We start from the raw sequence: 57,671 nt of genomic DNA, 5'->3' as shown, positions 1-57,671 counted from the left end.
GAGAGGCTGTTGCTGCGGTGGCGGCAGCAGCTTTAGGCGCAGCGGCTTTAACAGCGGGTTCTTGCACGGTTGGTGCTGGCGGCACGTCTGGCATAGCAAAGGTCGCGAGTGCCGGTTGCTCTGGCTGTTTACGCTCGACATACTCTTGTTCTGACGGCAGTTCCATTGCTTCTTCGTGCAGCTTCGGCAGCAAGTAGCTCAGGGTTGGCGTTTCTTCGCCTTTGCGGACGCGCAGCACGGAATAGTGCGGGGTTTCCATCTGATCGTTTGGCACGATTACACAGCGCACGCCATTCTGACGCGTCTCAATAGCGTTGACCGCAGTACGCTTTTCGTTGAGCAGATAAGAGGCAATTGGCACAGGAACGATAGCGTGAACTTCCTGGGTATTCTCTTTCAGCGCTTCTTCTTCAATCAGACGCAGAATAGACAGCGACAGAGATTCGTTATCACGCACGGTACCGGTGCCGGAGCAGCGCGGGCAGACGTGATGGCTGGACTCACCCAGCGACGGGCTCAGACGCTGGCGGGACATCTCCAGCAGGCCGAAGCGAGAAATATGGCTGATCTGAATACGCGCTCGGTCCTGACGCACGGCTTCACGCAGGCGGTTTTCAACCGCACGCTGGTGGCGAACCGGCGTCATATCGATAAAGTCGATGACAATCAGGCCGCCGAGGTCGCGCAGACGCAGCTGACGTGCAATTTCATCGGCTGCTTCCAGGTTGGTGTTGAATGCGGTTTCTTCGATGTCGCCGCCGCGGGTCGCGCGGGCGGAGTTGATATCGATAGCGGTAAGGGCTTCAGTGCTGTCGATGACGATGGAGCCGCCGGACGGCAGACGCACTTCGCGCTGGAACGCGGACTCAATCTGAGATTCAATTTGATAGTGGCTGAACAGCGGGATTTCACCGGTGTACAGTTTGATTTTGCTGCTGAAATCCGGACGACCCAGCGCGGCGATGTGCTGACGCGCCATCTCCATGACTTTCGGGTTATCAATGAGGATTTCGCCAATATCCTGACGTAAATAGTCACGGAATGCGCGGACGATGACGTTGCTTTCCTGGTGAATCAGGAACGGAGCAGGGCGGCTGTCGGCGGCTTTTTGAATGGCTTCCCAGTGTTTCAGGCGGAAGCTCAGGTCCCATTGCAGCGCTTCGGCGGATTTGCCGACACCTGCGGTACGCACAATAAGCCCCATACCATCAGGCAGTTCCAGGCTTGCAAGCGCTTCTTTTAATTCGGTGCGGTCGTCGCCTTCAATACGACGGGAGATGCCGCCCGCGCGCGGGTTGTTCGGCATCAGAACCAGATAACTACCCGCCAGGCTGATAAAGGTGGTCAGCGCAGCGCCTTTATTGCCGCGTTCTTCTTTATCGATCTGAACAATGACTTCCTGACCTTCACGCAACACATCTTTAATGTTGGGACGACCATGGGAGTTGTAGTTAGCGGGGAAGTATTCGCGGGCAATTTCTTTTAACGGAAGGAAACCGTGACGTTCAGCGCCGTAATCAACAAAAGCAGCTTCCAGACTCGGTTCAATACGGGTAATTTTACCTTTATAGATGTTGGCTTTTTTCTGTTCGTGTCCGGGACTTTCGATATCCAGATCGTACAGACGTTGCCCATCTACAAGGGCGACACGCAACTCTTCCTGCTGAGTCGCGTTAATTAACATTCTTTTCATCGTAACTTACTCATTATTCTTACATTGACGACTAAGCTGCGGGCAGAGTAATGCCTTTCCGGGTGTGAACCGATGGCCTCGTGTCTATTCGCGTCGCCAACCTCACGGTTATCGTCAGCTCAAAGAGGCGCAGAGTGTCGGTTGCCTGTATTTCATACGGAAACACAGCGCAATTATCAGGGGAACAGTCTGGGTGTTACTCTCCAGAAAAGCTTCCTTATTACCGGTAAGGACTGCAACCCGCAGCCCGCTAACTGCCTGAAAGATCAATACGTCTTACGCCATTGCTGCGTTGATGATCGGTCGGGCAAAATTGGGTCATTCCGGAAAAGGTCTTGTTTTAACAAGATTCAACACGGAGACAACCTCATTATTCCACTGCTAACCTTGTTATAGCAAGATGACTTTTGCCATTTATCACCCGGTTACTCACAGTTTTTTCACTTCCGCGTAGTGATTGGTTTAATAACCACCAAATCGGTTATGTCAAACTTAAGTAATAGGGTATAGCAGTTAATATAAGCATAGAAAAATGTGTGGCGCGAATCTTGATGGCTATTTAAAATCGGCCCCCATGAAAACAGAGACTCCAGCCGTAAAAACAGTTGCTATCACTGCCGACGAAGCAGGGCAACGCATCGACAACTTTTTACGCACTCAACTTAAGGGTGTGCCGAAAAGTATGATTTATCGCATTTTGCGTAAAGGCGAAGTGCGGGTGAATAAAAAGCGCATTAAACCCGAGTACAAACTCGAAGATGGGGACATTGTGCGTATTCCACCTGTGCGTGTCGCTGAACGTGAAGAAGAGACTATTTCCCCAAATCTGCAGAAGGTTGCGGCGCTGACTGATGTCATTTTATATGAAGATGATCATATTCTGGTGCTTAACAAACCTTCAGGAACGGCCGTACATGGCGGAAGCGGATTAAGCTTCGGTGTTATTGAAGGTTTACGCGCGTTACGTCCGGAAGCGCGTTTCCTCGAACTGGTGCATCGCCTGGACCGCGATACCTCCGGTGTGCTGCTGGTTGCTAAAAAACGCTCAGCCTTACGTTCGTTACATGAACAGCTGCGTGAAAAAGGGATGCAAAAAGACTACCTGGCGCTGGTGAGAGGCCAGTGGCAGTCGCATGTCAAAACCGTGCAGGCGCCGCTGCTGAAGAACATTTTGCAAAGCGGCGAGCGTATCGTGCGGGTGAATCAGGAAGGCAAACCGTCGGAAACACGCTTTAAGGTGGAAGAGCGCTATGCGTTTGCCACGCTTGTGCGCTGTAGCCCGGTCACAGGGCGCACGCACCAGATCCGTGTGCATACCCAATATGCCGGGCATCCGATAGCCTTTGACGATCGCTATGGCGACCGTGAGTTCGATAAACAACTCGCGGATACCGGACTGAACAGGCTGTTCCTTCATGCCGCGGCGTTGAAATTCACCCATCCGGGGACGGGCGAAGTGATGCGTGTTGAAGCGCCAATGGATAAACAGTTGAAGCGCTGCCTTGAGGTGTTACGTAGCAAAGCCTGATGCGCGTTGCTTATCAGGCCTGCAATCGCGTCATGCGGCGTAGGCCTGATAAGACGCATCGCGTCGCCATCAGGTGGATTAACTAGGCGTTCAGCGGGTTCATCTCTTCCCGGCGCAGCATTTGACACAATGCGATCAGCGGCAGGCCGATCAGCGTATTGGGGTCGCGACCCTCGAGACGCTCAAAGAGAGCAATGCCTAACCCCTCACTTTTAAAACTGCCGGCACAATGTAGCGGGCGTTCTTTGCGCAGGTAATCATCAATTTCCGTTTCGCTTAAATGCCGAAAATGAACGTCGAACGGCTCGACCTCAGTTTGTAAATGTCCGGTGGCTGAATTATAAAGCGCCAGTCCGGTGTAAAACGTCACAATATTGCCACGGGCTTTGAGTAATTGTTGGCGCGCATTTTCTTCTTTTAATGGTTTGCCGGTTATTTCACCATCAAGAACACAAATTTGATCGGAGCCAATAATCAGATGCGCTGGATAACGTTGGGCGAGAGATTGCGCTTTTTGTTGCGCCAGTCGCGAGACTAAATGGCGTGGCGCTTCGCCGGGTAACGGTGTTTCATCCACCTCAGGAGCCGCGCATTCAAACGGAATTGCCAGTTTTTCAAGTAAAGCGCGACGCCAGGGAGAGGTCGAGGCAAGTATAAGTTGAGGCATATTTTTCCCTCGCATATAGCGTATTGATGAGAGCCATTTTAAACTATGGACTTCGTCCTACAAGCTGGCTGTATTGGCTTGTCTTGAGCGATTTTAAGTCGATGACCCGCAATGTGTGCGAATTATTGGCAAAAGGCAACCTCAGGCTGCCTTTTTCTTTGACTATATGACGTTACAAAGTTAATATGCGCGCCCTATGCAAAAGGTAAAATTACCCCTGACTCTTGATCCGGTTCGTACGGCTCAAAAACGCCTCGATTATGAAGGTATCTATACTTCTGATCTGGTTGAGCGCGTCGCCGATTCTGTGGTCAGTGTGGACAGTGATGTGGAATGCTCCATGTCGTTCGCTATCGATAACCAGCGCCTTGCCGTGATAACCGGTGATGCGAAAGTGTCGGTTACGCTCGAATGTCAGCGTTGCGGGAAACCGTTCCCACTTCATGTTCACACAACATATTGTTTTAGTCCTGTCCGTTCTGACGAACAGGCTGAAGCACTCCCGGAAGCGTATGAGCCGATTGAGGTTAACGAATTCGGTGAAATCGATCTGCTTGCAATGGTTGAAGATGAGATTATCCTCTCCTTGCCGGTAGTTCCGGTGCATGATTCTGAACACTGTGAAGTGTCCGAGGCGGACATGGTCTTTGGCGAATTGCCTGATGAAGCGCAAAAACCAAACCCATTTGCCGTATTAGCCAGCTTAAAGCGTAAGTAATTGAGGAGTAAGGTCCATGGCCGTACAACAGAATAAACCAACCCGTTCCAAACGTGGCATGCGTCGTTCTCATGACGCTCTGACCGCAGTCACCAGCCTGTCTGTAGACAAAACTTCTGGTGAACAACACCTGCGTCACCACATCACTGCCGACGGTTTCTACCGTGGCCGTAAGGTAATCGCTAAGTAATCACGCATGACTCAATGGATTTCCCGCTTCGGTGAGAAAGACAGAGAGCGCACGCGTGATGAAGCTTAGTGAGGCTTTCCCCGGGTAACTGGGGAAACACCTAACCGGGCAGCGACGATACCTTGACACATCTAACCCTGGCGTTAGATGTCATGGGGGGAGATTTTGGCCCTACCGTGACAGTGCCTGCAGCATTGCAGGCACTGAATTCTAATTCGCAACTCACACTTCTTTTAGTCGGGGATCCCGATACAATCACGCCATTACTTGCCAAAGCTGACTTCGAACAACGTTCACGTCTGCAGATTGTCCCTGCTCAGTCAGTTATTGCCAGTGATGCCCGGCCCTCGCAGGCTATTCGCGCCAGTCGTGGAAGCTCAATGCGTGTTGCCCTGGAGCTCGTGAAAGAAGGTCGAGCGCAAGCCTGTGTGAGTGCTGGTAATACCGGCGCGCTAATGGGACTTGCGAAGTTATTGCTCAAACCCCTTGAGGGTATTGAGCGTCCTGCGTTGGTGACGGTGTTACCGCATCAGCAAAAGGGTAAAACGGTGGTGCTGGATTTAGGCGCCAACGTGGATTGTGATAGCACGATGTTGGTGCAATTTGCCGTTATGGGTTCCGTGCTGGCAGAAGAAGTCGTTGGGATTGCTAATCCTCGCGTTGCGTTGCTCAACATCGGCGAAGAAGAAACTAAAGGTCTCGACAGTATTCGGGATGCTTCTGCGGTGCTAAAAACAATCCCTTCCATTAACTATATAGGCTATCTTGAAGCCAATGAGTTACTGACTGGCAAAACTGATGTACTGGTCTGTGACGGCTTTACAGGTAATGTCACATTAAAGACGATGGAAGGTGTTGTCAGAATGTTCCTTTCACTGCTGAAATCTCAGGGTGAGGGCAAAAAACGGTCGTGGTGGCTGCTTTTATTAAAACGTTGGTTACAAAAAAGCCTGACAAGGCGATTTAGTCACCTCAACCCCGACCAGTATAATGGCGCCTGTCTGTTAGGATTGCGCGGCACGGTGATTAAGAGTCATGGTGCGGCTAATCAGCGAGCATTTGAGGTCGCGATTGAACAGGCAGTGCAGGCGGTGCAGCGACAAGTTCCTCAGCGAATTGCCGCTCGCCTGGAATCTGTATACCCAGCTGGATTCGAACTGCTGGACGGTGGCGAAAGCGCAAACTCACGACCGCACAGATAATAGCGCGTTTGTGAAAGCTGTCAGCGTACCAGCGTTTTGCTCGTGGCGGTATATAACCAAAAAGTGACTGAGCGTACATGTATACGAAGATTATTGGTACCGGCAGCTATCTGCCTGAACAAGTGCGTACTAACGCCGATTTGGAAAAAATGGTCGAGACATCTGATGAGTGGATCGTCACTCGTACAGGTATCCGTGAACGCCACATTGCAGCGCCAAATGAAACAGTTGCGACGATGGGCTTTGCCGCCGCAAACCGTGCGCTGGAAATGGCGGGCATCGACAAAGAAGAAATTGGTCTGATTGTGGTTGCCACCACATCATCCACACACGCATTTCCAAGCGCGGCATGCCAGATCCAAAGTATGCTGGGGATCAAAGGCTGTCCGGCGTTTGACGTTGCGGCCGCTTGCGCCGGTTTTACCTATGCCCTTAGCGTTGCCGATCAGTACGTTAAGTCTGGCGCAGTGAAGCATGCTCTGGTCGTTGGATCTGATGTTCTTGCTCGTACTTGTGATCCAACCGATCGTGGAACGATCATTATCTTTGGTGACGGCGCGGGCGCGGTGGTACTGAGCGCATCCGAAGAGCCGGGTATTCTCTCCACGCATCTGCATGCTGATGGTCGTTATGGTGAGTTGTTGACGCTGCCTAACGCCGATCGCGTAAATCCGGATAACCCGATCCACCTGACGATGGCGGGTAACGAAGTATTTAAAGTCGCGGTGACCGAGCTTGCCCACATCGTTGACGAAACGCTGGAAGCCAATAATCTCGACCGTTCTGCGCTGGACTGGCTGGTGCCGCATCAGGCAAACCTGCGCATTATCAGCGCGACAGCGAAAAAGCTGGGCATGTCGATGGATAATGTCGTCGTTACACTGGACAGACATGGCAATACGTCCGCGGCTTCCGTACCGTGCGCACTGGACGAAGCCGTCCGCGACGGGCGTATCAAAGCCGGGCAGTTGATATTGCTTGAAGCCTTCGGGGGTGGATTCACCTGGGGCTCCGCGCTGGTTCGTTTCTAGTATAAGGATTTTAACATGACGCAATTTGCATTTGTGTTTCCGGGGCAGGGTTCCCAGACCGTTGGGATGTTGTCTGAAATGGCAGCAAGCTACCCAATTGTTGAAGAAACTTTTGCTGAAGCATCAGCTGCGCTGGGCTATGATCTGTGGGCGCTGACTCAGCAAGGTCCGGCAGAAGAACTGAATAAAACCTGGCAGACGCAGCCAGCGCTATTGGCTGCATCTGTCGCGCTGTATCGCGTATGGCAACAGCAGGGTGGTAAAACACCTGCGCTGATGGCAGGTCACAGCCTGGGCGAATACTCTGCGCTGGTATGTGCGGGCGTAATTGATTTTGCCGATGCCGTCCGTCTGGTTGAACTGCGCGGCAAATTCATGCAGGAAGCCGTACCGGAAGGTACTGGCGGCATGTCTGCGATTATTGGTCTGGACGATGCCTCTATCGCTAAAGCGTGTGAAGAGTCTGCTGAAGGGCAGGTCGTTTCTCCGGTTAACTTCAACTCGCCGGGTCAGGTGGTTATCGCCGGGCATAAAGAAGCCGTAGAACGTGCAGGTGCTGCTTGTAAAGCCGCTGGCGCCAAGCGTGCGCTGCCGTTGCCGGTCAGCGTGCCTTCTCACTGCGCGCTGATGAAGCCTGCCGCTGAGAAACTGGCCGTTGAATTGCAAAAAATCACTTTCAACGCGCCGACTGTTCCAGTTGTGAACAACGTCGACGTGAAGTGTGAAACTACCGCAGACGCGATTCGCGATGCGCTGGTTCGTCAACTGTACAGCCCGGTTCAGTGGACCAAAACCGTTGAGTTTATGGCATCTCAGGGCGTAGAGCACCTGTATGAAGTGGGGCCAGGTAAAGTTCTCACCGGTTTGACGAAACGTATTGTTGACACCCTGACCGCTTCGGCACTGAATGAGCCGGCAGCGCTGTCTGCGGCGCTAGAGCAATAAAAGAGGAAGCCCATGAATTTTGAAGGAAAAATCGCGCTGGTAACCGGTGCAAGCCGTGGAATTGGCCGCGCAATTGCAGAAACACTCGTTGCCCGTGGCGCGAAAGTTATCGGTACTGCAACCAGTGAAAGTGGTGCGCAGGCCATTAGCGATTACTTAGGTGCAAATGGTAAAGGTCTGATGTTGAATGTGACCGATCCGGCATCTATCGAATCTGTTCTGGAAAATATTCGCGCAGAATTTGGTGAAGTCGATATTCTGGTCAATAATGCCGGGATTACTCGTGATAACCTGTTAATGCGCATGAAAGATGACGAGTGGAACGATATTATCGAAACCAACCTGTCATCTGTTTTCCGTCTGTCAAAAGCGGTAATGCGAGCTATGATGAAAAAGCGTCATGGGCGTATTATCACTATCGGTTCTGTGGTTGGTACCATGGGAAATGCGGGTCAGGCTAACTACGCTGCGGCGAAAGCAGGTCTGATCGGCTTCAGTAAATCACTGGCGCGCGAAGTTGCGTCCCGTGGTATTACTGTAAACGTTGTTGCTCCGGGCTTTATTGAAACGGACATGACGCGTGCGCTGTCTGATGATCAGCGTGCGGGTATACTGGCACAGGTTCCTGCGGGTCGCCTTGGTGGCGCTCAGGAAATCGCCAGTGCGGTTGCATTTTTAGCTTCTGACGAAGCAAGTTACATCACAGGTGAGACTTTGCACGTCAACGGCGGGATGTACATGGTTTAACCACGATTGAAAAATATTTGCGTTATTAGGGGGAATGGCCTCAAAATAACGTAAAATCGTGGTAAGACCTGCCGGGATTTAGTTGCAAATTTTTCAACATTTTATACACTACGAAAACCATCGCGAAAGCGAGTTTTGATAGGAAATTTAAGAGTATGAGCACTATCGAAGAACGCGTTAAGAAAATTATCGGCGAACAGCTGGGCGTTAAGCAGGAAGAAGTTACCAACAATGCTTCCTTCGTTGAAGACCTGGGCGCAGATTCTCTTGACACCGTTGAGCTGGTAATGGCTCTGGAAGAAGAGTTTGATACTGAGATTCCGGACGAAGAAGCTGAGAAAATCACTACCGTTCAGGCTGCCATTGATTACATCAACGGCCACCAGGCGTAAGTGAACATCTCCAGGCGGTCATTCGACCGCCTGAGTTTTATCTTTTTATCCCACTTGAATTATTTTCCCTCCCTGGAGGACAACCGTGTCTAAGCGTCGTGTAGTTGTGACCGGACTGGGCATGTTGTCTCCTGTCGGCAATACCGTAGAGTCTACCTGGAAAGCTCTCCTTGCCGGTCAGAGTGGCATCAGCCTGATCGACCATTTCGATACTAGCGCCTATGCAACGAAATTTGCTGGCTTAGTAAAGGATTTTAACTGTGAAGACATTATCTCGCGCAAAGAACAGCGCAAGATGGATGCCTTCATTCAATATGGAATTGTCGCTGGCGTTCAGGCCATGCAGGATTCTGGCCTCGAAATTACGGAAGAGAACGCTCACCGTATTGGCGCCGCTATTGGCTCCGGTATTGGCGGTCTCGGTCTGATCGAAGAAAACCATACCTCTTTGGTAAACGGTGGACCGCGTAAGATCAGCCCGTTCTTCGTTCCGTCGACGATTGTTAACATGGTGGCAGGTCACCTGACCATCATGTACGGCCTGCAAGGGCCAAGCATCTCCATCGCGACCGCCTGTACTTCAGGCGTACATAATATCGGTCATGCCGCACGTATCATTGCATACGGTGATGCAGACGCGATGGTTGCGGGTGGTGCTGAAAAAGCCAGTACACCGCTTGGCGTGGGTGGTTTTGGCGCGGCACGCGCGCTGTCTACGCGTAATGATAACCCGCAAGCGGCAAGCCGCCCGTGGGATAAAGAGCGTGATGGCTTTGTGCTGGGCGACGGCGCAGGCATGGTGGTACTGGAAGAGTACGAGCATGCGAAAGCGCGCGGCGCGAAAATCTATGCTGAAGTCGTTGGTTTTGGCATGAGCAGCGATGCTTACCACATGACGTCACCACCGGAAAACGGTGCAGGCGCTGCGCTGGCAATGGTCAACGCACTACGCGATGCGGCTATCGAAGCGGGTCAGATCGGCTATGTCAACGCGCATGGTACGTCTACGCCTGCAGGCGATAAAGCTGAAACCCAGGCAGTGAAATCTGTCTTTGGCGATGCGGCGAGCCGTGTGATGGTAAGCTCAACCAAATCCATGACCGGTCACCTGTTAGGTGCTGCGGGCGCGGTAGAGTCTATTTTCTCTATCCTGGCGCTGCGCGACCAGGCTATTCCGCCAACCATCAACCTGGATAACCCGGATGAAGGTTGCGACCTGGACTTCGTTCCTCACGAAGCGCGTCAGGTGAGTGGTTTGGAATATACTCTGTGTAACTCCTTCGGCTTCGGTGGTACCAACGGTTCTTTGATCTTTAAAAAGATTTAAGTCTCGTCAGGTGATGCGTTAGCATCGAAATAAAACTGAAAAGGTCCGCTTGTCGGGCCTTTTTTTATTCGGTTTTTCGCCCTTGTCGTGTGTTACTCATCCTGCCAAACTAGCGGACCAGATATAAGGAGCCTCCATGTTCTTAATTAATGGCTGCGAGCAAAATCTGCTGGCCGTAAGCGATCGAGCGACCCAATTTGGCGATGGTTGTTTTACTACCGCGCGAATTATCGACGGCGAAATTTGCCTCTTTGCAGCGCATCTTGCGCGTTTACAAGACGCTTGCCAAAAGTTGCTGATCGCTTTTGAACAGTGGTCAGAACTGCAAGATGAAATGAAAATGCTGGCTCAAGGACACGCGCGTGGCGTATTGAAAGTCATTATTAGCCGCGGTAGCGGCGGTCGGGGATACAGCGGCGCAAATTGTCACAACGCCACCCGTATTCTCTCTGTTTCAGCCTGGCCCGAACATTACGATCGTTGGCGCCATGAAGGGATTACGCTGGCGTTAAGCCCAGTGCGTCTGGGGCGTAACCCTATGCTTGCAGGACTTAAGCATCTGAATCGCCTGGAGCAGGTATTGATTCGCTCTCATCTTGAGCAGACGGATGCCGATGAAGCGCTGGTTCTTGACAGCGAGGGATGGGTTACGGAATGCTGTGCGGCTAATTTGTTCTGGCGTAAAGGTAATGTGGTTTACACTCCCCGGTTGGATCAGGCCGGAGTGAACGGCATTATGCGACAATTCTGTATCCGTATGCTGGCACAATCACCGTTCAGTCTTGTCGAAGTGTATGCCGGGTTGGAGGAGATTATGCAAGCCGATGAAATCGTCGTCTGTAACGCATTAATGCCGGTTATTCCCGTGCGTACCTGTGGCGACACGATGTTGTCTTCACGTTTGTTATTCGATTTTTTAGCCCCACTTTGTGAGCACCCGAATTAGTCATGAAAAAACTGTTACTCGTTGTCCTGTTATTGCTGGTTGTGCTGGGCATTGCCGCGGGCGTAGGCATGTGGAAAGTTCGCCATCTGGCGGACAGTAAGTTATTGATTAAAGAAGAGACCATTTTTACGCTGAAAGCGGGTACAGGCCGCCTGGCCCTCGGTGAACAGCTGTATGCGGATAAGGTTATCAATCGTCCGCGTGTCTTCCAGTGGCTGCTGCGTGTGGAGCCTGACCTGTCGCATTTTAAGGCGGGTACCTATCGCCTGACGCCCGACATGACGGTGCGAGAAATGCTGCTATTGCTGGAAAGCGGTAAAGAGGCCCAGTTCCCGTTACGTCTGGTGGAAGGGATGCGCCTGAGTGATTACCTCAAACAACTGCGCGATGCGCCCTATATCAAACATACGCTGAGCGACGATAACTACGAGACTGTCGCTCAGGCGCTGAAGCTGGAAAACCCGCAGTGGGTGGAAGGCTGGTTCTGGCCCGATACCTGGATGTATACCGCCAATACGACCGACGTAGCACTGCTAAAACGTGCGCATCAAAAGATGGTTAAAGCGGTGGATACCGTCTGGGAAGGGCGCGCTGATGGCTTGCCTTATCAGGATAAAAATCAGCTAGTGACAATGGCCTCGATTATTGAAAAAGAAACTGCGGTTGCCAGCGAGCGCGACCAGGTGGCCTCGGTCTTTATTAACCGCTTACGTATTGGCATGCGTTTACAAACCGATCCGACGGTGATTTACGGCATGGGGACACGGTATAATGGCAAATTGTCGCGTGTGGATTTAGAAACGCCAACCGCCTATAACACCTACACCATCACCGGGCTGCCGCCTGGCCCGATTGCCATGCCGGGAGAGGCCTCGTTGCAGGCTGCCGCACATCCGGCAAAAACGCCGTATCTCTATTTCGTGGCAGATGGTAAAGGCGGCCACACATTTAACACCAATCTTGTCAGCCATAACCGGTCAGTACAGGATTACCTGAAAGTGCTTAAGGAAAAAAATGGGCAGTAACTATATCGTCATCGAGGGCCTGGAAGGCGCCGGAAAAACCACTGCGCGTAATGTGGTGGTAGAGACACTTGAGCAACTCGGTATTCGTGACATGGTTTTTACCCGCGAGCCTGGTGGAACGCAGCTCGCTGAGAAACTAAGAAGTCTGGTGCTGGACATTAAGTCGGTAGGCGACGAGGTCATTACCGACAAAGCCGAAGTCCTGATGTTTTACGCCGCGCGCGTACAGTTGGTCGAAACCGTTATTAAACCTGCGCTGGCGAGAGGCGCATGGGTCATTGGCGATCGTCACGACCTGTCGACCCAGGCGTATCAGGGCGGTGGCCGCGGTATCGATCAAAACATGCTGGCAACGCTGCGTGATGCGGTACTCGGAGATTTTCGTCCGGACCTGACGCTCTATCTGGATGTCACTCCAGAAGTCGGATTGAAGCGTGCGCGTGCGCGTGGCGAACTGGACCGTATTGAACAGGAATCTTTCGATTTCTTTAATCGTACCCGAGCGCGCTATCTTGAACTGGCTGCCAAAGACGCCAGCATTCGTACTATTGACGCTACGCAGCCGCTGGAGGCAGTGATGGCTGATATTCGCAATACCATTACTCAGTGGGTGAAGGAGCAGGGCGCATGAAATGGTACCCATGGTTACGACCTGATTTTGAAAAACTGGTAGCGAGCTACCAGACGGGTCGTGGTCACCATGCGTTACTGATTCAGGCGTTACCCGGCATGGGCGACGATGCGCTGATTTACGCGCTCAGTCGCTATTTAATGTGTCAGCAGCCGGAAGGACATAAAAGCTGCGGACACTGCCGCGGCTGTCAGCTGATGCAGGCGGGGACCCATCCGGACTACTATTCGCTGCTGCCGGAAAAAGGCAAAAGCACGCTGGGCGTTGACGCGGTACGCGAAGTCAGTGAGAAACTGTACGAGCATTCACGCCTGGGCGGGGCGAAAGTGGTGTGGATCCCGGATGCCGCCCAGTTAACCGATGCCGCCGCTAATGCGTTACTGAAAACGCTGGAAGAGCCTCCGGCGCAGACCTGGTTCTTCCTCGCCAGTCGCGAACCTGCGCGTTTATTGGCCACACTGCGTAGCCGCTGTCGATTACATCACCTTGCACCACCGGCAGAGTCATACGCTATCTCCTGGCTTACCCGTGAAGTGACGGCGTCACCGGAAGCATTGTTGAGCGCATTACGTCTGAGTGCGGGGTCACCTGGCGCGGCATTAACGTTGCTACAGGCTGAAAGCTGGACGCACCGCACAGATTTCCTCGCCGCGCTGGCGAACACCCTGCAATCAGGCGACTGGTATATCCTGTTAGCGGCGCTCAACCACGATCAGGCTGCCGCTCGTTTACACTGGCTGGCCACGCTGTTGACGGATGCCCTAAAGCGTTCTTATGGGATTTCCCATTTAACCAATCCTGATGCTCAGGATCTCATCTCTTCTATCGCCGAGCGGTTATCCGTCGCCCAGATACAGGCGATACTCGGTGATGTTTGTCATTGTCGTCAGCAGTTGCTGAACGTGACGGGCATAAACCGTGAACTGGTATTAACCGATCTTATTCTCCGTATTGAGCATTACCTGCAACCAGGCACCGTACTGCCTGTTCCTCATCTTTGAGAGAGACATTATGTTTTTAGTCGACTCACACTGCCATCTTGATGGCCTGGATTATCAATCTCTGCATAAGGACGTGGATGACGTGTTGGCGAAAGCGGCCGCACGCGATGTGAAATTTTGTCTTGCCGTCGCGACCACCCTGCCGGGATACCGCAGTATGCGTGAACTGGTTGGCCAACGTGACAACGTGGTTTTCTCCTGCGGTGTGCATCCGTTAAATCAGGATGAAACTTATGATGTTGAAGACCTGCGTCGTTTTGCCGCCGAAGACGGTGTGGTAGCGATGGGCGAAACCGGGCTGGATTATTTTTACACGCCGGAAACGAAGGTGCGCCAGCAGGAATCTTTCATCCACCATATTCAGATTGGCCGCGAGTTACAGAAACCGGTTATCGTGCATACCCGTGATGCCCGAGCCGATACATTATCAATTCTGCGCGAAGAAAAGGTGACGGATTGCGGCGGCGTACTACACTGTTTTACAGAGGACAGAGAAACGGCGGGCAAATTGCTGGATCTCGGCTTTTATATCTCGTTTTCCGGCATCGTCACGTTCCGTAATGCTGACCAACTGCGTGATGCTGCCCGTTATGTTCCTCTGGATCGTTTGTTAGTTGAGACGGATTCTCCGTACCTTGCGCCGGTGCCGCATCGTGGAAAAGAGAACCAACCTGCCATGACGCGTGACGTTGCGGAGTATATGGCCGTAGTGAAAGGTGTTGCCGTGGAAGAACTGGCGCAGGCAACCACTGATAACTTTGCCCGCCTGTTTCACATCGATGCTTCTCGCCTGCAATCAGTCCGTTAACTGACTTTTTTTAAAGCTCGTAATTAATAACTAAAGCGAGTAAAGTTCACCGCCACAAAATGGGCGGTGAATAACCAGTTAGACACATTCAGAAACTCATTTTATCGGAATGTGCGTATTTTGCGGCCATTCACAACTGAATTGTGATAGCCGTCAAACAAATACAGACTGAATTATTTTACTCTGTGTAATAAATAAAGAGCACTTAGATGCTCTGTCCACGGCGAGGCTCTCCCCCCTTGCCAATGCGTGAGAACGTAGAATACACAAAATCATTCAAGCGGCATCAAGGCGGCAAGTGAGTGAATGACAGGAGCTTACTCGAGTAAGTGACTGGAGTGAATGAGCGCAGCCAACGCTGAGGCGGTTTGAAGGATGAAGTGTATAAGCACAAATACTCAGGAGCACTCCTAATTATGTTTAAGAATGCATTTGCTAACCTGCAAAAGGTCGGTAAATCGCTGATGCTGCCGGTATCCGTACTCCCGATTGCAGGTATCCTGCTGGGTGTCGGTTCCGCTAACTTCAGCTGGCTGCCAGCCGTTGTATCGCACGTAATGGCAGAAGCAGGCGGTTCTGTTTTTGCGAACATGCCGCTGATCTTTGCCATCGGTGTTGCGTTAGGCTTCACCAACAATGACGGCGTATCTGCACTGGCATCCGTTGTTGCCTACGGCATCATGGTTAAAACCATGGCTGTTGTTGCGCCGCTGGTTCTGCATTTACCTGCTGAAGAGATTGCCGCTAAACACCTTGCTGATACGGGTGTTCTCGGGGGGATTATCTCCGGTGCGATTGCAGCGTATATGTTCAACCGTTTCTACCGTATCAAATTGCCTGAGTATCTCGGCTTCTTTGCGGGTAAGCGCTTCGTTCCTATTATTTCTGGTCTGGCTGCCATCTTCACAGGCGTGGTTCTGTCCTTCATTTGGCCGCCGATCGGTACTGCTATTCAGACGTTCTCCCAGTGGGCTGCATACCAGAACCCGGTAGTGGCGTTCGGTATCTATGGCTTCATTGAACGCTGCCTGGTGCCGTTTGGTCTGCACCATATCTGGAACGTTCCATTCCAGATGCAGATCGGTGAGTACACCAACGCCGCGGGTCAGGTATTCCACGGTGATATCCCTCGCTATATGGCGGGCGACCCGACTGCGGGCAAACTGTCCGGTGGCTTCCTGTTCAAAATGTACGGTCTGCCGGCTGCCGCTATCGCTATCTGGCACTCTGCTAAACCAGAAAACCGCGCAAAAGTGGGCGGTATTATGATCTCCGCGGCGCTGACCTCGTTCCTGACCGGTATTACCGAGCCGATCGAGTTCTCCTTCATGTTCGTGGCGCCGATCCTGTACATCATCCACGCGATTCTGGCTGGTCTGGCATTCCCGATCTGTATCCTGCTGGGTATGCGCGACGGGACATCGTTCTCTCACGGTCTGATCGACTTTATCGTTCTGTCCGGTAACAGCAGCAAACTGTGGCTGTTCCCGATTGTCGGTATCGGTTATGCGATTGTTTACTACACCATCTTCCGTGTGCTGATCAAAGCGCTGGACCTGAAAACGCCAGGTCGTGAAGATGCGACCGAAGACAGCAAAGCGGGTGCGTCCGGCGAAATGGCTCCGGCTCTGGTTGCTGCATTCGGTGGTAAAGACAACATCACTAACCTCGATGCGTGCATTACTCGTCTGCGCGTTAGCGTGGCTGACGTTGCCAAAGTGGATCAGGCTGGCCTGAAGAAACTGGGTGCGGCGGGCGTCGTGGTTGCTGGTTCCGGTGTTCAGGCGATCTTCGGTACCAAGTCCGATAACCTGAAAACTGAAATGGATGAGTACATCCGTAACAGCTAAGCAGTAAGACGTTGGGGAGAACTAAGGCAGCCTGCGGGCTGCCTTTTTTAATGCATTAATTGGCCTGAACGCGAATGGGCGCAGTGGCGGCGAACAGCCATGGACGGGCTTCTGCGTTTACGCGTGGGGACAATGTCTCTCTGACCTGCTGGTGGTAATCATCAATCCACTGTTTCTCAGCATCGCTCAGCAGATGCAGTTCCACAAGGTTCAAATCAATCGGCACCAGCGTCAGCGTTGAGAAACGGCAGAAGCCCGGACGGCTGTTGATAATCTCCACCTGATTCTCAATGCGGATCCCATATTGCCCGGCCAGATAATAACCCGGTTCGATGGTGATGATATTGCCCGCCACCAGAGGCCAGGGGTTAACTTTTTTGGCAATGCGATGAGGTTGTTCATGGATAAGCAACTGATGGCCTACGCCGTGCCCGGTTCCATGATCAAAATCCAGTCCCAAATCCCACAACGCCCGCCGACTAAAGGCATCCAGTTGATGGCCCTGAGTACCGCTGGGGAACTGCAGTGAAATAAGTGACAAGAAGCCTTTCAACACGGCGGTGTAGTGCAAGCGTCGCTGCGGATCCTGTGGGCCAAATGCCAGGGTGCGCGTCGTATCCGTTGTACCATTATGATACTGACCACCGGAATCATTCAGGTACATGGCCTGCGAGGTAATTGGCGTATTGGTTTTTTCGCTGGAGTGGTAATGACACATCGCCGCATTGCTGGCAGAGGCTGAAATCGTGCTGAAACTCTGCTCGATAAATCCCGGCTGCTGCTGGCGAAACTCCAGCTGTTTAGCCTGCGCTTCCAGTTCGGTGATTGGATTGCCCGCCGCTTCGCGTAAAGGGACCTCATGCGCCAGCCATGCGAGGAAGTTAACCCAGGCTGCGCCATCCTGTTCATGGCATTCCCGATAGCCTGCCAGTTCAATGTCATTTTTGTGCGCTTTCATTAACGTAATAGGGTCGGGGGCCCACAGGACGTGGCCGCCATGTTCTTCTATGGCAAAACGCAATGCTACCGGAGCGCAGTCTTTATCGACCAGAAAGCGCTTCCCATTTGCCAACTGCTGGCAGCGAGCCAGGAAGCTCTCTTGCGGGGCCAGCGTAAGCGTATCCAACAGCGATGCGGGGAGTTGCTGTGTTTTATTGCTATCGACAAACCATTCCAGTTCGCCGCTGCGATGGAGCAGGGCAAATGAGAACGGAACCGGAACCATAGCAAGATCCGAACCACGGACATTAAGCAGCCAGGCAATGTTGTCCGGCAGCGTAATCGCCAGCACATCGGCCTGATGTTGAGTGAGCTGCTCCACGACGCGGGCACGTTTCTGTGCGCTGCTCTCACCGCTGATGTCGAGGGGCATTTCGCGAATGATGCCGCAAGGCGCTGCCGGACGATCTAACCATACCTGGTCGAAGGGATCCTGCTCCAGAGGTACCAGCTCGCAGTGGGTAGCCGACAGCGCTTCAAACTGGCTGTTAACCATCAGCAGCGGCTCAAAGCCGATACGTGTACCCGCTGCAACGTGAGACTGCAAATAGTCTGCCAGCGGTTCGTCGTGTAAATGGTGAATTTCAAAATCATCCAGCGAGACTTCATTGCGCACCTGGACCTGATAGCGCCCATCGACAAATATTAATGCGCGGTCGCGCAGGACCAGCGCGAGTCCCGCTGAACCGCTAAAACCAGTCAGCCAGGCCAACTTATTATCATGCGGCGTACAATCTTCACTTTGGTGAGCGTCGGCGCGCGGGACAATCATACCATCCAGCCCCTGCGCTATCAGCAGGTTACGCAGGGCGGAAAGAGGGGTTGAGTTGTGCATAGTTACCTCAGGCCTTAACGGAACGGCGGTTCGTTGAACGTACGTAATTTACGGGAGTGCAGTCGATCGCCTTCGGCGCGAAGACGATCGATAGCCCGGATACCTATTTGCAGATGCTCGGAAATGGCGCCTTCATAAAAACGGTTGGCCTGACCAGGTAGTTTAATCTCGCCGTGCAGCGGTTTGTCGGAAACGCAAAGCAATGTGCCGTAGGGGACGCGGAAGCGGTAGCCCTGTGCGGCGATAGTGGCGCTTTCCATATCGATAGCTACCGCACGGCTGAGGTTAAAGCGCAGCGCAGAGGCGGAGTAACGTAATTCCCAGTTTCGATCGTCGGTGGTGACAACGGTACCGGTACGCAGGCGCTGTTTGACCTCTTCGCCGGGCATGCCGCTGACCTCTTTGGTCGCGTCATACAGCGCGCGTTGCACTTCAGCGATGCTCGGAATCGGAATATCCGGTGGGAGTACAGCATCCAGCACGTGGTCATCACGCAAATAAGCATGGGCCAGAACATAATCGCCAATTGCCTGACTTTCACGCAGGCCGCCACAGTGCCCAATCATCAGCCAGACGTCAGGGCGCAGTACGGCGAGATGATCGCAAATAGTTTTGGCGTTAGACGGGCCGACGCCGATATTCACCAGCGTGATCCCCTGACCATCAGCGGTAATTAAATGCCAGGCGGGCATCTGGTGTTTCTTCCAGGCGAGGTCGGAGATGGCTTCTTCTGGCGCTTCGGTTTCGGCGGTGATCCAGATCCCGCCCGCGCATGACAGCGCGATATACGGGCTGTCCGGGTCGAGGATCTGGCTGCAGCCCCAGCGTACGAACTCATCGACATAGCGGGTGTAGTTGGTGAACAGCACAAAGGGCTGGAAATGTTCAACCGGCGTGCCCGTGTAATGACGCAGTCGCGCCAGCGAAAAATCCACGCGTCGGGCATCGAAGTGAGACAGCGGAGAAAATTCCGCCGGATGAAAAATCCCGTCCGCCGTTTCGTCACCAATCTGCGACAATTCAGTGGTGGGGAAATGGCGCGTTAATCCGGCGCTCATCGAGCGATCCAACGTCAGTTCTGAACCGTCAATCACATAGGGATAGGGGATTTCATGCTGCGATGGCTCAACGGAGATATGCGCATCATAATCCTGATACAGCAGCGTGAGCTGTTCTTCAAGATAAGGACGAAAGAGCGACGGACGGGTAATGGTGGTGGTATAGCAACCCGCATGGGTAAAACGGCCATAGGCGCGTGTTTTTGGCGGATTAGTGGCGCTGCCATCCCAGGTGACACGAAGTGACGGGTAGACAAAAAGACCGTTCTGGCGGGCGATTACGTCAGGGAGGGTCCCTGTTTCAACATACTTACCAATGGCGCTACGCAGTGATTTAACCGACTGTTCGTACAGCGCGTCCAGTTTATCCAGTGCCTGAGCCGGGGTCAGGCTGGCGCCCTTATTGTTCATGTCTGTCTCCTTGTTCCACAGATATACCGCTCTCCCGATAGTATGTCACAGGAATGTGAAACAAAAGTCAGACGTTAAGGAAGATGGTGCGAAGACCGGATGGCCCTCGCACCGGGGGTTTAACCGTGCTGCTTATCCCGCATCAACAGCGCGGTAGTGGCGGAGATAAGACAACCCGCCATCAGATAAATAGCTACGCTGTGCCAGTCTCCGCCTGAAAATGTCACCAGTGCCGCCGCAATAAAGGGGGTAAAACCGCCGCCAACCACGCTGGCCACCTGATAACCAACGCCTGCGCCGCTATAGCGATAGCTTGCGCCAAATAAACCGGTAAACATAGGCTGCTGTACGCAGACCACCATATCGTGTGCAATGTTGGCCAGCATAATCGCGAAGAACACGATCCAGAAAATAGACTGAGCCTCCAGCGCCATAAAGAATGGGAAGGCGCTTAGCGTCCCGACCAGTGCCCCGGTAATGTAGACGCGACGACGACCAAAGCGGTCAGCAAGCCACGCAAAGCAGGGGATGGTCAGACAGCTCAGCCCGCCGACCAGCAATCCGATATTCAGAAACAGCTCGCGTGGCAGGCCGAGGTTTTGTGTCGAGTAGTTAAGAGCAAATGCGGTGACGATATACATCGTCAGCAGTTCACATAGGCGCAGGGCGATAATTTTTAAGAATGCGCCCGGATGTCGGATTAAAGCCTCAATGACCGGAAGCCGCTTTTTCTCGGGCTGTGGCGCCTGTTGCTGCTGTTCGAACTCGGCCGATTCATCCATTCTGTTACGCATCCACAACGCGCCTAATACCAGCACGATGCTGAACAAGAACGGAATACGCCAGCCCCAACTGAGGAACTGCTCATCGGTAGTTTGAGAGCTAATCAGCGAGACCAGGCCGGTAGAAAGCAGCAGACCGACGCCGTACCCGACCTGTACACCGCTGCTATAAAAGGCTTTTTTATTTTTCGGCGCGCTTTCGACGGAGAGCAACGCGGCTCCGCCCCATTCACCGCCCACGGCGAAGCCCTGAATGGCGCGCAGCGTCACCAGTAGAACAGGGGCCCACCAGCCAATGGTGTCAAAGGAAGGAATAATGCCGATCAGCGCCGTGGCGATCCCCATCATCCAGACGGTGAGCATCAGCATACGTTTACGCCCAAGAAGATCGCCGAAGTGGCCGAAGATGACCCCGCCTAGCGGGCGGAACAGAAATCCGACGCCAAAGGTAGCGAAGGCGGCAAGTGTTCCCATCGCCGGACTGACCTGCGGAAAGAACTCGCGGTTAAAGACTAACGCAGCGGTGATGCCATAGAGCAGAAAATCATACCAGTCGACCACGGCGCCCGCGAAACTGCCAAGCGCAGCGCGTCGGGCACGGTTGAGCGAAGAGGCGTCCTGTTGGGGACCCGTGGAGGTGAGGGTGGAATCCATAGTTATCCTGTCTGTACTGTCTTTTAATTATTAGTATTTGAGTTGGGTTACGCACATTGCAGCCGATAGATTACCGGACGTTATGAGATTACCGCGACAGGCATGAAGAGGAAACGATTATATCCCTCGCAGAGGGCAACATGAATAATTAGACGAATGAGAAAATTGAAAAGCAAAAAGCCTGCTCGAAAGCAGGCTTTTCTGAATTTGGCTCCTCTGACTGGACTCGAACCAGTGACATACGGATTAACAGTCCGCCGTTCTACCGACTGAACTACAGAGGAATCGTGTGAACGAGGCGCATATTAGCGAGGGCGATGAGGGTTGTCAAAGGACGAAATACAATTGTGCGTTCGTTTGCTGACAAAATCAGCAAAGCGGCGAACTTTCCGTCTTTTTATGCTTTTGCCCCATTCTGGTGCGCTTCTACCTTTTCCAGGGCAGCCACAGTTATCTGTATAAGCGTACAAAAAATGTCGTTCTTCACTTTGCTCCTTACCTGACGCGGCGTCAGCGTAAAACGCCGCTGCAGAAGAAACTGGCAAGTATCTTGCAATCCTGATTCACATGACTGCCAGCACGGGTTCTGGTATTCCGACAGGAGGCAAAATGAACTTCAGACGACTGAAATATTTCGTAAAAATCGTCGATATTGGTAGCCTGACCCAGGCAGCGGAAGTGTTGCACATCGCGCAACCCGCGCTGAGCCAGCAGGTCGCCACGCTGGAAGGCGAACTGGATCAGCAATTGCTGATTCGTACCAAGCGCGGCGTCACGCCCACGGAAGCGGGGAAAGTGCTGTATACCCACGCCCGAACAATTTTACGTCAGTGTGAACAGGCGCAACTTGCGGTCAATAATGTTGGTCAGACTCTGAGTGGTCAGGTTTCTATTGGCCTGGCACCGGGTACGGCGGCATCATCCATCACTATGCCACTGTTACAAACAGTACGTGCCGAACTGCCCGATGTACTGGTCTATTTGCATGAAAACAGTGGGGCAGTGCTAAATGACAAGCTTCTCAGCGGACAATTAGACATGGCAGTGCTCTATGAGCGCTCGCCCGTTGCGGGCATAAGTTGTCAGCCGTTGCTGAAGGAGGATCTTTTCCTGGTGGGGACGCGTGATTGTCCAGGCCAAAGCGTCGATTTAGCCGCAGTGGCGCAGATGAATCTGTTTTTGCCGCGGGATTACAGTGCGGTGCGTTTGCGGGTGGATGAGGCTTTTTCGCTACGTCGCTTAACGGCCAAAGTCATTGGTGAAATCGAGTCTATCTCGACCTTAACGGCTGCCATTGCCAGCGGTATGGGCGTCACCGTGTTACCCGAATCGGCAGCCCGCGCACTGTGCAATGCAGCAAATGGCTGGATGGCGCGGATTACTGCCCCATCAATGAATCTGCCGCTCTCGTTGAATGTGTCGGCCATGGGGAGCTTGTCGCCACAAGCGCAGGCAGTCAAGGAGATCCTGTTGTCGCTGGTTAGCCGACCGATGATGGAAAACCGTGAGCTGCAGCTGGTAAGCTAAAGCTTATTCCCAAGAGGAATAAGATGCAGGTTTTTATTATTTGTTATGCCGGGCATCAGACTTTAACAATAGCGTAATGTCTGATGTGCCCGGAGCGAAAAGTGAATTTCCAGCAACTTAAAATAATCCGCGAGGCGGCCCGTCAGGATTACAACCTGACGGAAGTCGCGAATATATTGTATACCTCGCAGTCGGGTGTCAGCCGACATATTCGTGAACTTGAAGATGAACTTGGCATCGAAATATTTATTCGTCGCGGGAAACGCCTGCTGGGCATGACCGAACCCGGTAAGGCCTTACTGGGCATTGCCGAACGTATTCTGAATGAGGCCAGCAACGTCCGCCGTCTGGCGGATCTGTTTACCAATGACACGTCGGGTGTTCTGACGATAGCCACCACGCATACCCAGGCGCGCTATAGCCTGCCCGCAGTGATTAAAGCTTTTCGTGAGCTTTTCCCGGAAGTGCGTCTGGAACTGATTCAGGGCACGCCACAGGAGATCGAAGCGTTGTTGCAAAATGGCGGAGCAGATATTGGGATTGCCAGTGAACGTCTGAGTAGCGATCCATTGCTGGTGGCTTTTCCCTGGTTTCGTTGGCACCACAGTCTGCTCGTTCCGCACGACCATCCACTCGTCAAGACATCGCCTTTAACGCTGGAATCCATCGCCCATTGGCCGTTAATTACTTATCGACAGGGAATTACGGGACGTTCGCGTATTGATGAAGCGTTTGCCCGAAAAGGGTTAGTGCCGGATATCATACTCAGCGCCCAGGATTCGGATGTGATTAAAACTTATGTGGCGTTGGGACTGGGTATTGGGCTGGTGGCAGAGCAATCCAGTGGCGAGCAGGAGGAGGGCAGTTTGACCCGTCTGGATACCCGGCATTTATTTGATGCCAACACCGTCTGGCTGGGGTTGAAACGAGGACAACTACAGCGCAACTATGTCTGGCGATTTATCGAGCTATGCAACGCAGGGTTATCCGTGGATGAAATCAAACGCCAGGCAATGGAGCCCGATGAAACCGTGATTGATTATCAGATATAAAGCGGGCTTTTCATTATCAATTACGTTGCCACTGGCGCTCTTTTGAGTGCGCCAGTCTTCCACTGACTCTGCGGCCTGCATTGCGCCGTTGTCGGTAGCGAAAAATTAAGCCTCGGTAATAAATGAGACAAAGCGATTAAGCACCCGGCTGACTTCTCGGTTTTTAAGCCATATCATCATAGTGTTCACGTTACCTATCTGTGGGGTAATCGTATGGCTACGGATAGGGAAATTATGTTCATACTGTCTGACTACGCTCTCTGGCAACAGGGCAATCCCCATTCCGGCACTCACGCAGCCAAGGATCGCCTGAAAAGAGCCGAACTCCAGGGGATCGGCATAATCGACTCCCTGCAGCCGCAGCCATTGTCCCAGACGGGAGCGATAGTTACACCCCTTAACAAAGACCAGCGGTCTTGTCACTTTGAGGTCCGCGCCGGTAATGACATTCCGGTGCTCTGCCGCCGTCACCAGTACCAGCGTTTCCTGACATAAAATGTGCAATTGCAGAGGCGAATTTTCCGTGTGCAGTGCCTGATGATCGGCAACGAAAGCGATTTCCAGTTCATTGTTCAGGATGTGCTGCACCAGTACCTCCGTGGGGGAGGTTTTCAGGTTTAGCTCAACGGAAGGCATTTCGCGGTGGAAATTCGCCAGTATTGAGGGCAGACGTACCGCTGCGGTCGTTTCCATTGCGCCGATGCGTAACGGTCCCGCCACTTTTGTTCCATGCATGGACAATTCCGCTTCGTGTAACAGGGCCAGAATTTTGTTGGCATAGCGAAGAAGAAGCTCGCCTTCAGGGGTGATGTAGAGACGATTTTTCTCACGGACAAACAGAGATACGTCAAGGCTGGCTTCCAGTTGTTTGAGGCGGGTTGTGACATTCGATGAAACGCAGTGCAGACTACGCGCAGCAGCAGATATGGAACCCGTTTCCGCAACCGTTTTAAACAAGTTAAGCGAGGTACTGTTCATAGAAGGCATTACCTAAAGTGAATGTTTTCGTCATTTTTATTAACTTTTTATTATCATTTCCTTATGTAAGATAACAATCAAACTTAATTCGTCTTTTGAGGCCAAAAAATGGATATCGATCACAGTGCTGTTGGCCATCGTCAGCTGAGTACTGCTGTATTTGGTATGATCGTCTTGACCTTAGGAATGGGAATTGGGCGTTTTTTATATACCCCTATGCTTCCCGTTATGCTTCATGAAGGGCTTTTTACCTTTTCGCAATTATCCTTAATTGCCAGCGCAAACTATGCAGGTTACCTCGTCGGCAGTCTCCTTTTCTCCTTTGGTATTTTCAACGCAGTCAATAAGTTAAGAATGCTGTTACTGGCTTCAGCGTTACTCACAGCCCTGCTGATTTTTTTGATGGCACAAGTGACTCAGCCTGAAATTATTCTGTTAATCAGATTCCTTGCGGGTGTGGCAAGCGCGGGAATGATGATATTTGGTTCAATGCTGGTGCTCCAGCATACCCATAATCCTTTTGTTATCGCCTCACTGTTTTCAGGCGTAGGAATAGGCATTTTTATCGGTAATGAATATGTCATTGCTGGCGTGTCTTACGCGTTAGATTCACGCTTGTTGTGGATTGGTGCTTCCATACTTTCAACGATATTTTTCGTCATCCTGGTAATTTTATTGCCGAAAGATAAGCATATGATCCCCCCGGTAAAAGCAGTCGTAAGTGCGGAACCTGAAATCCAGTGGTGGAATTTAGCCTTACTGTATGGTCTGGCCGGATTCGGCTATATCATTGTCGCTACATATTTACCGTTAATGGCCCGGGGGGTTGGCAACACCTTTTTAGCCGACCATATCTGGTCCATTGTCGGTCTTGCCGTTATTCCTGGATGCTATGGCTGGTTATGGGCCGCGCGCAAGTGGAATATATTATCCTGCCTAAGTGTTAACTTAATTGTTCAGGCGATTTGCGTAGTCATGGCCATATTTATTAACTCACCACTGCTACTAACCATTAGCTGTATTGGTTTTGGCGGCACATTCATGGGGACAAGTTCTTTGGTCATGCCGCTGGCAAGAAAAATAAGGGCACCAAAAAAGATTAACCTTCTTGGCCTCGTTACGCTGACTTATGGGGTCGGGCAGATCGTCGGTCCATTAATTGTCAGTGCCTTCCAGAGCAATAAAAATGGAATGACCTATTCCATATTATTGGGTGCAGCCTCGTTATTTACCGCAGCAGGGATTAGCTATTTACAATACAGTAAAGTTAAATATTCAGACAGTTGGAGCAAAGAATGAAAAAAATGACAGTGGCTATACTGGGTATGGGACCGCGTGGTTTAAGTATTCTGGAAAGGATTTGTGCCCTGCATACAGAGTATGCGATTAATGAACATATGCAGATCATTATTATTGATAAAAATGCCATGGGTGTGGGAGCGCATAGTTTGTCTCAGCCCGATCATTTATTAGTTAATACTGTTGCCTGTCAAATAACATTGTTTGGTGATGCGACCGTAAAAAATGCCGGCCCTTTTCGCCCGGGTCCATGTTTTCATCAATGGGCTAACAATCAGGGTTATCGCAAAGTGGGTGATCGCTATATAAAAAGCGAAACAGGTTTAGCTATTGATGCAAATGATTACTTGCCTCGTCGCTTATTGGGAGAATATTTGAATTGGGCGTATGAGAGAATACTAAAAAATCTGCCAGCCAGTCTGACGGTAACGCAAGTAAATCAGCAGGCAACTAATCTTTTTATTCAGCAAGATAAACGATCAGCCATTGTTTTAGAAGATAATCAGAGGATTGTTGCTGACTTTGTTTATCTGACAACCGGCCATGGCGACAATATGAAAACGTTGGAAGATCATTATGTCGAAAAATTTATTGCCAGCAGCAATAAGCAAAATGAACTGCTGGAATATTATTCCACGCCTTATCCGGTTGATAGGTTAAATAACATTCACTCCCGAGCTAAGGTTATCGTCTAGGGCATTGGGTTGACAGCTTATGATGTTATTTCTCAATTAACGCTGGGACGTGGTGGACGGTTTGTGACCGACAATGGGATGCTTCGCTATCACCCTGGTGGCAATGAACCTGATATTTTTATTTATTCCAGACAGGCTCTCCCTTTCAGCAGTCGTGGCATGAATCAAAAAGGTATTTCCGGTCAATACCGACCACGATTCTTAACTTCAGCCGCAATTAATGAATTTCGTGTCCAGAATTTAATTCATAATGCCACATCAAAAATAAACTTCATCGAACAAATTTTCCCGTTGCTGCATAAAGAAATGTGCTACGTCTATCGATCTACCCTGGAGGGGAAGTGGCAGGAACCCACGACATATGTTGCTGATGTGCATGATGCTGCGGTTATCGATAGCATACTTTATCCTCATCGCAATCAGGAACATGCCTCCCTGGAAGAATATAGCCAATGGTTTATTGATTTTTTACGCGATGACTTGCATGAGTCTGACAAAGGCAACGTCAAGGGCCCAGTGAAAGCGGCGACCGACATTATTCGTGACGTAAGAGATATTTTGCGCGGGGCTATCGATAATTGCGGACTTGACGCGAAATCGCATCAATACTTCATTGAGCAGATCAATCCTGTCTTTAATCGTATTGCTGTAGGTCCGCCGAAATTGCGTAATGAACAACTGTTGGCATTAATGCATGCCAACATAGTTCGTCTGGCAGGAGGAAAGGATCCCCGGTTAATGATGAATGAATATGAGGGTAAGTTCGAGGTTCATTCTGAATTTAAAGATGAGAGTAGCGTAGTGAGAGCTGATGTGTTGATAAAAGCCAAAATTGCTAACTTTTCGCCGTTGCACGACGTTTCAACGTTGATGAGGAATATGACTATCAACGGCATTGTGCGTCCCTTTATGAACGATGGTTATCATCCAGGCGGGCTGGATATTGATATCAATCAGCATCCGATTAACTGCCTTGGGGAAACACAAGAATCGATTTGGGTGTTAGGCAATCCAGCGGAAGGGGCTAATTTTTACACTTACGTATTGCCCCGACCCCTTGTCAATTCGAGGTTCCTGGTCGATGCCGGGCGCTGTGTAACCGATATGTATCAACAATTGCACCATCGCAATGTTCAGCATGAGGTTGTCATTAATGCAGACTGAGCAAATCCAGACGCACGGTAATCTCTGGCAAAATCTGCAATCCTCAATGATTGTGATCTTATTGGGTGTTTTCCTTGCATCCTGTGTGCTTGCCGGTAAATATCCCGTGATGTCTGCTTTTGCACTCGTTGCGTCAATATTGTATATCCTGTCAACTTTTTCATTCTGGTGGAAAAAATCATCGGCAAGAAGTGGGATCCTCATTTTTATCGCTTCGATGATTTTTCTACTGACAGCAAACAAGAGTGGGGAACTTAACCTCCTCGCTGTTTTTGTACGATATTCAGACGTCATGCTCTTGCTGGTGGGGATGGCATTACTCCGGCAGGTGATGAACGCGATAAATTTTAACGCTGCGCTGGGGGCATATTTACTGCAGAAAAAACCGTCTCAAGTCACATTGTCCATTACGTTGCTGACCGCTTTTTTAACCTGGCCAATGAGCCTTGGGGCCATTCCACTCCTGCTTGATAGCCTGAAAAAAGTGGTTCAACCGAAGTTTAACCTGGCGAAGATTGTCACTCGTACGGTATGTATCACGATGGTTTTAATGCCGACGACTATCGGTGCGGCGGCGGTATGGGCAGCTATGCCGGATATCCCTCATGTTCCGGCGATGCTGGTCGGCATTCCCCTGTTTTTATTCAGTATCCTGTTAAACCAGAAATCGCGTGTCCAACTGGTTGCCGAAGATAGTCATACGGTTTCTGACCGCGGCAATATGACCTCGATTCTTGCTTTTATCGGCTTGTTTTGGGGAAGCTTTATTCTATCGTTGAGCGTGCTGGGGTTGAATCCTTTGCAGAGCATCACCTTCACGGCGGTTGTTCTTTTTATCGTCAGCCATTTTGCGAATCGCAAAAGGCAGTGGGCGCAACAACTGTCTGAATCTGCTCAGGGGATCTCCGGCGAAGTGGTATTACTCCTGGCATGCAGCCTGTTAACATCGGTATGTATGATGTTGTTTGCAAACATCCCGCAAGGCATTACAGCGTTTGTTAGCGGTCTTACAACTTTTCAGTGCTATGCCATTATTTTATTTGTTCTGCCCTTGCCTGGTATTCTCGGTATTCATCCCCTAATTATATTTAGCGTGTCGTGGTCGATTTTTTCCGACTATCTTTCCGGCAGCGTGGTGGATTATCAGATTTGGATTTGCCTTTTTATTGCTACGCAACTGCTCTCTCCGGTATCGATAAACGCAATTTTTGCTGCCAACAGCCTTAATGTTTCTCCCGGCAGAACCAGTTTTCAGATGCATTATGGTTATGTTCTGCTGTTTAACCTGTTTGCGCTTAGCTACCTCGGCGCATTATCCACAATCATTTAGTTTACAGGAGTTGTTATGCCCTACGTAAATATTAAGATCACTAAAGAAGGTGTGACCGATAAACAAAAGAAACAGCTGATGGAAGGTGCGACTCAGCTACTGGTGGATGTGCTTAATAAAAACCCTGCTACAACCATTGTGGTTATTGACGAAGTCGATACCGATAACTGGGGGATTGGCGGCGTACCGGTGACCGAGTTGCGTAAAAAAAGTCAGTAATAGTGAATGTGATGGCGGGGAACGTGCGTTCCTCGCCTGATATCCGCAGTCATCGTATTTTGCCTGGATGCAGGTAATGATATTGGCCCTTGCCGGTGTCATAAGTTGAGAAAAATAACCAACATACATTATTGTCTCTTTTCTGAGGATGTCATATATGCATGCTTATCATCATATACGTTTGGGTAATACCTCGATTAATGTTAAAAAAAGCTTTGATGAGTTGCTACCTGATCCCTGGCTTAAAGCTGAAGATGGAAAATTTCGTTTTCGAAGTTATCTTCAGGCAAAAGCAGGGTACGAAAAATATTTTAGTTTGTGCGAGGCCGGAGTTTTCTTTCAGTCTGAAAAACTTAATACGTATTCAGGTGGTATCAGCAGAAAGTATCCAGAAATAAAACAGGATGTTGCCGAAGAAATTATGAATCTGGTATTTAGCAAATTACTGCCATTGCTACCGAAGGATAACTATAACGTTGGTATTCATCAAATAAGAATTACAACCCATGATCGACAGCCGGGCTATCCTGCTCCGGAAGGTATACATCAGGATGGCTTTAAGTTCATTGCCGTCTATTGCAGCGAAATGGAAAATATCGCCGGTGGCGATACTACGTTAATCCCTCATCACGACGGTGGAAATGACGCAACAACCTTCAAAATTCTGGCAGGGGAGGCGATCATTTTCAATGATGTTAATTATCTGCATTATACCGCACCTATCGTACCGCTGTTGCCCGGGAAAGGATTTCGGGATGTGTTTGTCATTACGTTTGATATCGAGAGTGAAAAATAATGAACATCTTACTGTGCCCACCCAAAATTCTTTTACAACACTCGCCAAACGCCTGGCATGAACTCCAGCAATCAACGCCGTTAGTGATAGCCACCTGCGCCAGTCAAAAAGCGGCGATTTTGCAACATATGGGGAATGATTTTACCTTTCTGTTTTATGAAAACTTTAACGATAATCCCCTGGTAGAACTGGATATTTATCATTATGCACGTTCGAACAACGCCAGCGGTATTTACTTCCTGGCTGAAATTGATGTGCTCAGGGCGGCTAGGATCAGCGATCGTTTAGGTTTAACGCAGGGGCGTGAGAATGCGGCGATCCTGTTTCGCGATAAGTTTCTGATGAAATCCCGTGTGCAGCAATATCAGTTACCGATTCCAGCAATGGCTCGCGTGGGAAATGCGACGGCAATGGCCTCATTTATTGCGCAACACGGATATCCCTGCGTGATAAAACCAAATGATGGACGTGGATCTCTGGGGGTGGTGGTTTTAAAAAATGAAGGTCAGTTATTTAAATATCTGGCGCAGATGAAATCCTCTGAATACCATAATCTGTTAATCGAGAAGTTTATTGAAGGTGAGGCTTATCAGATCAACGCGTTGTATCTGCAGGGGAAACCCATATTTATTTCCGCCTCTCGGGCCACGGTATCTTGTCTTGATTTTCTATCAGGGCAAACCTTAGGGCTGGTCATGGAAGATGATAATCCACTGCACCAGAAGTTGATTGACTATACAAAATACCTTGCGAAAGAAGTCTTCCCTATTGAGAAAAACACCTTACTTCATCTTGAGGTATTTGTGGATCAGGGCGGTAATATTATTTTCGGCGAGCTTGCCTGCCGGTTAGGCGGATGTTTCGTTAATGAAGAATTAGGTGCGGCGTTTGGCCTCGATCCGCGTATGACATGGCTGAAGGCCTGTCTGAACGAAACGTATCCGCGGGATTTGGCGCAAAGAATACCTGTTATCCGGGTTGGACAACTGAATGTGCCGCCTTCTCAAGGAACCTTACAGGCTATTGCGGATAAATGTCCGTTACCTTTTGTGATCAATTATCGGGCTACCGGTGTTGTCGGACGTCATTACGATGTGATGAAACTGACGAATGGTGAGATTGTCAGTGCCATTGTTGAAGGTGAGTCCAGTCGTGAAATTGAGGAACATCTTGCGATGCTAACGCAATGGGTGATCGATAATACGCATTGGGTTAAAGATACGGTGCACTGAATATATTCATGACGGTGCCGGCGAAAACTATTGTTATCTGAACAACCGGCCTGGAGAGGTACTGGATGAGAGTATTGGCAGGTATTATCCTCTGTTTTCTCGTCGGGCAGGGATTCACTTTCTGTAACGTTCCGCTGGGCATGATGTTTGGTGCCCTTTTTACCGTGCTTATGCTCAAACGTATTGGGTTCTCCGTATCCTCAATGCCGGGGAGTATCACGGTTATCCAGCTTTCTCTCGGAATCTCGATAGGGATTATGTTCAGAGATTTTTCATATGGCGAGCATCGGCAGATAAGCCTTTTGTTTGCTTTGTTATTACTCTGCTTATCTTTACAATTTACCTTGAGTTACTTCTGGTGTGTGCGGCGGTTAGGCTGGAGTAAAGAAGAGGCGCTTTTAGGTGCGGTGCCAGGAGCGATGGCGGCGGTACTGGCGTTAGCCTCCCATATTAAGACGCCGCCACAAAAGATTGTGATCTCGCATTCTCTGCGTCTCATTACCCTGACGTTTCTGGCCGGGTATATCACGCGTGGTGCATCTGCAGATATTCTGGCAGCGACTCCAGCCGTTTTTTTCTCCGGGCACAATCTGCTCTGGCTGACCGGAATGGTATTAGCAGGATATATTGCGGGGAAGTTTCTGGAGCGCTTACATTTCCCGGCACCCTTTATGATAACCTCGCTGGTTTGCGCGGCGGCATTGCACCCTTTATCTTCACAACCACTAATTTTTCTCGATCTCTTTAACCAGATTAGCATGGTGTTGATGGGGATCTTGCTGGGGCATCATTTTACGACTTATTCGATGGCTGAATTTAGTCGTCATCTTTGGTCTTCGGTACAGCTTGTTCTGATTGGACTGGGGGTGACGATAATCATGGCATTTATCTCGGCGCGCTTGCTGGATTATCCCTTCCCGGTGTTGATGCTTTCCTGGGTTCCCGGCAGCGTGGAGTCGATGTCATTTGCCGCGCTGGCGTTAAAAGCAGATGCGAGCTTTGTTATGGCGAATCATATTATTCGTATGCTTCTCATTCATACCGTTCCAGCATTGGTTTTCTTTCGCAAAAGACAGATGAAAGTAGATTAATGTCTTCCTTGAAGAGCAAGGCATTGTTGTGGCGTTGCGGTTATTATTGCGCTTATCCGCCGCTGGCCTAAAGGTGAAGGATTGATTGCTGAAGCCTATGTATACCACTCGTCTGAAAAAGGTTGGCGGATCCATCATGCTGGCGGTGCCTCCCGCCGTGCTGAAAACGCTGGGCAGTCGACGGACAGCGAAGTGGGCATGACCATTGATGATGGCTGCCTGATTATTGAACCCCAGAAACGGCCCCGTTATTCGCTGCGACCAGCACAGAACTATAGATATGGCGGCCCGGAACGCATACCTGATGCCGTTGTCAATGAGGTGCTTGCCAGGCTGGATGCGATTCTGTATTAACACCAGAGCCGCAAAAAAGCAAAAAGCCTGCTCGAAAGCAGGCTTTTCTGAATTTGGCTCCTCTGACTGGACTCGAACCAGTGACATACGGATTAACAGTCCGCCGTTCTACCGACTGAACTACAGAGGAATCGTTGTGGAGGCTAATCTTAGCGGCGAAATTTTTTTTGTCAAACCCCATTTTCCTGAATAACGCTCAATTGATGCTTCTCTCGACAGTTTGTTGCATTTGCAGACATTTTAAATGGAAAAAACTTTGCAGCTTTTTGGATTCTCCCTCATCATTTGAAATGAGGTTTCAACTTTCTTCTTTAAGGTCCACTTTGAACGTCTCCGCTGCCTTACGTCAGGTCGCTTCCCGCACGCCCTGGTATGCCAAACGCAAGAGTTATAAAGTTCTCTTTTGGCGCGAAATCACTCCGCTTGCGGTCCCTATTTTTCTGGAAAACACCTGTGTGCTGTTGATGGGTGTCCTGAGTACCTTCCTGGTGAGCTGGTTGGGAAAAGAAGCGATGGCAGGTGTCGGTCTCGCCGACAGTTTCAATATGGTTATCATGGCATTTTTCGCCGCCATCGATCTGGGTACCACGGTGGTAGTCGCCTTTAGCCTGGGAAAACGAGATCGTCGCAGGGCCAGAGCTGCTGCCAGACAATCGCTGGTGATCATGACGATTTTTGCAACCGTGCTGGCTGCAGTCATTCACTATTTTGGTCAACAGATTATTGACGTTGTCGCAGGTGAAGCAACGCCAGACGTTAAGGCTTTGGCACTTACCTATCTGGAGCTAACTGTGCTCAGCTACCCGGCGGCAGCTATTGCGTTAATCGGTAGTGGTGCCCTACGCGGTGCGGGCAATACCAAAATACCGCTGTTGATTAATGGCGGCATGAATATTCTGAATATCGTCATCAGCAGTATCCTGATCTACGGGATTTTTTCCTGGCAAGGACTGGGATTCGTGGGGGCCGGCCTCGGACTAACCATTTCACGCTACATAGGTGCGATCGCTATTATTTGGGTACTGATGATTGGTTTTAATCCGGCGTTACGTATCACTTTCAAAAGTTATTTTAAGCCACTCAACCTCGCCATTATCTGGGAGGTGATGGGGATCGGTATTCCAGCCAGCATCGAGTCAGTGCTGTTTAATGGCGGTAAACTGTTAACGCAGATGTTTGTCTCAGGGATGGGCACCAGCGTAATTGCCGGAAACTTCATTGCATTTTCTATCGCCGCGCTCATCAACCTACCGGGAAATGCTTTAGGCTCTGCGTCGACAATCATCACCGGCAGGCGTTTGGGAAACGGCCAGATTGCCCAAGCCGAAATTCAGTTACGGCATGTATTCTGGCTGTCGACCATTGGTTTAACTGCCATTGCCTGGCTAACCGCCCCTTTTGCTGGCGTAATGGCCTCGTTTTATACCCAGGATCAGGACGTAAAAGAGGTCATAGTCATTCTGATTTGGCTCAATGCGGCATTTATGCCGATATGGGCAGCCTCCTGGGTATTACCTGCTGGGTTTAAGGGCGCACGCGATGCCCGTTTCGCAATGTTGGTATCTATGCTGGGCATGTGGGGCTGTCGCGTTGTGGTAGGTTACACCCTGGGGATCGTTTTAGGATGGGGCGTAGTCGGCGTCTGGTTAGGGATGTTCTTCGACTGGGCCGTACGCGCCGCATTATTTTACTGGCGTATGGTGACCGGCCGCTGGTTATGGAAATACCCGCGTCCCGAACAGGAAAAGTGCATAAAACAACCTGTTGCGCCTGGATAATCGGCGAAATGGGGAATATTTCGGCAAACGATTGAATTTATCGATTCAGGCTTTGACATCGCTGAGTGGTGTCGCTAATATGCGCCTCGTTCACACGATTCCTCTGTAGTTCAGTCGGTAGAACGGCGGACTGTTAATCCGTATGTCACTGGTTCGAGTCCAGTCAGAGGAGCCAAATTTAAAAAGCCTGCTTAGGAAACTAAGCGGGCTTTTTTTGCTTTTGTTTGGCTGCCTGGCGCAGTTACCTGGCGAGCTGCTTTTTGAGTTGAGTTATACAGTGTTGTTTTTCCACACTGAGTACCGGCGATTAGCACGCCAGTTGATTGCTCCACGTAATCCCTCTCTATGGGAGAATCATTGAGATTCTCTATAACCACTAACATTCCATACGCATACAGATGATACGGCACAAATGAAGCATCGTTTCAGTACTATGCTTAAGCGATAGCATAGGGAAATGGTTATAAGAGCGGCGCTGACCAGGGTTTTTGCTTAAAAAATCGAGGGTTAAAGTTGAAAGAGCGTGAGTAACTCGCTCATACTCTATACTCGCAGTGTTACCCGGCGTAGCATGGCATAACGCTTGGGCTGTTAATGAAAAAGGAAAACGTCGTGGCAGAAGAAACTATATTCAGCAAAATTATCCGTCGTGAAATTCCATCGGATATCGTGTACCAGGATGAACTAGTCACAGCGTTTCGTGATATTTCCCCTCAGGCACCTACGCATATTCTGATCATCCCTAATATCCTGATCCCCACCGTCAACGATGTGACGGCAGAACATGAGCAGGCGCTGGGCCGAATGATTACTGTTGCGGCGAAAATCGCGGAGCAGGAAGGTATTGCTGCGGATGGATACCGTTTAATCATGAATACCAATCGTCACGGCGGCCAGGAGGTGTATCACATTCATATGCACCTGTTGGGTGGACGTGCGCTTGGTCCAATGCTCGCACATAAAGGTCTTTAAGCATGACCAGAGGATGCATTGCACTTTCACTGGGCTTGCTGTTGCTGGCAGGCTGTCGCTCACACCCCGAAATTCCGGTCAGTGATGAACAGTCTCTGGTGATGGAATCAACGATTCTGGCGGCGGGCATAACCGCAGAACAGCCCGTGTTAACAACATCTGATATTCAGGCCTCAGCATCCTCGCGACTCTATAACGAAAGACAAGAATCCGTCACCGTGCATTATCGGTTTTACTGGTATGACGCCAGAGGGTTGGAGATGCACCCTCTGGAAGCGCCACGCAGCGTGACTATCCCGGCTCATTCGTCGGTCACACTGTACGGCAGCGCCAATTATCTGGGGGCGCACAAGGTTAGACTTTATCTATATTTGTAAGGGGTGAATCTTGATGATCAAAATGAATCGCTACGCATTGCTTGCCGCGCTGGCGATGTTTCTTTCTGGGTGTGTGGCTCAACGTGAACCCGCGCCGGTAGAGGAAGTGAAGCCGGTACCGGAACAGCCCGCGCAGCCGCAACAGCCAGTACCAGTAGTACCAACGGTGCCAGGTATACCGCAGCAGCCGGGTCCGATCGAACACGAGGATCAAACGGCGCAGCCAACACCGCGCCAACGTCACTACGACTGGAACAGCGCAATGCAGCCGATGGTAGGTAAAATGCTGCAGGCCGATGGTGTCAAAGCGGGTGGTGTTCTGCTGGTTGATAGCGTGAATAATCGTACCAACGGCTCGTTGAACGCTGGCGAAGCGACTGAAACCTTACGTAACGCGCTGGCGAATAACGGCAAATTTACCCTGGTTTCCGCCCAGCAACTGGCTGTCGCTAAGCAGCAGTTAGGTCTGTCGCCGAACGATAGCCTTGGAACGCGCAGCAAAGCGATTGGTATTGCCCGTAACGTTGGTGCGCAGTATGTGCTCTACTCCAGCGCATCTGGCAACGTCAATTCGCCGGCACTGCAAATGCAATTAATGCTGGTACAAACTGGCGAGATAATCTGGTCAGGTAAAGGTGCCGTTCAGCAACAATAACAGACTGACGCGCGATGAAGTGCTGTCGCGCTACTTTCCGCAGTATCATCCCGTCGTAGCCAGCCACCACGGCCTGAGCGGCGGGAGCTGCATTATCGAATATCAGACCCACCGTTTAGTGCTGCGCTGCCATCACGACCCCGACGCGCCGGAATCGCATTTTCTGCGCCAATATCATGCCTTAAAACACCTACCGGAAAATCTTGCGCCCCGACCTCGTTTTTATACGCGTGGCTGGATGGCAGTCGACTTTTTTCAGGGTAAGGTAGAATCCAGATTACCGGACGCCGACGAACTTGCTGACTTATTGTATTATCTGCATCAGCAACCCCGACTGGGCTGGCGAATCAGTCTGCTGCCGTTACTCGAACAGTACTGGCAGTGCGGTGATCCGGCGCGTCGTACACCACATTGGTTACGAGCGCTGAAGCGGCTAAGAAAAAGCGGCGAGCCCCGACCTTTGCGGCTGGGGCCGCTGCATATGGATGTCCACGGTGACAACATCGTGCGCGGGCCGTCAGGGTTGCGGCTGATTGACTGGGAATATGCCGGAGACGGCGATATCGCCCTCGAGCTGGCGGCGGTGTGGGTCAGTGATGAACTCCAGCACCAACAGCTGGTCAGCGCCTATGGCCGACGAGCACGCATTGAGCCAACCGTTTTGTGGCGGCAGGTCAGGCGATGGCGACCCTGGGTAATCATGCTAAAAGCGGGGTGGTTTGAGTATCGCTGGCGACAAACCGGCGATCAACAATTTATCAGGCTGGCCGATGAAACCTGGCGGCAGCTAACAATGAAAGGATGAGGAGAGCAGTGTGGGCCCAGTAATGTTGGATGTCGAAGGGTATGAGCTGGACGCTGAAGAGCGAGAGATTCTGGCGCATCCGCTGGTAGGTGGGTTGATTCTCTTTACCCGAAATTATCATGACCCGGAACAGTTGCGTGAGTTAGTGCGCCAGATCCGTAGCGCGTCACGTAATCATTTGGTCGTGGCGGTTGATCAGGAAGGCGGACGCGTGCAGCGTTTTCGCGAAGGTTTTACCCGCCTGCCTGCGGCCCAATCTTTTGCCGCGCTACACGGTCTGGAAGAGGGCTGCAAACTGGCTCAGGACGCGGGGTGGCTGATGGCCAGCGAAATGATCGCCATGGATATTGATATTAGCTTTGCACCGGTTCTGGACGTGGGACATATCAGCGCAGCGATCGGCGAGCGCTCTTACCATGCCGATCCGCTGAAAGCGTTGGCGATGGCGACCCGCTTCATTGACGGTATGCATGCCGCTGGCATGAAGACCACCGGTAAACACTTCCCCGGGCATGGCGCTGTGACGGCGGATTCGCACAAAGAAACGCCAACCGATCCACGTTCAGAAGCAGAGATTCGTGCGAAGGATATGTCCGTGTTCCGGACGTTAATTACGGAAAACAAACTCGATGCCATTATGCCTGCGCACGTTATTTACAGCGATGTTGATCCGCGTCCGGCGAGTGGTTCGCCTCACTGGTTGAAGACGGTACTGCGTCAGGAGCTTGGCTTCGACGGCGTTATTTTCTCTGACGATCTGTCGATGGAAGGTGCGGCGATTATGGGAAGCTACGCCGAGCGTGGGCAGGCATCGCTGGATGCTGGTTGCGATATGATCCTGGTCTGCAATAATCGTAAGGGAGCGGTCAGTGTGTTAGATAATCTGTCGCCGATCAATGCAGAACGTGTTACACGTTTGTATCATAAAGGTTCATTTTCACGTCAGGAACTGATGGACTCGACACGCTGGAAGACGGTAAGCGCCCAGCTCAACCAGCTTCATGAGCGCTGGCAGGAAGAGAAAGCAGGTCATTAACGCACGTTTGGCGAGGATGCGATGATTATCTATTTACACGGTTTTGACTCTAATAGTCCGGGCAACCACGAGAAGGTGTTGCAGCTGCAATTTATCGACCCGGATGTCAGGCTGATTAGCTACAGTACGCGGCATCCTAAACATGATATGCAGCATCTGCTAAAAGAAGTGGACAAAATGTTGCAGCTTAATGTGGACGATCGTCCGCTGATTTGTGGCGTCGGGCTGGGGGGATATTGGGCAGAACGTATTGGTTTTCTGTGTGATATTCGTCAGGTGGTATTTAATCCTAACCTGTTCCCATATGAGAATATGGAAGGGAAAATCGACAGACCTGAAGAGTATGCTGACATTGCGACAAAATGCGTGACCAATTTTCGTGAAAAGAACCGCGATCGTTGCCTGGTGATCCTCTCTCGCCATGATGAAGCACTGAACAGTCAGCGCTCGTCAGAAGAGCTGCATCATTTTTATGAGATCGTCTGGGACGAAGAGCAGACGCATAAGTTTAAAAATATCTCCCCGCATTTGCAGCGCATTAAGGCGTTCAAGACGTTAGGTTAAGCCTGATGAGCGTCTAAAAAACCAGCTTTCGGGCTGGTTTTTTTGTCCTTAACCTTCGGGTTGTCTATCTTTTCAGCATCAAAACTTGATGCACATCAATTTTGGTATGACCAATGCACCGTTCGTGTTATTCTCACTCTCGAAGGACATTTTCATTATCGTAACTTGTTGTTAATTAAAGGCTATGCAAATAACTTTTAATTAACAATTGGTTAATAAATTTGAGGGGGTCACGTTGACTACACCATTGAAAAGGATCGTGATTGTCGGCGGCGGTGCTGGCGGACTGGAAATGGCGACGCAGCTGGGTAAAAAGCTGGGGCGTAAGAAAAAGGCCAAAATTACGCTGGTGGACAGAAACCACAGCCATTTATGGAAACCGTTACTGCATGAAGTGGCGACCGGTTCTCTGGATGAAGGTGTGGATGCGCTGAGCTATCTGGCGCATGCCCGTAACCATGGCTTCCAGTTCCAGTTGGGCTCGGTGGTTGATATCGATCGCGAAGCGAAGACCATTACTATCGCTGAGCTGCGCGATGAGAAGGGCGATCTGCTGGTTCCTGAGCGTAAAGTGCCTTATGACACGCTGGTGATGGCGCTGGGCAGTACGTCCAACGATTTCAACACGCCGGGCGTCAAAGAGAACTGTATTTTCCTTGATAACCCGCATCAGGCGCGTCGTTTCCACCAGGAGATGCTGAATCTGTTCCTCAAGTATTCCGCGAATCTGGGCGTTAACGGTAAAGTGAATATTGCCATTGTCGGCGGCGGCGCGACGGGGGTTGAACTCTCCGCGGAACTGCACAATGCGGTTAAGCAACTGCACAGCTATGGCTATAAAGGACTGACCAATGACGCGCTGAACGTCACGCTGGTCGAAGCCGGTGAGCGTATCCTGCCGGCATTGCCGCCGCGGATTTCCAGCGCCGCGCACAATGAGTTAACCAAACTGGGCGTACGCGTACTGACGCAGACGATGGTAACCAGCGCTGACGAAGGCGGGTTGCATACCAAAGATGGCGAATACATTGAGGCTGACCTGATGGTGTGGGCCGCAGGGATCAAAGCGCCAGACTTTATGAAGGATATTGGCGGTCTGGAAACGAACCGGATTAACCAACTGGTGGTTGAGCAGACGCTACAAAGCACACGCGATCCTGACGTGTATGCGATTGGCGACTGCGCTTCCTGCGCGCGTCCGGAAGGTGGATTTGTGCCGCCGCGCGCTCAGGCTGCGCACCAGATGGCGACCTGCGCGATGAACAATATCCTGGCGCAGATGAACGGCAAGCCGTTGAAAGCGTATCAGTACAAAGATCACGGTTCTCTGGTCTCGCTTTCTAACTTCTCTACCGTCGGTAGCCTGATGGGCAACCTCACGCGCGGTTCAATGATGGTAGAAGGCCGTATTGCGCGCTTTGTCTACATTTCACTGTATCGTATGCATCAGATTGCGCTGCATGGTTACTTCAAAACCGGCCTGATGATGCTGGTCGGCAGTATTAACCGGGTGATTCGTCCGCGTCTGAAACTGCATTAATATTGACCTCAGGCGTCGGACAACGCATCCGACGCCTTCCTTCAGAGTTCTCTGAATCATCTCGTTTTATCCCTGCCTTCCGCTATTTTCATCCGTAATCTGATTGGCATTCCTTACCTTCTGTTGCAAAGTTGTTGCTAATAGCAAAAAAGGAGGAAGTCCCGTGAATAAATCAATGTTGGCGGGTATAGGGATTGGCGTAGCTGCTGCGCTGGGTGTTGCAGCGGTGGCCAGTCTTAACGTTTTCGAGCGTGGCCCACAGTATGCACAAGTTGTCTCTGCAACACCGATTAAAGAATCGGTAAAAACGCCACGTCAGGAGTGTCGGAACGTGACGGTCACGCACCGCAAGCCGGTGCAAGATGAAAACCGTATCGCGGGTTCTGTGCTGGGGGCCGTTGCCGGCGGTGTTATCGGCCATCAGTTTGGTGGCGGACGCGGTAAAGATATTGCCACCGTAGCGGGTGCATTAGGCGGCGGCTATGCCGGTAACCAGATCCAGGGTTCGATGCAAGAAAATGATACGTACACCACCACGCAGCAGCGCTGTAAAACGGTGTATGACAAATCAGAAAAAATGCTGGGCTACGACGTGACGTACAAAATTGGCGATCAGCAGGGGAAAATTCGTATGGATAAGGACCCCGGCGCGCAAATTCCGTTGGATAAGAACGGACAGTTGGTACTGAATAACAAAGCGTAAAATAGCATTATCCTGAACATTAGCCCCCCATTCGCTCAGGCTGGGGGGCTTTTTTTATCAGAAGGTTAAGGCGTAGTTCAGACCAAAGGTACGACCCCGGCCCTTGTATTCATACAGTGACGGGCTGCCATAAGTTGGGCTGTACAGCAGTGGCGCACGTTGTCCCCATAGCGTGGTGTACTCTTCATTCAGCAGGTTTTCCACGCTGAAGGTCAGCTTACCTAATGGGAGCTGGTAGCTGCCGATAAAGTCCATGGTGTTATAGCCGTCCAGCTTATTGCCGCTGGCGTCACTCAGATCAAATGTTTGCTGGCTCTGTACACGCAGCGACCACGGTTCAGGCGCCCAGCCGACCCATGCGGTTGCTTTAGATGGTGAAGCCAGAGTGACATCCCATTTCTGCCATTTACCGTTTTGTTTCACTTCGGATTTAATGACGTTGAAGTTGCCGCCCAGACTCCAGTCAGTATCGGCGATGAAGTAATCTACCGCACCTTCCAGACCATAAATTCGACGATCGTCGGGCTGTACGTTTATGGTCATATCACTGCGGTTGATAACGATCGATTTATCCGAAGTGGAGTAATAAGCAGCCAGTTGCGTGCGCAGGTTATCGCCCGTGTAACGCCATCCCAGCTCGTACGAGTTAACTTTAATCCCTTCCAGGCGAGAATCCGCCACGTTGACGCTGCGCAGAAGTTGATAATGATCGCCAACCAGAGAATAGGTGCCGTTACCGTAATATTTTCCCGGATCCGGAAGCTCAACGCCCTGAGAGAAGTTAAACCAGGTTTGCTGGCGCTCAGTCAGGTGGGCGAGGATCCCGGCGTTAAACAGGAAGTTATCGTAATCGGTTTTGCCGCCCGGAATGGTATCCGCGGAGTTTGCAAGGCCCGTCGCGATTCCCTGCTGTTGGGCATAGCCAACGAAATCATCAACCCTGTTTTCGGTCCATTGATAGCGTACGCCGCCACTGAGAGTGAAGATATCGTTTATGTCATAGCTGTTTTGCAGGAAAGGCGCGAAGTTGGTGATGCTGTAACCAGGATAACGCCCGGTAGTATAAGCGGTACGGTTGTCCATGCCACCGGAGGGCAGAGAGTAAGCCAGATCGAAGAATTTCTGATTGGAATCGAAGGTTTCATGATCCGCATCGATACCCCACGTCAGTTCCCAGTCATCCATCACCTGGCTGTTGAGGGTAATTTTGGCACCGAACTGGTCGGTATCCTGCTGTGAGGCGGAGAAACTGGTGACCTTGCCTTTGCTCAGTGTAGGGAAGGGGTAGAATTTTAGCGATTCGTCGCGGTAATAGATTTGACTGACCAGGTTCTGACCAAAGAAGTCTGCATCGGAATATTGCAGACTGATCAGATGGCGCTCGGTGCCGGGAATACGATCGGAGTTCAGTCCGCTGCTGGTATAAGCTTTACCGTTTCCGGTCACGGCGGACATGTTCTCGCCGAGATCCAGCCCGTAATCTTCATCCCCCTGGCTCTTGTAGTACTGGGTAACCAGTTGTAATTGACGGTTATCATCCAGCTCAATCGTCCCGGTGCCCATCACGTCCAGACGATCGGAATGCTGCAGGCCGGTTTGGGTGTTATCCAGCAGCAGAGCATCGTGGTTGCCGTCATACCAACCACCAAACCGTTGATACGCGACGGACATACGACCGGATGCACGATCGGTTCCTCCACTCACCGCGGCGGCGACGCGTTCGTCATGATCGTTACTGTTATTAAACCCGCTTTTACTGCCCAGTTCGAGTTCGACTTCACGCTCAGGCTGACCTTTTTTTGTGACGATGTTGATCAAACCGCCGGTACTTCCTCCGCCATACAAGGATGTTGCGCCTGAGATGACTTCAATATGAGCAATGTTAAACGGGTCAATGGAGTCAAGTTGACGGCTGTCGGTGCGGGAGGAATTCAGACGGACACCGTCTATCAATACTACGATGGCGCGACCGCGCATGTTCATGCCGTAATTGGTTCGTCCCTGACTGCTGACATCAATTCCGGGGATTAACTGAGCAAGAACATCCTTGAACTCTTTACCACCCTGAACTTGCTGTTCAATTTCGCTTCCTTCAATAACCCAGGTCGTTTGCGCCATTTCTGCCACGGTGCGTTGGCTGAGGTTAGCGCTGACGATGAGATTCTCTTCCTCCGCTGCGATAGCCGGTAGGGTTAAGGATAATAAGAGCGGATTGAGCACCCAGAGACGCTTATGCATTTGTATTCCTTTTAAAAAAGTCGGTCTGTTTTTGTTATTGCGGTAGAGAAACCGAGAGTTACATTGGGAAACAGGTGTTAAAACAAATGCGAATATTGCTGATAATAATTGTCGTTATCAATACATTTTTTAAAAAAGATCTGCTAATGCGATGAAAACAATAAGGAATGAAGGGTTATTGGTACAAAAAACCGAGGGTTTTTAGCCCCCGGCGGTGTCATCTGTTCGTGGAAGAGAGAGGAAAGGATTAAGCTTTGATGAGTTCGGGCCACAGTCGCAGGGTGGTGTGTGCGATCTGCATCAGTTTCTCAAATGACGCGCCTTCACGGGCGCTAATCGACATACCCTGTAAAATGCAGTTCAGATATTCGGCCAGCTTTTGCACGTCGCAGTGGGCCGGAATTTCGTCACGCTGCTGGCGCTGACGAAGGAACTGGGTAAGCGTCTGTTCCTGCATCGCATGGCGTGATTTCACCGTGTGTGCGATCTCGCGGGAAGAGGCCGCCAGCGTCGCGGACGTATTAATCATAAAACATCCTGCCGGAGTATCTTTACTGGTAAAGCAGGTCGCTATGGCGGTGAAATAGTCTTCCAGTGCTGACTGAAGGCTTTTTTCTTCGCAAAACAGCTGAGCTTCGTGTTTCGCCGCGAAGCGAGTTATATAGCGGTCCAGCACGGCACGAAACAACCCTTCCTTGTTGGTAAACTCCGCATACAGCGTGGGCGCTTTCGCACCCGTTGCTTCCACGAGATCGGCGAGCGATGTCGCTTCATATCCGTGCTGCCAGAAGAGTGTCATGGCCTTATCAAGCGCGGCTTCCCTGTCGAACACTTTTGGTCGGCCACGGCTTTTTTTTGCACAACCTGTCGTTTCAGTTGTCATGGCGCCGATGTACCTTTGTTGGGTTTATTGAATAATCATTATAAAAATATTCCCCCCCACACTCCAGCGGATTAGCGATAAAAATAATTTATAGCTATTAGCATGAAAAATAAGGTCTTTATGTTTTATATAACGATCATTATAAAAAAATGTTGACGTGTGACCTGGATCACATCTATGATTTACATATCGATCGTTAAGTTAATCATTACGACACCCATTCATCTGCAAAAGGTCACTATTATGAAAAACGTAAAAACTCTGTTTGTTGCTGCTGTTCTTAGCTCACTGTCATTTGCCAGCTTCGCCGCTGTTGAAGTTCAGGCCACGCCTGCAGGTCAACAGAAAGTTGGTACTATCTCTGCAAATGCGGGGACGAACTTAGGTTCTCTGGAAGATCAACTGGCGCAGAAAGCGGATGAGATGGGCGCGAAGTCTTTCCGTATTACTTCCGTTACCGGTCCTAACACCCTTCACGGGACTGCCGTTATCTACAAATAAGATTTAACCCATCGCAATGCCACTGCGAGTTAAATAAAAAACCCCCGCGGAATAAAATCCAGCGGGGGTTTTTTTATGGGTAATGTTTACATCGGTTGTTGAGCCACATCGTGATGACGGGTGACATCGACCGGCATGCCTGAGCGAATCTCCATCGCATGTTCCATGACGGCAGGGTCCGTTTGCGCCGCATTCTTAAAGGTCTGCATTGCGGCGTTCAACACGATCGGCAGCAGTTGCGGGTCATCATTGATCTTTTCTGACAGCGGCTGGTGCACTTCCACCAGCCGCATGCCGTTAGGTTCGACTGAGGCTTTGATCGGCGTGTTAATGATATTGACTTTGGTTCCTGGTTTCACTTGACGGAACAGGGTTTCGATATCACCGTCGCGCAGACGAATACAGCCGGAACTGACGCGCATACCGATACCAAAATCAGCATTGGTGCCGTGCAGCAGATAAACACCGCCGTATGCGGCTAAGCGAATTGCGTGATGGCCCATCGGGTTATCTGGCCCGGCAGGGACAACGGCAGGAAGATCGATGCCGTTTGCTTTATAGCGCGCGCGGATATTTGCCGTAGGCGTCCAGGTGGGATTAGCGCGTTTATCGGAAATGGTGGTTACCATGGTGGGCGTCAGCGTATCACCACCTAACTGGCCAATACCAATAGGATATACGGTCACCGAATTTGTCCCCGGCTGGTAATAATAAAGACGCAGTTCGGCGAGGTTGATGACAATGCCTTCGCGCGGTGCATCCGGTAACAGGGTTTGCAATGGGATAGTCAAAACGCTGCCAGGGCGAGGCACGAAAGGATCAACGCCGGGGTTGGCCTGCAGCAGCGCTAAAAAGCCGACGTTGTATTTTTTCGCAATAGCTTCGAGAGAACCGCCATTGTCTTCGACAACGTGAACGGCATTCTGTCCCACCAGACGGCTTCCCGGCGGCGGCAGCGGCCAGGTGTTTGCCTGAGCCGGAAGGGCTAACGCGAAGGTCGCTGCAAGCGTAAAAAAGGCTAACCAGCGAGAGAGTCGATTATTGTTTAACATCACCATAAATCCATTGTTTTTACGTGGTTTTTATTATGTAAAAGTAAACAGGAATTATGGCCATTTGCTGTGTCGGGAAGTGCAGGGAAGTGCAAAGAGTTTGTAAATTCACCGGCCGGGAGCGTTGTGTGCGCTCCCGGCCTGCTCACTATGCTACGGCGTTTTCTTCAAGTTGGCGCATAAACTGGCGTACCCAGTCGATTCGCGTTTTACGCTCGCCCAGATCCTGCATAAATTTCAGCCGGGTTGGACCGTCCAGACGGAAGTGCTGCGGCTGTTTTTGCAGTAAACCAATCAGCCACACCGGGTTAACGTGGTTTTTCTCTGCAAACTCAATCGTGCCGCCTTTTTCATTGCCTTCAAGCTTTCTGATGCCCAGTTTCTGCGCCTGTTGGCGTAACCGGGCAATATCCAGCAACGTACGGGCCGGGTCGGGCAGCAGACCAAAACGGTCTATCAGCTCGACCTTAATTTCTTCCAACTCGTTTTCGCCTTTCGCACTGGCAATACGTTTGTAGAACGACAGTCGCGTGTTGACATCGGGAATATAGTCATCCGGCAGCAGTGACGGCATGCGCAGTTCAACTTCGGTTTGCTGGCTGGTGAGATCTTCCAGCGACGGTTCGCGTCCCTCTTTGAGCGCATCGACAGCATTTTCCAGCAGCTCCATATACAGCGAGAAGCCGATGCTTTCCATGGAACCACTCTGATCTTCACCCAGCAGTTCCCCGGCGCCGCGAATTTCAAGGTCGTGGGTCGCCAGCGCAAAGCCAGCGCCCAAATCTTCCAGCGAGGCGATGGCTTCCAGGCGCTTTTGCGCGTCGGTGGTCATCGCTTTTGGATGCGGCGTCAGCAACCAGGCGTACGCCTGATGGTGTGAACGTCCCACACGGCCGCGCAACTGGTGTAATTGCGCCAAACCAAAGTGATCGGCGCGTTCGATGATAATGGTGTTGGCGGTCGGGATGTCGATCCCGGTTTCGATAATAGTGGTACATACCAGAACGTTAAAGCGCTGATGGTGGAAATCGTTCATCACGCGTTCCAGTTCGCGCTCGCGCATTTGACCGTGGCCGATACCAATACGCGCTTCCGGCACCAGTTCCGCTAATCTGTCAGCGGTTTTCTGGATATTTTCGACGTCGTTAAACAGATAATAAACTTGCCCCCCGCGCAGAACTTCACGCAGGATAGCCTCGCGAACCACCAGATTGTCATATTCACGCACAAAGGTTTTCACCGCCAGACGACGGGCAGGAGGCGTGGCGATGATCGACAGATCGCGCATGCCGCTCATCGCCATATTGAGCGTACGCGGAATAGGCGTTGCCGTCAGCGTCAGGATATCGACATCCGCGCGCATTGCTTTGATGCGCTCTTTATGACGAACGCCAAAACGGTGCTCTTCATCGACAATCAACAGACCCAGATCTTTTAGCTTCACGTCCGCTTGCAGCAGTTTGTGGGTGCCGATGAGAATATCGATTTTCCCTTCGGCCACCTGCTCCAGAATCTGCGCTTGCTCTTTGGCGCTACGGAAACGGGACAGCATTTCAATACGTACCGGCCAGTTGGCAAAGCGATCACGGAAGTTGTCGAAGTGCTGCTGAGCGAGCAGGGTGGTCGGAACCAGCACGGCCACCTGCTTGTGGTTCTCTACGGCGAGGAAGGCGGCGCGCATCGCGACTTCGGTTTTACCAAAGCCGACGTCGCCGCACACCAGACGATCCATGGCCAGCGGCTGGCACATATCGCTGAGCACCGCGTTGATCGCCTGCGCCTGATCGGGCGTAGTTTCAAACGGGAAACTGTCGCAAAACAGTTGGTACTGCTCACGATCATGCTTAAAGGCAAAGCCTTCTTTCGCCGCCCGCTGAGCATAGATATCCAATAGTTCTGCCGCGACATCGCGCACCTTCTCAGCGGCTTTCTGACGGGCGCGAGACCAGGCATCGCCGCCCAGTTTATGTAGCGGCGCATTTTCTTCCGCGCCGCCAGCGTAACGGCTGATCAGGTGCAACGATGACACAGGCACGTACAGTTTGGCGTCGTTGGCGTAGGTGAGCATCAGGTACTCGCCGGTGATACCGCCCGCTTCCAGCGTGGTCATCCCGGCATAACGGCCAACGCCGTGCTCCAGGTGCACCACCGGTTGACCGGGATGCAGTTCGGCGAGGTTACGAATTAACGTATCAGGATTGATGGTGCGACGAGAATCCTGGCGGCGGCGCGCCACGCGCTCCCCGAGCAGATCGCTTTCGCAAATCAGCGCCAGGTTGCGTTTGCTATCAATGAAGCCGTGTTCAGCTGCGCCAATCATCAGATAGCGACCATTGTCTACGGCTTCGTCGAGACGCAATATGCGCTTCGGCGCGATTTTGATACGGGCGAGCAGTTCGCCAAGCGCTTCGCGGCGACCTTCGCTTTCAACGGAGAAAATCACCGGACCGGTGAAGCCTTCAAGGAATTTACGTAACGCATCTAACGGCGCTTTTTGCTGCGCCTGAACCGCGATATCTGGCAACTTCTGGAAGCCGAGGTTAGTATTCGCGGCTTTGTTCGCCAGAGTCTCCGTTTTCAGTTGAACACGGGGCCAGCGTTTAAGTTCGGAGAACAGCTCATCTACGCGCAGCCACAGCGAGTGTGGCGGCAGAAGCGGGCGCATCGGATCAACACCCCGGTTCTCAAAACGCGACAGGGTATCAGCCTGGAAGCGTTCTGCGCTGGTCTCGATATCGCCGGTATTGACCAATAACGTATTGGCGGGGAAATAGCTGAACAGGGGGGGCAGCGGCTCGCTGAAAAACAATGGCTGCCAGTATTCGATCCCGGCAGGTAACGTGCCTTTGCTGACCTGCTGGTAAATATGTTCGGCGTCGCGTTTAACTTCTAAGGTATCGCGCCACTGGCTGCGGAACAGCTCAATCGCCGTTTTATCGGTCGGGAATTCATGCGCGGGCAGCAAATTAATGGCGTCGACTTCTTCCAGTGTGCGCTGGGTGTCGGTATCAAACAGACGCAGACTGTCGATTTCGTCATCAAAGAAATCCAGTCGATAAGGTAATTCGCTGCCCATGGGGAACAGATCCAACAACGCGCCGCGCGTGGCGTATTCGCCGTGCTCCATCACCTGATCAACATGGCGGTAGCCCGCGCTGTCCAGTTGTTCGCGCAGGGCGTCGCGCGAAAGCCGCTGACCTTTTTTCATCACCAGCGCATGGCCGTGCAGATAGCTGTGCGGACAGACGCGCTGCATCAGCGTGTTCACCGGCACAATCAGTACACCGCGCTGCATCGCAGGGAGTTGATACAGCGTGGAAAGCCGCGAGGAGATAATCTCCTGATGAGGGGAAAAGCTATCGTAGGGCAGCGTTTCCCAGTCCGCCAGGTTCATTACCATCTGGTCGGTAAACTGACGAATTTCATCATGCAGTCGCAGAGCATTTTGCATGTCCGGCGCGATCAGTACGACAGGACCCGCATGACGTTCAGCAATTTCAGCGACCAGCGTCGCGCAAGCTGCGCCGGTCAGTTCGCCTAACTGGCGCTGGTCGGAAGCGCTGGCCGGGAGCGTGTAACGATGTTGTTCAGGCATTCGGTTGTCAGGATCTCGTTTAGATATACATCTGATAAGCAATGTTCTTTATTATCCGTGATCGTTTCTCATAAGCAAATTGATTCGCCCCCTGATGGGGGCAAAAAGCGCGTTGAAATTAGCGCGAGGCCGTCGATAAAGACGGTGGAGAAAAGAGCAAGTCGGCAATGGTTTTTTGCGAAATCTTACGCACCAGTAAGCCAAACAGAGTGCAGAACAGCAGGCAGGCGAAGGGATAAACCAGCAGCAGGAGCAACTCGCCGTACGCAGGCCAGGCGGCATGATTGATTTTGGGGATTAGCGTTAAGCTGAACAGCTCAACCAAAATACGGTGGGTGGTATAGATGGCGATAGTATTAGATCCAATCACGCTTAACGGGCTGGATGCGCGCATACCAAAGCGCTGCTCGAACTGATAAAACAGCTTCATAATCAGTACAATAGACAGGAGGGAAAGCAGTAGCGAAATATTTGCCAGCCACGCGACCACAGCGGCCACTACGCTAACCATAAATATGAGCGTATGGCGGCGCAGAGGCACCTCTTTGATCCATACTATCAGCGTTGCGCCAAACCAGGCGCCGAGGCTGTACCAGGGCAGATTGCGAATCACGCTGTTCATTCCCCACCACGGCGTGGGGAAAAAATTGATCGCCACGCTCAGCACGACAAACAGCGCCAACAGCGGTAACGCCCAGCGGTTGAACATCTTACACAGCACAAAATAGACAATCAGCGCATACAGATACCACAAGCTGGTGCTGGCGGTCAGCATCCCGTGGGTAAAGCCAGCGATTGAACCGGCATACGCGGCGTTGGCGGCATGACTCAGATCGCGTTGCGGAGCCAACCAGTTATTGAGCGAGACTAACGCCAGCCATTGCACGACTCCCCATAGCACCAGTACCCAGGCAATACTCCAGATCCGTTTATCCACACAGGTTGTCCAGGGAACGCTATCGATGTAGCGGCGGATCAAATAGCCTGAAATAAAGAAAAATACCGGCATACGAAACGGCGCCAGGTACAGATTGAGGTAAATCCAGCATTTGCTCAGCATCTCTGAAAGCGGATACTGAAAGGTGGTGAGGTGTGGGTAAAACGTAATGACTGAGTGATATATCACCACCAGACAAATGCATAACCCTTTGATTTGATTAATCCATAATTCTTTTTTATTCATTGAGACAGCGTACCCATATTGTTTGCTATAGCCTGCCATCCTGCGCAACCCGCTGTACGCTGTAATGCGTAACTGTCTGCATTTTGTTTTTTTTAGGATAAAGATCAGGGACCCGGACTGAAGGGGGAGGGGTAACTACAGCAGATTGATTTATCTATCCTTTTAGGAATAGTGCTGACGAACACTTACGGTTCAGTCATTTACCCATTCCGCTTTCGCTTATATACTCGTGACTTTGCTAACAGCAACCAGACGGATTTCATGTACCAACCTGTCGCTCTATTCATCGGCCTGCGTTATATGCGCGGGCGTGCAGCAGATCGCTTCGGTCGCTTCGTTTCCTGGCTCTCCACCATCGGCATTACTCTCGGGGTAATGGCGCTGGTCACAGTGTTGTCAGTGATGAACGGTTTCGAGCGCGAGCTGCAAAACAATATCCTTGGCCTGATGCCCCAGGCTGTTCTCTCGTCTGAACAGGGTTCCCTAAACCCGCAGCAATTGCCGGAAAAAGCGGTGGTGTTGAACGGCGTCAACCGCGTTGCACCCATAACAACGGGTGATGTGGTGCTGCAAAGTGCGCGTAGCGTGGCGGTTGGCGTAATGCTGGGTATCGACCCGGCGCAAAAAGATCCGCTCACGCCGTATCTGGTCAATGTGAAGCAAACAGATCTGCAACCGGGTAAGTATAATGTCATCCTCGGTGAGCAGCTTGCCGGGCAGTTGGGCGTTAACCGTGGCGATCAAATTCGCGTAATGGTGCCGTCCGCCAGTCAGTTTACGCCGATGGGGCGTCTGCCTAGCCAGCGTCTGTTTACGGTGATCGGCACCTTTGCCGCTAACAGCGAAGTCGACGGCTACCAGATGCTGACCAACATTCAGGATGCGTCACGCCTGATGCGCTACCCGGTGGGTAATATCACCGGCTGGCGTTTGTGGTTGAACGAGCCGTTAAAGGTTGACACGTTGAGCCAGCAAACGCTGCCGCAAGGTACCAAATGGCAGGACTGGCGCGAGCGTAAAGGGGAATTATTCCAGGCCGTGCGCATGGAGAAAAACATGATGGGGCTGCTGCTCAGTCTGATCGTGGCGGTGGCGGCTTTTAATATTATTACCTCGCTGGGTCTGATGGTAATGGAGAAGCAAGGGGAAGTGGCGATTCTACAAACTCAGGGGCTAACGCCGCGGCAGATCATGATGGTGTTTATGGTTCAGGGGGCCAGTGCCGGGATTATCGGCGCGCTGCTGGGCGCAGGGCTGGGCGCATTGCTCGCCAGTCAACTGAACAACCTGATGCCCATTATCGGCGTGCTTCTGGATGGCGCTGCGCTGCCGGTCGCCATCGAGCCGCTGCAGGTTATCGTCATTGCGCTGGTGGCGATGGCCATCGCGTTGCTGTCAACGCTTTATCCTTCCTGGCGCGCTGCCGCCACTCAACCCGCTGAGGCTTTACGTTATGAATAAGATCCTGTTGCAATGCGACAACCTGTGCAAACGCTATCAGGAAGGCACAGTGCAGACTGATGTCCTGCACGATGTCAGTTTTTGCGTTGGCGAAGGCGAGATGATGGCGATTGTCGGCAGCTCCGGCTCCGGTAAGAGTACGCTGCTCCATCTGTTAGGTGGGCTGGATACACCAACTTCCGGCGACGTCATTTTTAGCGGTCAGCCGATGAGCAAACTCTCGTCTGCGGCGAAGGCGGAGCTGCGCAATCAGAAGCTGGGCTTTATTTACCAGTTCCACCATCTGCTGCCGGATTTTACCGCGCTGGAAAACGTGGCGATGCCGCTGCTGATTGGCAAGAAAAAACCGGCTGAAATCACCGCGCGCGCGCGCGATATGCTGAAAGCGGTAGGGCTGGACCATCGTGCCGGCCATCGCCCGTCTGAACTGTCGGGCGGCGAGCGTCAGCGCGTGGCGATTGCCCGTGCGCTGGTGAATAACCCTCGTCTGGTGCTGGCGGATGAACCAACGGGTAACCTTGATGCGCGCAACGCGGACAGCATTTTCGAGCTTCTGGGGGAGCTTAACCGCTCTCAGGGCACGGCATTTCTGGTGGTGACGCACGATCTGCAGTTGGCGAAGCGCATGAGCCGCCAGCTTGAAATGCGCGATGGTCGCCTGACGGCTGAACTGAGCCTGATGGGAGCAGAGTAATGGCTTCGCCTTTATCGTTATTGATTGGCCTGCGTTTTAGCCGAGGTCGGCGGCGCGGCGGTATGGTCTCGCTGATTTCGGTGATTTCTACCGTTGGCATCGCGTTGGGTGTGGCGGTGTTGATCGTCGGGTTAAGCGCCATGAATGGCTTTGAGCGTGAGTTGAACAACCGTATTCTGGCCGTGGTCCCGCACGGTGAAATTGAGGCCGTCAACCAGCCGTGGAACAACTGGCAGGAAGCGCTCGATAAAGTACAGAAAGTGCCTGGTATTGTCGCCGCAGCGCCCTATATCAACTTTACCGGACTGGTGGAGAGTGGGGCGAATCTACGCGCGGTGCAGGTGAAGGGCGTTGACCCGAAACAGGAGCAGCATTTAAGCGCGCTGCCATCGTTTGTGCAGAACCACGCCTGGGATAATTTCAAAGCCGGTGAGCAGCAAATCATCATTGGTAAGGGGATTGCCGATGCGCTGAAGGTGAAGCAGGGCGACTGGGTATCGATTATGATCCCTAACGCCAGTGCGGACCATAAGTTACAGCAGCCTAAACGCGTGCGTTTGCACGTGACGGGCATTTTGCAGCTGAGCGGTCAGCTCGATCACAGCTTTGCCATGATCCCCATGGAAGACGCGCAGCAATACCTGGATATGGGATCCAGCGTTTCCGGGATCGCGCTAAAAGTTAACGACGTCTTTAACGCCAATAAACTGGTACGTGACGCGGGTGAAGTCACCAATAACTATGTTTATATTAAGAGCTGGATTGGCACCTACGGCTATATGTACCGCGATATTCAGATGATCCGCGCCATCATGTATCTGGCGATGGTGCTGGTGATTGGCGTGGCCTGTTTTAATATCGTTTCCACGTTAGTGATGGCGGTAAAAGACAAAAGCGGTGATATTGCGGTATTAAGAACCCTGGGGGCTAAAGATGGTTTGATCCGTGCCATTTTTGTCTGGTACGGCCTGCTGGCGGGTTTGTTCGGTAGTCTGATAGGCGTCGTCATCGGGGTGGTTGTCTCGCTGCAGTTGACGCCGATCATCAACGGCATCGAGGCGCTTATCGGCCATCAGTTCCTGTCTGGCGATATCTATTTCATTGACTTCCTGCCATCGGAATTACACTGGCTGGATGTGATCTACGTACTGGTGACAGCATTAGTGCTGAGTCTTTTGGCGAGTTGGTATCCGGCGCGTCGCGCCAGCAATATTGATCCTGCGAGAGTACTTAGCGGCCAATAACAATAAGAAGGAGCGGTGATGTATTACGGATTTGACATCGGCGGGACCAAAATTGCGCTGGGGGTATTTGATAACCAACGCCGTTTGCAATGGGAAACACGCGTCCCTACGCCTCGCGACAGCTATGAAGCTTTCCTTAATGCGGTCTGCAATCTGGTAATGGAAGCGGACCAGCGATTCGGCGTCAAAGGTTCGGTGGGGATCGGCATTCCTGGTATGCCGGAAACAGAAGACGGTACGCTGTACGCGGCCAATGTGCCTGCCGCCAGTGGTAAACCGCTCCGTGCCGATCTCAGCGCCCGCCTTGACCGTGATGTTCGCCTGGACAACGATGCCAACTGTTTTGCCCTCTCTGAGGCCTGGGACGACGAGTTCACTCAGTATCCGCTGGTTATGGGATTAATCCTCGGCACCGGTGTCGGCGGTGGACTGGTGCTTAACGGTAAATCTATCACCGGACGCAGCTATATCACCGGTGAGTTTGGTCATATTCGTTTGCCTGTCGATGCGCTGACGCTGATGGGATTTGATTTCCCACTGCGCCGCTGCGGATGCGGTCAATTGGGCTGTATTGAAAGCTATCTCTCCGGTGGTGGATTTGCGTGGTTGTATCAGCATTACTACCATCAACCGCTGGATGCCCGTGAAATTATCGCGCTGTGGGAGCAGGGGGATGAGCAAGCGCGCGCCCATGTTGAACGTTATCTGGATTTACTGGCAGTCTGTTTGGGGAATATCCTGACCATCGTTGATCCTGATTTAGTGGTGATTGGTGGTGGTTTGTCGAATTTTTCCGCTATTACGACGCAACTGGCGGACAGATTGCCACGCCATCTGCTGCCGGTTGCCCGAGTGCCGCGTATTGAGCAGGCGCGGCACGGTGATGCGGGCGGAATGCGCGGGGCCGCTTTTTTACATCTTACCGATTAATACAAAGAGGTTGTTATGCTGTCGCGTCGGAGTCATCGGTTAAGCCGCTTTCGTAAAAATAAACGCCATTTGCGCGATCGCCTGCGTCAACGAATCTTTTTCAGAGACAGAGTGGTGCCTGAATTGATGGAAAAACCAAGAGTGCTGGTACTGACGGGAGCGGGGATTTCTGCCGAGTCAGGTATTCGAACCTTCCGCGCGACGGATGGTCTTTGGGAAGAACATCGGGTCGAAGACGTTGCGACCCCGGAAGGGTTTAGTCGCAACCCGGAACTGGTTCAGTCGTTTTATAACGCCCGTCGTCATCAATTGCAGCAACCAGAAATCCAGCCCAACGCGGCGCATATCGCGCTGGCAAAACTTGAAGCCGAGCTGGGTGACCGTTTTTTACTGGTGACGCAGAATATTGATAACCTGCATGAACGCGCGGGCAGCCAGAATGTCATCCATATGCACGGCGAACTGCTCAAGGTTCGCTGCTCGCAAAGCGGACAGATTCTGGAGTGGACGGGTGATGTGACTGCGGAAGACAAATGCCATTGCTGCCAGTTCCCGGCTCCGCTGCGACCGCACGTCGTGTGGTTTGGTGAAATGCCGCTGGGAATGGATGAAATTTATATGGCGCTGGCAATGGCGGATGTGTTTATTGCCATTGGCACATCAGGCCATGTCTACCCGGCCGCGGGTTTTGTGCATGAGGCGCGGCTGCATGGAGCGCATACGGTAGAGTTAAATCTCGAGCCGAGCCAGGTGGGAAGCGAGTTCGAAGAGAAGCATTACGGTCCGGCAAGCCAGATGGTGCCGGAGTTTGTTGAGAAGTTATTGAAAGGGCTGTGATTTTTTTTTGCCGGAAGGCGCTACGCTTATCGGGCCTACGCTTCGCATTGATGTAGGCCCGATAAGCGTAGCGCCATCGGGCATTCCTTACAACGCTGAATTAGCGTCCTGCTTTCAGCTTCTGATAATACTCTTCATAAATAGCGCTGGCGGAGCCGACGTCATTTTGCCATTCCCCTTTATTGATGGTTTCAGCATCAGGGTAGAGCGTTTTATCGTTCGCCACTTCCGGGCTCAGCAGCTTACGTGCCGCCAGGTTTGGCGTTGGATAACCGATAGTTTCTGCGACTTCTTTCGCCACGTCCGGGCGCAGCAGGAAGTTAATCAGCTTCAGCGCACCTTCTTTGTTTTTCGCATTAGCCGGAATAGACAGACTGTCCATCCAGAAAATACCCCCTTCCTTCGGCCACACCACTTCCAGCGGGGTCCCCGCCTGGCGCGCGACATATGCGGAGCCGTTCCACACCATCCCCAGATTGACTTCGCCTTCCATATACGGGTTGGCCGGGTTGTCAGAGTTAAATGCCGCGACGTTAGGCATCAGCTTCTTTAACTCGTTATACGCGGCTTCAATCTCTTTAGGATCGGTGGTATTGCCGGAATACCCCAGCTTGCGCAGCGCCATCTGGAAGACTTCACGCGCGTCATCGGTTAACAACAGGCTACCTTTGTACTCCGGTTTCCACAGGTCGGCCCAACTGGTTACGGTTTTCGGGTCGATGGCATCGCTGTTGACGCCAATGGCCGTCGCACCCCAGATATACGGAATGGAGTAGTCATTGTTGGGGTCAAACGGCTTGTTGAGCATTTCCGGATCGAGGTTGTGGAAGTTGGTCAACGTCGACTTGTCGATCTTCTGGATCATGCCTTCTTTACGCATTTTATCGACGTAATAGGTAGACGGAACCACCAGATCGTACGCACCGTCTTTATAGGTTTTGAGCTTGGCGTACATGGTTTCATTCGACTCGTAGGTCGAATAGATAACCTTAATGCCGGTCTCTTTGGTGAACTGCTCCAGCAGTCCTGGCGGCACGTACTCAGTCCAGTTATAGAAATAGAGCGTGTTGTTGTCATTCGCGTGAGCGGCGCTCATGCCCAGTGCCAGAGCACCCGCCGCGAGCAGGTGGCGTGACCATTTTTTCATCATTTAACGTCCCCTGAATTAAGGGCCTTAGCGGCCCTTGGTTTTATCACGTGCAATAAGCTGGCTGGCGATCACCATAACCAGCGACAGAACCAACAAAATGGTCGCCAGTGCGTTCACCTCGGGTGATACGCCGACTTTTACCATTGAGTAGATTTTTAAGGGCAAAATTTCATAACCCGGCCCGGTGACGAAGGATGAAACAACGACGTCATCCATCGACAGCGTAAAGCTTAGCAACCAGCCTGCGGCCACCGCAGGCATTGCCAGCGGCAGAATGATCTTGCGCAGGATAGTCA

Annotated in this window: 53 protein-coding genes, 3 tRNA genes and 1 pseudogene (2 of these 57 only partly in view); 42 read left to right on the top strand and 15 right to left on the bottom strand. The window is 51.5% G+C overall.

The window, feature by feature from the left end:
* A protein-coding gene (rne, locus tag AC534G_RS15430; protein WP_110498361.1) for a ribonuclease E crosses the window boundary here: on the bottom strand, positions 1 to 1,693 show its 5' portion. It extends 1,544 nt beyond the left edge of the window; the window shows 1,693 of its 3,237 coding nt (coding positions 1–1,693); its start codon is at positions 1,691 to 1,693; its stop codon lies beyond the left edge, outside the window.
* Between the two features lie 574 nt (positions 1,694 to 2,267).
* Here rne and rluC point away from each other — a divergent pair.
* Entirely contained in the window at positions 2,268 to 3,221 is a 954-nt protein-coding gene (gene rluC, locus AC534G_RS15425; RefSeq protein WP_167371252.1) for a 23S rRNA pseudouridine(955/2504/2580) synthase RluC, read from the top strand.
* A gap of 82 nt (positions 3,222 to 3,303) precedes the next feature.
* Here rluC and AC534G_RS15420 read toward each other — a convergent pair whose 3' ends face one another.
* Positions 3,304 to 3,888 carry a Maf family protein gene (locus tag AC534G_RS15420; RefSeq protein ID WP_110498359.1) on the bottom strand — a complete coding sequence of 195 codons (585 nt, stop codon included), beginning with the start codon at positions 3,886 to 3,888 and terminating at the stop codon, positions 3,304 to 3,306.
* A gap of 196 nt (positions 3,889 to 4,084) precedes the next feature.
* Here AC534G_RS15420 and yceD point away from each other — a divergent pair, with 196 nt between their 5' ends.
* The 14 genes from yceD to ptsG all read left to right on the top strand — a co-directional run bounded on the left by yceD (position 4,085) and on the right by ptsG (position 16,701).
* Entirely contained in the window at positions 4,085 to 4,606 is a 522-nt protein-coding gene (gene yceD / locus AC534G_RS15415; RefSeq protein ID WP_003036239.1) for a 23S rRNA accumulation protein YceD, read from the top strand.
* 16 nt (positions 4,607 to 4,622) lie between these two features.
* Positions 4,623 to 4,796 (top strand): 50S ribosomal protein L32, encoded by a 174-nt coding sequence (gene rpmF / locus AC534G_RS15410; protein WP_003036242.1) that lies wholly within the window; start codon positions 4,623 to 4,625, stop codon positions 4,794 to 4,796.
* A gap of 122 nt (positions 4,797 to 4,918) precedes the next feature.
* Positions 4,919 to 5,998, top strand: a complete 1,080-nt coding sequence (gene plsX, locus AC534G_RS15405) for a phosphate acyltransferase PlsX (protein WP_074458481.1) — start codon at positions 4,919 to 4,921, stop codon at positions 5,996 to 5,998.
* A 77-nt stretch (positions 5,999 to 6,075) separates the two neighbouring features.
* Positions 6,076 to 7,029: a beta-ketoacyl-ACP synthase III gene (locus tag AC534G_RS15400; protein ID WP_006685075.1), complete on the top strand. Its 954-nt coding sequence runs from the start codon at positions 6,076 to 6,078 to the stop codon at positions 7,027 to 7,029.
* Between the two features lie 15 nt (positions 7,030 to 7,044).
* Entirely contained in the window at positions 7,045 to 7,974 is a 930-nt protein-coding gene (gene fabD / locus AC534G_RS15395; RefSeq protein ID WP_087857783.1) for an ACP S-malonyltransferase, read from the top strand.
* Positions 7,975 to 7,986: 12 nt separating this feature from the next.
* Entirely contained in the window at positions 7,987 to 8,721 is a 735-nt protein-coding gene (fabG, locus tag AC534G_RS15390; protein ID WP_006685074.1) for a 3-oxoacyl-ACP reductase FabG, read from the top strand.
* A gap of 155 nt (positions 8,722 to 8,876) precedes the next feature.
* A complete protein-coding gene (gene acpP, locus AC534G_RS15385; RefSeq protein WP_000103754.1) occupies positions 8,877 to 9,113 on the top strand; it encodes an acyl carrier protein in 237 nt (78 codons plus the stop codon).
* Positions 9,114 to 9,198: 85 nt separating this feature from the next.
* A complete protein-coding gene (gene fabF, locus AC534G_RS15380) occupies positions 9,199 to 10,440 on the top strand; it encodes a beta-ketoacyl-ACP synthase II (RefSeq protein WP_038639753.1) in 1,242 nt (413 codons plus the stop codon).
* A 136-nt stretch (positions 10,441 to 10,576) separates the two neighbouring features.
* Positions 10,577 to 11,386: an aminodeoxychorismate lyase gene (gene pabC / locus AC534G_RS15375; RefSeq protein WP_069323326.1), complete on the top strand. Its 810-nt coding sequence runs from the start codon at positions 10,577 to 10,579 to the stop codon at positions 11,384 to 11,386.
* Positions 11,387 to 11,388: 2 nt separating this feature from the next.
* The gene (gene yceG, locus AC534G_RS15370) at positions 11,389 to 12,411 is read left to right on the top strand and encodes a cell division protein YceG (RefSeq protein ID WP_038639759.1); all 1,023 of its coding nucleotides are present in this window, start codon (positions 11,389 to 11,391) and stop codon (positions 12,409 to 12,411) included.
* On the top strand, positions 12,401 to 13,042 hold the full coding sequence (tmk, locus tag AC534G_RS15365; protein WP_038639762.1) for a dTMP kinase: 642 nt from the start codon (positions 12,401 to 12,403) through the stop codon (positions 13,040 to 13,042). The genes yceG and tmk overlap by 11 nt, the downstream gene beginning before the upstream one ends.
* Complete coding sequence (gene holB / locus AC534G_RS15360; RefSeq protein ID WP_110498357.1) at positions 13,039 to 14,043, top strand: DNA polymerase III subunit delta'; 1,005 nt, start codon at positions 13,039 to 13,041, stop codon at positions 14,041 to 14,043. The genes tmk and holB overlap by 4 nt, the downstream gene beginning before the upstream one ends.
* Positions 14,044 to 14,053: 10 nt before the next feature.
* Positions 14,054 to 14,851 (top strand): metal-dependent hydrolase, encoded by a 798-nt coding sequence (locus tag AC534G_RS15355; RefSeq protein WP_038639768.1) that lies wholly within the window; start codon positions 14,054 to 14,056, stop codon positions 14,849 to 14,851.
* 416 nt (positions 14,852 to 15,267) lie between these two features.
* Positions 15,268 to 16,701, top strand: a complete 1,434-nt coding sequence (gene ptsG, locus AC534G_RS15350) for a PTS glucose transporter subunit IIBC (RefSeq protein ID WP_110498355.1) — start codon at positions 15,268 to 15,270, stop codon at positions 16,699 to 16,701.
* Between the two features lie 55 nt (positions 16,702 to 16,756).
* Here ptsG and AC534G_RS15345 read toward each other — a convergent pair whose 3' ends face one another.
* The 4 genes from AC534G_RS15345 to AC534G_RS15330 form a co-directional block, all read right to left on the bottom strand.
* Complete coding sequence (locus AC534G_RS15345) at positions 16,757 to 18,535, bottom strand: aminopeptidase P family protein (protein ID WP_110498353.1); 1,779 nt, start codon at positions 18,533 to 18,535, stop codon at positions 16,757 to 16,759.
* A 14-nt stretch (positions 18,536 to 18,549) separates the two neighbouring features.
* Entirely contained in the window at positions 18,550 to 20,004 is a 1,455-nt protein-coding gene (locus AC534G_RS15340; RefSeq protein WP_110498351.1) for an AMP nucleosidase, read from the bottom strand.
* Positions 20,005 to 20,123: 119 nt separating this feature from the next.
* Positions 20,124 to 21,440, bottom strand: a complete 1,317-nt coding sequence (shiA, locus tag AC534G_RS15335) for a shikimate transporter (protein ID WP_069323331.1) — start codon at positions 21,438 to 21,440, stop codon at positions 20,124 to 20,126.
* Between the two features lie 208 nt (positions 21,441 to 21,648).
* Positions 21,649 to 21,724 (bottom strand) — tRNA-Asn (locus AC534G_RS15330).
* 325 nt (positions 21,725 to 22,049) lie between these two features.
* On the opposite strand from AC534G_RS15330, the gene nac reads away from it, so the two are divergent.
* Positions 22,050 to 22,967 carry a nitrogen assimilation transcriptional regulator NAC gene (gene nac / locus AC534G_RS15325; protein ID WP_038639782.1) on the top strand — a complete coding sequence of 306 codons (918 nt, stop codon included), beginning with the start codon at positions 22,050 to 22,052 and terminating at the stop codon, positions 22,965 to 22,967.
* Between the two features lie 101 nt (positions 22,968 to 23,068).
* Positions 23,069 to 24,019 carry an HTH-type transcriptional regulator Cbl gene (gene cbl, locus AC534G_RS15320; protein WP_038639784.1) on the top strand — a complete coding sequence of 317 codons (951 nt, stop codon included), beginning with the start codon at positions 23,069 to 23,071 and terminating at the stop codon, positions 24,017 to 24,019.
* Positions 24,020 to 24,124: 105 nt separating this feature from the next.
* Here cbl and AC534G_RS15315 read toward each other — a convergent pair whose 3' ends face one another.
* Positions 24,125 to 24,997: a LysR family transcriptional regulator gene (locus AC534G_RS15315; protein ID WP_038639788.1), complete on the bottom strand. Its 873-nt coding sequence runs from the start codon at positions 24,995 to 24,997 to the stop codon at positions 24,125 to 24,127.
* 108 nt (positions 24,998 to 25,105) lie between these two features.
* Between AC534G_RS15315 and AC534G_RS15310 the strand changes: the two genes are divergently transcribed.
* The 9 genes and pseudogenes from AC534G_RS15310 to AC534G_RS15270 all read left to right on the top strand — a co-directional run.
* Complete coding sequence (locus AC534G_RS15310) at positions 25,106 to 26,296, top strand: MFS transporter (RefSeq protein WP_110498349.1); 1,191 nt, start codon at positions 25,106 to 25,108, stop codon at positions 26,294 to 26,296.
* On the top strand, positions 26,293 to 26,991 hold the full coding sequence (locus AC534G_RS15305) for an FAD/NAD(P)-binding protein (protein ID WP_496594422.1): 699 nt from the start codon (positions 26,293 to 26,295) through the stop codon (positions 26,989 to 26,991). Before AC534G_RS15310 ends, AC534G_RS15305 begins: the two co-directional genes overlap by 4 nt.
* A gap of 9 nt (positions 26,992 to 27,000) precedes the next feature.
* Positions 27,001 to 28,155, top strand: coding sequence for an FAD/NAD(P)-binding protein (locus AC534G_RS15300; protein WP_496594421.1), 1,155 nt, complete (start codon positions 27,001 to 27,003; stop codon positions 28,153 to 28,155).
* Positions 28,145 to 29,485 carry a hypothetical protein gene (locus AC534G_RS15295; RefSeq protein ID WP_110498345.1) on the top strand — a complete coding sequence of 447 codons (1,341 nt, stop codon included), beginning with the start codon at positions 28,145 to 28,147 and terminating at the stop codon, positions 29,483 to 29,485. The genes AC534G_RS15300 and AC534G_RS15295 overlap by 11 nt, the downstream gene beginning before the upstream one ends.
* Before the next feature lie 15 nt (positions 29,486 to 29,500).
* On the top strand, positions 29,501 to 29,704 hold the full coding sequence (locus AC534G_RS15290; protein WP_038639801.1) for a 2-hydroxymuconate tautomerase family protein: 204 nt from the start codon (positions 29,501 to 29,503) through the stop codon (positions 29,702 to 29,704).
* 157 nt (positions 29,705 to 29,861) lie between these two features.
* Positions 29,862 to 30,500 carry a 2OG-Fe dioxygenase family protein gene (locus tag AC534G_RS15285; protein WP_038639804.1) on the top strand — a complete coding sequence of 213 codons (639 nt, stop codon included), beginning with the start codon at positions 29,862 to 29,864 and terminating at the stop codon, positions 30,498 to 30,500.
* A complete protein-coding gene (locus AC534G_RS15280; protein ID WP_038639806.1) occupies positions 30,500 to 31,732 on the top strand; it encodes an ATP-grasp domain-containing protein in 1,233 nt (410 codons plus the stop codon). The genes AC534G_RS15285 and AC534G_RS15280 overlap by 1 nt, the downstream gene beginning before the upstream one ends.
* Positions 31,733 to 31,797: 65 nt before the next feature.
* On the top strand, positions 31,798 to 32,823 hold the full coding sequence (locus AC534G_RS15275; RefSeq protein ID WP_110498343.1) for an AbrB family transcriptional regulator: 1,026 nt from the start codon (positions 31,798 to 31,800) through the stop codon (positions 32,821 to 32,823).
* A gap of 97 nt (positions 32,824 to 32,920) precedes the next feature.
* Positions 32,921 to 33,081, top strand: a pseudogene (locus tag AC534G_RS15270) (AbrB/MazE/SpoVT family DNA-binding domain-containing protein); the annotation flags it as partial.
* 150 nt (positions 33,082 to 33,231) lie between these two features.
* Here AC534G_RS15270 and AC534G_RS15265 read toward each other — a convergent pair.
* Positions 33,232 to 33,307, bottom strand: a tRNA-Asn gene (locus AC534G_RS15265).
* Between the two features lie 160 nt (positions 33,308 to 33,467).
* On the opposite strand from AC534G_RS15265, the gene AC534G_RS15260 reads away from it, so the two are divergent.
* The 10 genes from AC534G_RS15260 (at position 33,468) to AC534G_RS15215 (ending at position 41,607) form a co-directional block, all read left to right on the top strand.
* Positions 33,468 to 34,955, top strand: coding sequence for an EmmdR/YeeO family multidrug/toxin efflux MATE transporter (locus AC534G_RS15260; protein WP_286489785.1), 1,488 nt, complete (start codon positions 33,468 to 33,470; stop codon positions 34,953 to 34,955).
* A gap of 99 nt (positions 34,956 to 35,054) precedes the next feature.
* A tRNA-Asn gene (locus AC534G_RS15255) sits at positions 35,055 to 35,130 on the top strand.
* A 437-nt stretch (positions 35,131 to 35,567) separates the two neighbouring features.
* Complete coding sequence (gene hinT / locus AC534G_RS15250) at positions 35,568 to 35,927, top strand: purine nucleoside phosphoramidase (RefSeq protein ID WP_003030826.1); 360 nt, start codon at positions 35,568 to 35,570, stop codon at positions 35,925 to 35,927.
* 2 nt (positions 35,928 to 35,929) lie between these two features.
* Positions 35,930 to 36,304, top strand: a complete 375-nt coding sequence (locus AC534G_RS15245; protein WP_038639814.1) for a YcfL family putative periplasmic lipoprotein — start codon at positions 35,930 to 35,932, stop codon at positions 36,302 to 36,304.
* 13 nt (positions 36,305 to 36,317) lie between these two features.
* On the top strand, positions 36,318 to 36,959 hold the full coding sequence (gene lpoB, locus AC534G_RS15240) for a penicillin-binding protein activator LpoB (RefSeq protein ID WP_042309113.1): 642 nt from the start codon (positions 36,318 to 36,320) through the stop codon (positions 36,957 to 36,959).
* Positions 36,940 to 37,764, top strand: coding sequence for a thiamine kinase (thiK, locus tag AC534G_RS15235; protein ID WP_038639820.1), 825 nt, complete (start codon positions 36,940 to 36,942; stop codon positions 37,762 to 37,764). The genes lpoB and thiK overlap by 20 nt, the downstream gene beginning before the upstream one ends.
* A 10-nt stretch (positions 37,765 to 37,774) precedes the next feature.
* Entirely contained in the window at positions 37,775 to 38,800 is a 1,026-nt protein-coding gene (nagZ, locus tag AC534G_RS15230) for a beta-N-acetylhexosaminidase (protein WP_110498339.1), read from the top strand.
* Between the two features lie 21 nt (positions 38,801 to 38,821).
* Positions 38,822 to 39,364 (top strand): alpha/beta hydrolase YcfP, encoded by a 543-nt coding sequence (gene ycfP, locus AC534G_RS15225; RefSeq protein ID WP_003030817.1) that lies wholly within the window; start codon positions 38,822 to 38,824, stop codon positions 39,362 to 39,364.
* A 235-nt stretch (positions 39,365 to 39,599) separates the two neighbouring features.
* Positions 39,600 to 40,904 carry an NADH-quinone dehydrogenase gene (ndh, locus tag AC534G_RS15220; protein ID WP_110498337.1) on the top strand — a complete coding sequence of 435 codons (1,305 nt, stop codon included), beginning with the start codon at positions 39,600 to 39,602 and terminating at the stop codon, positions 40,902 to 40,904.
* Between the two features lie 163 nt (positions 40,905 to 41,067).
* Positions 41,068 to 41,607, top strand: a complete 540-nt coding sequence (locus AC534G_RS15215) for a glycine zipper 2TM domain-containing protein (RefSeq protein ID WP_069323340.1) — start codon at positions 41,068 to 41,070, stop codon at positions 41,605 to 41,607.
* A gap of 57 nt (positions 41,608 to 41,664) precedes the next feature.
* Here AC534G_RS15215 and AC534G_RS15210 read toward each other — a convergent pair whose 3' ends face one another.
* Together AC534G_RS15210 and comR are read right to left on the bottom strand one after the other, a co-directional pair.
* Positions 41,665 to 43,845: a TonB-dependent siderophore receptor gene (locus AC534G_RS15210; RefSeq protein ID WP_496594420.1), complete on the bottom strand. Its 2,181-nt coding sequence runs from the start codon at positions 43,843 to 43,845 to the stop codon at positions 41,665 to 41,667.
* 247 nt (positions 43,846 to 44,092) lie between these two features.
* Complete coding sequence (comR, locus tag AC534G_RS15205; RefSeq protein WP_038639835.1) at positions 44,093 to 44,728, bottom strand: TetR family copper-responsive transcriptional repressor ComR; 636 nt, start codon at positions 44,726 to 44,728, stop codon at positions 44,093 to 44,095.
* A 243-nt stretch (positions 44,729 to 44,971) separates the two neighbouring features.
* On the opposite strand from comR, the gene bhsA reads away from it, so the two are divergent.
* The gene (bhsA, locus tag AC534G_RS15200; protein WP_029139491.1) at positions 44,972 to 45,229 is read left to right on the top strand and encodes a multiple stress resistance protein BhsA; all 258 of its coding nucleotides are present in this window, start codon (positions 44,972 to 44,974) and stop codon (positions 45,227 to 45,229) included.
* 86 nt (positions 45,230 to 45,315) lie between these two features.
* On the opposite strand, the gene ldtC is transcribed toward bhsA, so the two are convergent.
* The 3 genes from ldtC to AC534G_RS15185 all read right to left on the bottom strand — a co-directional run bounded on the left by ldtC (position 45,316) and on the right by AC534G_RS15185 (position 51,059).
* Positions 45,316 to 46,281: a L,D-transpeptidase LdtC gene (ldtC, locus tag AC534G_RS15195; RefSeq protein ID WP_110498335.1), complete on the bottom strand. Its 966-nt coding sequence runs from the start codon at positions 46,279 to 46,281 to the stop codon at positions 45,316 to 45,318.
* 148 nt (positions 46,282 to 46,429) lie between these two features.
* Entirely contained in the window at positions 46,430 to 49,876 is a 3,447-nt protein-coding gene (mfd, locus tag AC534G_RS15190; protein ID WP_110498333.1) for a transcription-repair coupling factor, read from the bottom strand.
* A gap of 118 nt (positions 49,877 to 49,994) precedes the next feature.
* A complete protein-coding gene (locus AC534G_RS15185) occupies positions 49,995 to 51,059 on the bottom strand; it encodes an acyltransferase family protein (RefSeq protein WP_110498331.1) in 1,065 nt (354 codons plus the stop codon).
* A 261-nt stretch (positions 51,060 to 51,320) separates the two neighbouring features.
* Between AC534G_RS15185 and lolC the strand changes: the two genes are divergently transcribed.
* From lolC to cobB, 5 genes are read left to right on the top strand one after another with little or no spacing between them, the layout of a single operon-like run.
* Positions 51,321 to 52,520, top strand: coding sequence for a lipoprotein-releasing ABC transporter permease subunit LolC (lolC, locus tag AC534G_RS15180; RefSeq protein ID WP_038639847.1), 1,200 nt, complete (start codon positions 51,321 to 51,323; stop codon positions 52,518 to 52,520).
* Entirely contained in the window at positions 52,513 to 53,214 is a 702-nt protein-coding gene (lolD, locus tag AC534G_RS15175; protein ID WP_110498327.1) for a lipoprotein-releasing ABC transporter ATP-binding protein LolD, read from the top strand. The genes lolC and lolD overlap by 8 nt, the downstream gene beginning before the upstream one ends.
* Positions 53,214 to 54,458, top strand: coding sequence for a lipoprotein-releasing ABC transporter permease subunit LolE (gene lolE, locus AC534G_RS15170; RefSeq protein WP_199981131.1), 1,245 nt, complete (start codon positions 53,214 to 53,216; stop codon positions 54,456 to 54,458). Before lolD ends, lolE begins: the two co-directional genes overlap by 1 nt.
* Before the next feature lie 18 nt (positions 54,459 to 54,476).
* Positions 54,477 to 55,388 (top strand): N-acetylglucosamine kinase, encoded by a 912-nt coding sequence (gene nagK / locus AC534G_RS15165; RefSeq protein ID WP_085048504.1) that lies wholly within the window; start codon positions 54,477 to 54,479, stop codon positions 55,386 to 55,388.
* Positions 55,389 to 55,403: 15 nt separating this feature from the next.
* Positions 55,404 to 56,225, top strand: coding sequence for a Sir2 family NAD+-dependent deacetylase (gene cobB, locus AC534G_RS15160; RefSeq protein ID WP_110498323.1), 822 nt, complete (start codon positions 55,404 to 55,406; stop codon positions 56,223 to 56,225).
* Positions 56,226 to 56,325: 100 nt separating this feature from the next.
* Here cobB and potD read toward each other — a convergent pair whose 3' ends face one another.
* Together potD and potC are read right to left on the bottom strand one after the other, a co-directional pair.
* Positions 56,326 to 57,372, bottom strand: a complete 1,047-nt coding sequence (gene potD, locus AC534G_RS15155) for a spermidine/putrescine ABC transporter substrate-binding protein PotD (protein ID WP_003030797.1) — start codon at positions 57,370 to 57,372, stop codon at positions 56,326 to 56,328.
* A gap of 27 nt (positions 57,373 to 57,399) precedes the next feature.
* Positions 57,400 to 57,671, bottom strand: the 3' end of a protein-coding gene (gene potC, locus AC534G_RS15150) for a spermidine/putrescine ABC transporter permease PotC (RefSeq protein WP_006684943.1). 508 nt of this gene lie beyond the right edge of the window; only the last 272 of its 780 coding nucleotides appear in the window; its start codon lies beyond the right edge, outside the window; its stop codon occupies positions 57,400 to 57,402.

This window comes from Citrobacter sp. CRE-46 (assembly GCF_059615875.1).
This window is presented reverse-complemented; position numbering and strand designations above follow the sequence as displayed.

Excerpts from the sequence above, each read along its gene's own strand:
- rluC (WP_167371252.1), top strand. The coding sequence starts at position 2,268 with ATGAAAACAGAGACTCCAGCCGTAAAAACAGTTGCTATCACTGCCGAC.
- AC534G_RS15420 (WP_110498359.1), bottom strand. The coding sequence starts at position 3,888 with ATGCCTCAACTTATACTTGCCTCGACCTCTCCCTGGCGTCGCGCTTTA.
- yceD (WP_003036239.1), top strand. The coding sequence starts at position 4,085 with ATGCAAAAGGTAAAATTACCCCTGACTCTTGATCCGGTTCGTACGGCT.
- rpmF (WP_003036242.1), top strand. The coding sequence starts at position 4,623 with ATGGCCGTACAACAGAATAAACCAACCCGTTCCAAACGTGGCATGCGT.
- AC534G_RS15400 (WP_006685075.1), top strand. The coding sequence starts at position 6,076 with ATGTATACGAAGATTATTGGTACCGGCAGCTATCTGCCTGAACAAGTG.
- fabD (WP_087857783.1), top strand. The coding sequence starts at position 7,045 with ATGACGCAATTTGCATTTGTGTTTCCGGGGCAGGGTTCCCAGACCGTT.
- fabG (WP_006685074.1), top strand. The coding sequence starts at position 7,987 with ATGAATTTTGAAGGAAAAATCGCGCTGGTAACCGGTGCAAGCCGTGGA.
- acpP (WP_000103754.1), top strand. The coding sequence starts at position 8,877 with ATGAGCACTATCGAAGAACGCGTTAAGAAAATTATCGGCGAACAGCTG.
- pabC (WP_069323326.1), top strand. The coding sequence starts at position 10,577 with ATGTTCTTAATTAATGGCTGCGAGCAAAATCTGCTGGCCGTAAGCGAT.
- yceG (WP_038639759.1), top strand. The coding sequence starts at position 11,389 with ATGAAAAAACTGTTACTCGTTGTCCTGTTATTGCTGGTTGTGCTGGGC.
- tmk (WP_038639762.1), top strand. The coding sequence starts at position 12,401 with ATGGGCAGTAACTATATCGTCATCGAGGGCCTGGAAGGCGCCGGAAAA.
- holB (WP_110498357.1), top strand. The coding sequence starts at position 13,039 with ATGAAATGGTACCCATGGTTACGACCTGATTTTGAAAAACTGGTAGCG.
- AC534G_RS15355 (WP_038639768.1), top strand. The coding sequence starts at position 14,054 with ATGTTTTTAGTCGACTCACACTGCCATCTTGATGGCCTGGATTATCAA.
- ptsG (WP_110498355.1), top strand. The coding sequence starts at position 15,268 with ATGTTTAAGAATGCATTTGCTAACCTGCAAAAGGTCGGTAAATCGCTG.
- AC534G_RS15345 (WP_110498353.1), bottom strand. The coding sequence starts at position 18,535 with ATGCACAACTCAACCCCTCTTTCCGCCCTGCGTAACCTGCTGATAGCG.
- AC534G_RS15340 (WP_110498351.1), bottom strand. The coding sequence starts at position 20,004 with ATGAACAATAAGGGCGCCAGCCTGACCCCGGCTCAGGCACTGGATAAA.
- shiA (WP_069323331.1), bottom strand. The coding sequence starts at position 21,440 with ATGGATTCCACCCTCACCTCCACGGGTCCCCAACAGGACGCCTCTTCG.
- nac (WP_038639782.1), top strand. The coding sequence starts at position 22,050 with ATGAACTTCAGACGACTGAAATATTTCGTAAAAATCGTCGATATTGGT.
- AC534G_RS15315 (WP_038639788.1), bottom strand. The coding sequence starts at position 24,997 with ATGAACAGTACCTCGCTTAACTTGTTTAAAACGGTTGCGGAAACGGGT.
- AC534G_RS15310 (WP_110498349.1), top strand. The coding sequence starts at position 25,106 with ATGGATATCGATCACAGTGCTGTTGGCCATCGTCAGCTGAGTACTGCT.
- AC534G_RS15305 (WP_496594422.1), top strand. The coding sequence starts at position 26,293 with ATGAAAAAAATGACAGTGGCTATACTGGGTATGGGACCGCGTGGTTTA.
- AC534G_RS15295 (WP_110498345.1), top strand. The coding sequence starts at position 28,145 with ATGCAGACTGAGCAAATCCAGACGCACGGTAATCTCTGGCAAAATCTG.
- AC534G_RS15290 (WP_038639801.1), top strand. The coding sequence starts at position 29,501 with ATGCCCTACGTAAATATTAAGATCACTAAAGAAGGTGTGACCGATAAA.
- AC534G_RS15285 (WP_038639804.1), top strand. The coding sequence starts at position 29,862 with ATGCATGCTTATCATCATATACGTTTGGGTAATACCTCGATTAATGTT.
- AC534G_RS15280 (WP_038639806.1), top strand. The coding sequence starts at position 30,500 with ATGAACATCTTACTGTGCCCACCCAAAATTCTTTTACAACACTCGCCA.
- AC534G_RS15275 (WP_110498343.1), top strand. The coding sequence starts at position 31,798 with ATGAGAGTATTGGCAGGTATTATCCTCTGTTTTCTCGTCGGGCAGGGA.
- AC534G_RS15260 (WP_286489785.1), top strand. The coding sequence starts at position 33,468 with ATGAGGTTTCAACTTTCTTCTTTAAGGTCCACTTTGAACGTCTCCGCT.
- AC534G_RS15245 (WP_038639814.1), top strand. The coding sequence starts at position 35,930 with ATGACCAGAGGATGCATTGCACTTTCACTGGGCTTGCTGTTGCTGGCA.
- lpoB (WP_042309113.1), top strand. The coding sequence starts at position 36,318 with ATGATCAAAATGAATCGCTACGCATTGCTTGCCGCGCTGGCGATGTTT.
- ycfP (WP_003030817.1), top strand. The coding sequence starts at position 38,822 with ATGATTATCTATTTACACGGTTTTGACTCTAATAGTCCGGGCAACCAC.
- AC534G_RS15210 (WP_496594420.1), bottom strand. The coding sequence starts at position 43,845 with ATGCATAAGCGTCTCTGGGTGCTCAATCCGCTCTTATTATCCTTAACC.
- comR (WP_038639835.1), bottom strand. The coding sequence starts at position 44,728 with ATGACAACTGAAACGACAGGTTGTGCAAAAAAAAGCCGTGGCCGACCA.
- bhsA (WP_029139491.1), top strand. The coding sequence starts at position 44,972 with ATGAAAAACGTAAAAACTCTGTTTGTTGCTGCTGTTCTTAGCTCACTG.
- ldtC (WP_110498335.1), bottom strand. The coding sequence starts at position 46,281 with ATGTTAAACAATAATCGACTCTCTCGCTGGTTAGCCTTTTTTACGCTT.
- mfd (WP_110498333.1), bottom strand. The coding sequence starts at position 49,876 with ATGCCTGAACAACATCGTTACACGCTCCCGGCCAGCGCTTCCGACCAG.
- AC534G_RS15185 (WP_110498331.1), bottom strand. The coding sequence starts at position 51,059 with ATGAATAAAAAAGAATTATGGATTAATCAAATCAAAGGGTTATGCATT.
- lolC (WP_038639847.1), top strand. The coding sequence starts at position 51,321 with ATGTACCAACCTGTCGCTCTATTCATCGGCCTGCGTTATATGCGCGGG.
- lolD (WP_110498327.1), top strand. The coding sequence starts at position 52,513 with ATGAATAAGATCCTGTTGCAATGCGACAACCTGTGCAAACGCTATCAG.
- lolE (WP_199981131.1), top strand. The coding sequence starts at position 53,214 with ATGGCTTCGCCTTTATCGTTATTGATTGGCCTGCGTTTTAGCCGAGGT.
- nagK (WP_085048504.1), top strand. The coding sequence starts at position 54,477 with ATGTATTACGGATTTGACATCGGCGGGACCAAAATTGCGCTGGGGGTA.
- cobB (WP_110498323.1), top strand. The coding sequence starts at position 55,404 with ATGCTGTCGCGTCGGAGTCATCGGTTAAGCCGCTTTCGTAAAAATAAA.
- potD (WP_003030797.1), bottom strand. The coding sequence starts at position 57,372 with ATGAAAAAATGGTCACGCCACCTGCTCGCGGCGGGTGCTCTGGCACTG.